The sequence below is a fragment of the Sphingomonas sp. 1185 genome (assembly GCF_040544655.1).
Classification (GTDB): domain Bacteria; phylum Pseudomonadota; class Alphaproteobacteria; order Sphingomonadales; family Sphingomonadaceae; genus Sphingomonas.
Map to the genome: position 1 here is coordinate 1 of NZ_JBEPKL010000026.1, position 56385 is coordinate 56385.

Consider the following 56385-nt stretch of genomic DNA (forward strand, 5'->3'; position numbering starts at 1 on the left):
CGAGCCTTTGGGCTCGCTCAACCCCTCACCCAAGCTGCGCTAGCCAGCAGGCTGGCAAGCTTCGCTAACCCTCTCCCCTGTCCAGGGGAGAGGGGCAGAAGAAGCAATGCTGAATGTCGATCCGCCCTGATTTTTTCGGTTGAGGGGGCAGCGCGGATCGGTCCGCTCGCCATCCATGGCATTCCCCCCTACATCCCCTCCATGCACCGCGTCGCCCCCGCCATCATCCTGTCGGTCCGGCCGCATGGCGAGCATGGGGCGATCGTGCGGGCCCTGACCCGCGAGGACGGGGTGCAGCCGGGTTATGTCCGGGGCGGGCGGTCGCGGGCGCTCAGGCCGGTGCTGCAACCGGGTAACGGCATTATCGGCGAATGGCGGGCGCGGACGGTCGAGCAACTCGCCGCGCTGACCATCGAGCCGGGGCATAGCCGCGCGGGGCTCCACGGCGAGCCGCTGGCTGCCGCCGGGATCGAGTGGCTGTGCGCGCTGACCGCTGCCGCGCTGCCCGAGGAGCAGCCTTTTCCCATACTGTACGACGCGCTCGACGCGGTGTTGACCGCGATCGAGTCGGCCCCCTCGGCGCGGGGCTGGGCGGGAGCGCTGGTGCGCTATGAGTTGCTGCTGCTGGGGCAGTTGGGGTTCGGGCTCGATCTGGAGCGGTGCACCGTCACCGGCGGGACGACCGATCTCGCCTATGTCAGCCCCAAGAGCGGCGCGGCGGTGTCGGCGGGGGTAGCGTTCGGTTACGAGGCGCGGCTGTTTCCCCTGCCGCCCTTTCTGCGCGAGGGCGGGGCGGGGGACTGGCCCGATATCTTCGCCGCCGGGCGGATCACCGCGCATTTCCTGGCGCGCGATATCCTGGCCGGTCTGCGCCATGATCCGATGCCGGCCCGCGCCCGGCTGTTCGATCGTTTCAAAAGGGCGGTTGCGTGATGCCCGCCCGCTAAGGCAAAGGGCGCTCCGAACGGAAATGAGAAGGGGCCAGCCATGGCATTGATCGCGATCCTCGCCGGTGACGGCATCGGCCCGGAAGTGACCGCCGAAGCGCGGCGCGTGCTGGAGGCGCTGGACCTCGGCCTGACCTTCGAGGAGGCCAAGGTCGGTGGCGCGGCGTATGAAGCGGCGGGCCATCCGCTGCCGCCCGAGACGCTGGAGGTGGCGGAGCGCGCCGATGCGCTGCTGTTCGGGGCGGTCGGCGATCCGCGCTTCGACACGCTGGAGCGCGCGCATCGGCCCGAACAGGCGATCCTGGGGCTGCGCAAGGCGTTCGGCCTGTTCGCCAATCTGCGCCCCGCCCGGCTGTTCGAGGGGCTGGAGGATGCCAGCTCGCTGCGCCCCGACATCGCGCGGCGCATCGACATGGTGATCGTGCGCGAACTGACCGGCGACGTCTATTTCGGCGCCAAGGGTCGCGGCACCACCGAGGCGGGGTTGCGCGAGGGTCATGACCTGATGCGCTATGACGAGGAAGAGGTCGCCCGGATCGCCCGTGTCGGCTTCGAAACGGCGATGCGCCGTCGCCGCCGCCTGCTGTCGGTGGACAAGGCCAATGTGCTGGAAACCTCGCAGCTGTGGCGCGACGTGGTGGTCGAGGTGGCGAAGGATTACCCCGAGGTCGCGCTCGAGCATATGTATGTCGACAATTGCGCGATGCAGCTGGTGCGCGATCCGGGCCAGTTCGACGTGATTCTGACCGGCAATCTATTCGGCGACATATTGTCGGATCAGGCGTCGATGTGTGCGGGCTCGATCGGGATGCTGCCCTCCGCCGCGCTCGGCGCGACGGGCAAGGGGCTGTATGAGCCGATCCATGGCTCGGCCCCCGACATTGCCGGGCAGGGCAAGGCCAATCCGTGCGCGGCGATCCTGTCCTCGGCGATGATGCTGCGCCACTCGCTGGGGCTGGGCGAGGCCGCCGACCGGATCGATGCGGCAGTGGCCAGCGCGATCCGCGACGGTGCGCGGACCGGCGATCTGGGGGGCAGCCTGTCGACCCGCGCCATGGCCGACGCGATCCTCGATCGCCTCTGATACCGGTGAGCGCGCTCCTCGAACTCGCGGTCGTCATCCCGACCTTCAACGAGCGCGCCAATGTGCCCGTGCTCATCGCCAAGCTCGACCAGGCGCTGGCCGGGCGGCGGTGGGAGGCGATCTTCGTCGACGACAACAGCCCCGACGGCACGGCGGATGCCGCGCGCGAGCTGGCGCGGGTCGATCCCCGCGTCCGGGTGATCCAGCGGATCGGACGGCGCGGGCTGTCCTCGGCCTGTATCGAGGGGATGTGCGCCACCGCCGCGCCGATGGTGGCGGTGATCGATGGCGATCTGCAGCATGACGAGACGCTGCTGCCCAAGATGCTCGACCGGTTGCAGGCGGAGGACGATCTCGACATCGTCGTCGGCTCGCGCTTCGTGGATGGCGGCGGCACGGGCGACTGGGACCGCGACCGGGTGGCCAAGTCGGCCTTTGCGACCCGGCTGTCGCAGCGGGTGCTGAACGTGAACCTGTCCGACCCGATGAGCGGCTTCTTCATGGTCCGCACGGCCGTGGCGCGTGAGACGGTGCCGCATCTGTCGGGAATCGGCTTCAAGATCCTGCTCGACATCATGAGCGCCTCGCCGCGCCCCTTGCGCGCCGCCGAGATGCCCTATGTCTTCCGCGTGCGGACCGAGGGCGAGTCGAAGCTCGATCACGTCGTCGCGATGGAATATCTGATCGCGCTCTACGACCGGCGGTTCGGGAAGGTGGTGCCGGTGCGCTTCGCCATGTTCTCGGCGATCGGGGTGCTGGGGGTCGGCATCCATATGGCGGTGCTGAGCCTGTTCTTCGTCTTGCTGGGCGCGACCTTCCTGGCCAGCCAGATCGTCGCGGTGGCGGCGGCGATGACGTTCAACTTCTTCCTGAACAACGCGCTGACCTATCGCGATCGGCGCCTGCGCGGGTTCCGGCCGCTGCTCGACGGCTGGGTGTCCTTCTGCCTGGTCTGCGCGGTCGGGGCGATCGCCAATGTCGGCGTCGCGGCCTTTCTGCACGATGCGCGGGCCAATGAATGGGCGGTGTCGGCGCTGATCGGGGTGCTGGTCGGCGCGGTGTGGAATTATGCGCTGTCGTCGCGGTTCGTCTGGGGGCGGTATTGAGCCGGCGGTGAGGCTGGGGCGTGGGCTTCGACTTCGCTCAGCCTGAACGGATTCTGGTACCAAACGCCGTTCAGCCTGAGCGAAGTCGAAGGCCAAGCGACAAGCTCACCGCCAATCGACAAACCACGTCCACCGCACGAAGGACTTCGGCCCCGCCAGCGCCCCTGCCGTCAGGATCGGATAGAAATAGACGAACAGACAGGCGGTCGCGACCAGATAGGCCTCGTCCCAGTCGCGCAGCGCCGCCCGCCACCGATCGATCGCCACCGCCAGCGCGACCGACAGCCAGATGGCGGGCAGGAAGTAATAATAGTAGAAGCCCAGCGACTTTGGGATGATCGCCCAGACCGCGAAGCCGCCGATCCACAGCGCCGCCGCGAACCCCGGCCGCACCTCGCGCGTCCGGACCCAGCCCAGCGCGCAGGCCGCCACCGCGACCAGCCCGCCCCACATCACCGCCGGATTGCCGAGCAGGAAGATGCCCCGCTGCGCCCCGTCGGCGACCTCGTAGAAATACCAGATGGGCCGCCCGATCACCGGCCAGCTCCACCAGGCCGACTGATAGGTGTGCGCCGCCAGCACCTGGGTCTGGCGCGCATACATGTCGAGCTGAAAGGGTACGAACCCCGCCACGGTCAGCGGATCGCGCGCATAGAAAAAGGCCGGTGTGAAGGTCGCGGCATAGGCCAGCCCCGCCCCAATGCCCAGCAGCCCCCAGGCCGACCACCAGCGCAGCCCCGGCCAGCGGCTGGGATCGCCGCGCTTCATCACGACGAGACCGATCGCGGCATAGCCCAGATAGGGGACCGCCGCCCATTTGGTCCCGACCGCCAGCCCCAGCAGCACCGCGCCCAGGCCCCAGCGCCACCGGCTTTGCGCGGGCGTGCCGCGCATCGCCCATCCCATGGCGGCGACCGCGAGCACGGTGAACGCCGCCATGAAGCCGTCCAGCATCGCGATCCGCGCCTGCACCAGCACCATGAAGTTGGCGAGCGTCAGCCCCGCCCCGATCGCGGCGGCGCGTGTCCGCCGGGTCATCAGCCAGACGATGGCGAACACCCCGCCGACGATCGCGGTGCCCGCCAGCGTCGACATCGCCCGCCAGCCGAGCGGATTGTCGCCAAAGGCCATCATGCCCAGCCCGATCAGCGCCTTGCCGAGCAGCGGATGCTCGATGTTCACCGGCCCCTCCAGCGCCAGCAGCGCACGGGCGGCGGGGACGTAATGAACCTCGTCGAAGACCAGCTTGTGCGGCGTGGTCAGCCGCCAGCAGAACAGTGTCTGCGCGGCGACCAGAAGGGCGAGGAGCGCCGGGACCGGGCGGCTGAAGGGGGCGAGCAGGCGGCGCATGGCCCCAGGTCATGACGCCGCCGGTGAAGCGGGGCAATGGGGTTGGTGGCGCCCGACGCGAAAGGGGCGCCGGTTCTCTTTTCAATGGTCAGACAATTTGACGAAAGGCTTTGCGCATGGCACCCATGGCGAAGGGGCAGGGGTGGGGCGCAATCGTCCGACACATCCCGTCCGGTCCAGATTGCGGGAGAGTGACGTGACGCGAGCGGTTCGATCGATCTTGTGCGGGATTCTGGCGGCTACCGCCCTGTCGCCGCTTCAGGCGCAAGGCCCCACCGCCAATGACGGCCCGCCCCGGACCTTCGCGGTGCAGGGCAAGGGTTTTCTGCGCAACGGCCAGCCGCATCAGGTGATTTCGGGCGAGATGCACTATGTCCGCATCCCGCGCGCCTATTGGCGCGACCGGCTGCGCAAGGCCAAGGCGATGGGGCTGAACACCATCACCACCTATGCCTTCTGGAACGCGCACGAGCCGCGCCCCGGCACCTATGACTTCAGCGGCCAGAACGACATCGTCGCCTTCATCCGCGACGCGCAGGCCGAGGGGCTGGACGTCATCCTGCGCCCCGGTCCCTATGTCTGCGCCGAATGGGAACTGGGCGGCTATCCGTCCTGGCTGCTCAAGGACCGCAGCCTCGTGCTACGCTCGACCGATCCCAAATATACCGCCGCGGTCGATCGCTGGCTGATGCGGCTGGGGCAGGAGGTCAAGCCGCTGCTGCTGAAGAATGGCGGGCCGATCGTCGCGGTCCAGCTCGAGAATGAATATGGCGCCTTTGGCAGCGACCAGGATTATCTGCGCGGGCTGGAGGCCAGCTACAAGCGCGCCGGGCTGGCGGACGGGGTGCTGTTCACCAGCAACCAGGGCGGCGACCTGGCCAAGGGGTCGCTGCCCAACCTGCCCTCGGTCGTCAATTTCGGGTCGGGTGGTGCGCAGAACGCCATCGCCAAGCTGGAGGCCTATCGTCCCGACGGCCTGCGCATGGTCGGCGAATATTGGGCGGGCTGGTTCGACAAATGGGGCGAGGACCATCACGAGACCGACGGCCGGAAAGAGGCCGAGGAAATGGCCTATATGCTCAAGCGCGGCTATTCGATCTCGCTCTACATGGTCCATGGCGGCACCACCTTCGGCTGGATGAACGGGGCGGATTCGCACACCGGCAAGGACTATCACCCCGACACGACCAGCTATGACTATGACGCGCCGATCGATGAGGCGGGCAATCCGCGCTACAAATACGGGCTGATCGCCGCTGCCATCGCCGAGGTGACCGGCAAGCCCGCCGTCCCCACCCCCGCGCCCACCGTCGCGCAGCGTTTCCCCGTCTCGCCGGTCCGGCGCAGCGCCTCGCTCTGGGACAATTTGCCGCAGCCGATCCGCGCGGCGCAGCCCAAGACGTTCGAGGAACTCGACCAGAATTACGGTTACGTCCTCTACCGCGTCACCGTGCCAAAGGGCCCGGCGGGGACGCTGATGCTCAAGGGCATGCACAGCTATGCGCAGGTCTATCTGGGCCGCAAGCGGGTCGGCACGCTCGACCGGCGGCTGGATCAGGAAACGGTGGAGCTGCCCGCGCGGACCGCGCCCGCGACGCTGGACATATTGGTCGAGAATACCGGCCGTGTGAACTACAGCCACGCCATCCGGACCGAGCAGGCCGGCCTCACCGGCGCGGTGACGCTGGCGGGGCAGCCGCTGACCGACTGGCAGATGTTCCGCCTGCCGATGGACGACCTGTCGGCGCTGAAACTATCGGCCAGGCCCTGCACCGGGCCCTGTTTCTACGAAGCGGAGATGACGGTGGCGCAGCCCGCCGACACCTATCTCGACATGCGCGGTGCGCATAAGGGGCAGTTGTGGTTCAACGGCCATAATCTGGGCCGCTATTGGGGGATCGGCCCCGTCCACACGCTGTTCACGCCCGCGCCGTGGATGAAGCAGGGGGCGAACCGCGTCCTGTTCTTCGACCTGACTGGGGATGCCAGTGACCGGCTGACCAGCGTGACCAAGCCGATCTACGGCAAGATCACCAACCATCGCGAGGCGCAGTGATCCCATTCCTCCCCTGCAAGGGGAGGGGGACCATGCGCAGCATGGTGGAGGGGTGTCACCGCTGGCCGGGACACCCCTCCGTCAGTCCTACGGACTGCCACCTCCCCTTGCAGGGGAGGAATTTGGTGTTTTTAGCGCACCGCCGCGGCCTGGTTGGCGACGATCGCGTCGCGCTGTTCCTGGCTCATGGCACTGGCATTGACGTCGGCGGCCTTGATCGCGTCGGCGCGGTCCTCGGCATAGTCGCGGGTCTTCTCGGCCTGCTTGTCGAGCGCCTTGGCCTCGTTGCGCAGCATGTCCGCCTGGCTTTCCATATTGTCGGCGCGGTTGTCGGCGGCGTCCTCGACGCGGCCTGCCAGCTTGTCGGTGCCCTTGTTGTTGCAGGCCGACAGCGAGACCAGGCTGGCCGCCAGCAAAAGACCGATACGCATCTTCATCGTCATTTCCCCTGTTCATTTCGGCCGCAACAACCGGATCATCGCAATTCCGTTCCGCTTCGGTAACGGCTACACTTGGCCGCGCGTGTCCGAATATCCTTGAACCCCGCCCCCCGGACCGGCAAATGGGCTGGCATGAAGCGCAAGACTGGCCAGGACCGTTCGATCACCACCCAATGGCGCCCCGCCACGCAGGCCGTTCGCGGCGGCACCGCGCGGTCGGAATATGGCGAAACCTCCGAGGCGCTCTTCCTGACCTCGGGCTATTGCTATGACCGGGCGGGCGATGCGGCGGCGCGGTTCGCGGGCGAGCAGGAGGGGATGACCTATTCCCGCCTCCAGAACCCGACCGTCGAGATGCTCGAACAGCGTATCGCGCTGCTGGAGGGCGCCGAGGCGTGCCGGACCATGGCGTCCGGCATGGCGGCGATGACGGCGGTGCTGCTCTGCCAGTTGCAGGCGGGCGACCATCTGGTCGGCGGCCGCGCGGCGTTCGGTTCGTGCCGCTGGCTGACCGACACGCTGCTGCCCAAGTTCGGCATCGCCACCACCGTCGTCGACGCCCGCGACCCGCAGGCGTTCCTGGATGCGGTGCGGCCCGAGACCAAGGTCTTTTTCTTCGAGACGCCCGCCAATCCGACCATGGACGTGGCCGACCTGGAGGCGATCTGCGCCATCGCGCGCGAGCGTGGGATCACCACGGTCGTCGACAATGCCTTCGCCACCCCGGCGCTCCAGCGGCCGATGGATTTCGGCGCGGACGTGACCGCCTATTCGGCGACCAAGATGATGGACGGGCAGGGGCGCGTGCTGGCGGGCGCGGTGTGCGGTTCGGAAGATTTCATCACCAACACGCTGCTGCCCTTCACCCGCAACACCGGCCCGACCCTGTCAGCGTTCAACGCCTGGGTGGTGCTCAAGGGGCTGGAGACGCTCGACCTGCGTATCCATCGCCAGTCGGAATCGGCGTTGAAGGTCGCTTCCTTCCTGGAGGGCCGCGTGCCGCGCGTCCTGTGCCCGGCGCTGCCCAGCCATCCGCAGCATGAACTCGCCATGCGCCAGATGAAGGCGGGCGGCAGCATCTTCGCGATCGAACTCGATGGCGGGCGGACCCAGGCGCACGGGCTGCTCGATGCGCTGGAGCTGATCGACATCTCCAACAATATCGGCGACTCGCGCTCGCTGATGACGCATCCCGCCTCGACCACCCATGCGGGCGTCGCCGAGGACAAGCGGGTCGAGATGGGGATTGGCGAGGGGATGCTGCGCCTGAATGTCGGGCTGGAGGATGCGGACGACCTGATCGACGATCTCGATCAGGCGCTGCGTGCCGTGGGTCTGTGAAGGCGCTCTTTTCCCATGCGCTGACCACCGGGCCGGTGACGGTCCGGGTGTCGGTCAGCTATCTGCCCGAACAGTCGGAGCCCGAGCGCGGGCGCTGGTTCTGGGCCTATCATGTCCGCATCGAGAATGAGGGAGATCAGCCGGTACAGCTGCTCACCCGCCGCTGGATCATCACCGACGGGCGCGGCGCACGCCATTCGGTCGAGGGTGAGGGCGTGGTCGGCGAACAGCCGGTGATCCAGCCGGGTGCGGCCTATGACTATGTCTCGGGCTGTCCGCTTGCGACGACCAGCGGGGCGATGCAGGGCAGCTATCGCATGGTCGGCGCGGACGGCGCGACCTTCGATGCGGCCATCCCCCATTTCGCGCTGATTGCGCCGGCGGTGGAATCGTGAAGCGGACGCATCTGCCGCTGAACGGCTTGCGCGTGCTGGACGCGGCGGCCCGGCATCTGAGCTTCACCCGCGCCGCCGACGAACTGGCCGTCACCCCGGCGGCGGTCGGGCAGCAGATCCGCGCGCTGGAGGATACACTGGGCGTCGTCCTGTTCCGCCGCACCACGCGCGGTCTGGAACTGACCCCGGAGGCCGAGGCGGGGCTGGCCCCGTTGCGCGCCGGTTTCCTGCAATTCGAGGATGCGGTGCGCGCGATGCAGGCGGGCCAGTCGTCCAAGTCGCTGACCATCGCCGCGCCGCGCGACGTGACCGAGAAGTGGCTGATGCCGCGCCTGGCCGCGATCGCCGCCAGCGACCCCGACCTGCGCTTCTCGCTGATCGCATCGGACGAGGGGCTGGACTTCACCGAGGCGAATCTCGACCTCGCCATCCGCTGGGGCGACGGGCCCGGCGGGCTGGAGGGCGAGGCGATCGAGTCGGACGGGATGATCGCGATCGGTGCTCCTGGCGGTCCCGAAGACGCACCGCTGATCGCCTGGCCCGGCGCGCCCGAAGAAGGAACGCCGCTGGTCCGCGTGACCGATGCGGGGCTGGCGATCGACGCGGTGGCGGCGGGGCTGGGTAGGGCGGTGGTGCCGCAGCTTCTCGCCGAGCGCGATCTGGCCGAGGGGCGCGTGGTCGCGACCGGCGAGGCGGTGCCCTCGCGCATGGGATACTGGCTGGTCGCCCCGCTGCCGCAATGGCGCCAGCAGAAGGTCAAGGCGCTGGTCGAGGCGCTGGGGGGCTAAACTCCAATATACCTCCGCACCCCGGCGAAGGCCGGGGCCCAGTTGCGATGCGGCTGGGGGAGTGGGTTTGTGGCGCGTGGGAGGCAAAAGCGAGCGGGTGGCGATGCCTCCCCCGCAGCGTATCGCGCCATCTCACCGACATCGAAGCTGGGCCCCGGCCTTCGCCGGGGAACGAAGAGTTTTTCCCTTCCTCCCCTGTAAGGGAACCGTCCGAAACATGGTGGAGGGGTGTCGCCCCTCTCGATAGCGGGACACCCCTCCGTCAGGGCTTCGCCCTGCCACCCCCCTTACAGGGGAGGAAAAGACGGTCAGGCCGCCGCTTCCGCGTCGAAGGGCACCGGGAATTTCTTCGCGCAGAACGCGCAGTCGACCTGGATCAGTCCCTCGGCATCCGCCATCTCGCGCCGTTCCTCGACCGAGAATTTGGTGATGACGCTGGCGATATACTCCGCCGAGCAGCGGCAACCACGCACGATGGCCGGGCTTTCCGACACGCGGACATTCTGTTCCTCGTTGAACAGCCGCCACACGAGCGTCTCCAGCGGCAGCGCGGCGTCGGCCAGTTCCTCGGCCTGCATGGTCTGGCCGAGCGCCTGGACATGCTCCCATTCGGGGTGGTCGAGCTTGACGTGCAGCCGCTCGCGGCCTTCCTCGCCCTCGGGCAGATGCTGCAGGAACAGGCCGCCCGCGACGGTGCGGCCGTCCGGTCCCTTGGCGATCCCGACGCGCAACAGGCTGGGAATCTGCTCGGACTGGATGAAATAGCTTTCCGCCGCCGCCGACAGCGTCTCGCCGTCGATCGGCACGATACCCTGATAGCGTTCGCCCGTCACCGCCAGGTCGAAGGTGATCGCCAGATAGCCCTGGCCGAACAGCGCGAACAGCGTCGGGTCGGCGGGCAGTTCGGCCAGCCGGTCCTCGTCATACTGGATATAGCCACGCAGCTCGCCGCCGCGATAATCGCAAACCAGCAGCCGGATCACGCCGCTGTCGCTGCGCGTCTGGATGGTCAGCTGCCCGCCCGTGTCCTTCAGCGTCGCGCCCATCAGCGCGGTCAGCGTCAGCGCCTCGGCCAGCAGCCGCTCGATCACCGGGGGATAGGCATGCGCCGCCAGTATCTCGTCCAGCACGGGGCCCAGCCGCACCAGCCGGCCACGCGCATGCTGCTCGGGGATGGTGAACGCGATCGCGCGGTCGAGGTCGGGCAGGGTGAGGTCGGTCATGGTCGTGCCTTTACGCGCCGGGAAACGTCCGGGCGATATGGTGCCGGTGCGGCGGGGGAAAGAGAAAAGGCCGACGAACCCGCCGGCCTTTCCATAGATAGGATCGGTTCGCTGCCGATCAACCGATCTGGCCGAAGCACCAGCGCAGCACCGATTTCTGCGCGTGAAGGCGGTTCTCCGCTTCCGGCCAGATCAGCGATTGCGGCCCGTCGATGACGTCCGACGTGACTTCCTCGTCGCGGTGCGCGGGCAGGCAGTGGAGGAACCTGGCATCCGGCTTGGCCAGCGCCATCAGCTCGGCATTGACCTGGAACGGCATCATCGCGGCCAGCTTTTCCTCGGCATGGGCCTGGCCCATCGAGATCCAGGTGTCGGTGACGACGATGTCCGCTCCCTCGACCGCCGCACGCGGATCGGTCGTGCAGATCGCGCGACCCTTGCCTAGTTCGAGCGTGCCCGGCTCCGGGTGATAACCGTTGGGGCAGGCGGCGACCACGTCGAAGCCGAGCAGTCCGCCCGCCTCGACGATCGAGTGCAGCACGTTGTTGCCGTCACCCAGCCAGGCGACCTTCATGCCGGGCAGCGTCTTGCCCGCCTCGATCACGGTCAGCAGGTCGGCCATGATCTGGCAGGGGTGCGACAGGTCGGTCAGCCCGTTGATGACCGGCACGCTGGCATAATGCGCCATCTCCTCGACCTTGGCATGATCGTCGGTGCGGATCATGATCGCGTCGGTATAGCCCGACAGGATGCGCGCGGTGTCGGCGATCGTCTCGCCGCGACCCAGCTGCATGGTCCCGGCATCGAGCACGATCGAGGTGCCGCCCAGCTGGCGGATCGCCATGTCGAAGCTGACGCGGGTGCGGGTCGAGTTCTTCTCGAACACCATGGCGAGCGTGTGCCCGGCCAGCGGGGCGTCGGCATCGACGCGGCCCTTGGTGAAACCGGCGCGCGCGGCCTTGCGGGCCTGGGCATCGGTCAGAATGGCGGTCACACCCTCGGGACCGGCGTCGGCGAGGTTCAGGAAGTGGCGGATCGTCATGGGTCGGTACTCCGTCCCCCGGTGGTTTCGTGCCGCCGGGGTGGCAGGGATTAATCGTCGGCGGCGGGGACGTAGACGCGCGCGGCGTCGGACAGTTTCGTCGCGAACTCGGTGATATGGCTCTCGTCGATGGTCAGCGGCGGCAGGATGCGGACGACGTTCTCGCCCGCCGCGACCAGCAGCAGACCGTGATGGTCGCGGCAATGCGCGACGAAGCGACGGCTGTCGCTCTTCATCTTCAGCCCCTGCATCAGCCCGTGGCCGCGCACTTCCTCGAACAGATGATCGAAGTTCGGAATCATCTGCTCCAGCGTGGAGCGCAGCCGCTGGCCCATCGCCTCGACATGTTCGAGGAAGCCCGGCTCCTGGATCACGTCCAGCACCGCCTCGCCCGCCGCCATGGACAGCGGGTTGCCGCCATAGGTCGAGCCGTGGGTGCCGATGACCATGCCCTTGGCCGCTTCCTCGGTCGCCAGGCACGCGCCCAGCGGGAAGCCGCCGCCAATGCCCTTGGCGACCGCCATGATGTCCGGCGTCACGCCGTACAGCTCATGCGCGAAGAACTTGCCGGTGCGACCGTAACCGCACTGCACCTCGTCCAGCACCAGCAGCAGGCCATGCTCGTCGCACGCCTTGCGCAGGCCCTGGAGGAATTCCATGCTGGCGGGGCGGAGGCCGCCTTCGCCCTGGATCGGTTCGACCAGGAAACCGGCGGTGTTCTCGTCGATCAGCGCCAGCGCCGCCTCCAGATCGTCGAACGGCGCATAGGCGAAGCCGGGCAGCAGCGGCTCGAACCCGTCGCGCATCTTGGGCTGGTTGGTCGCCGAGATCGCGCCCAGCGTCCGACCATGGAACGCGTTGTTGAACGTGATGAGCGTATGACGCTGCGGATTGCCATTGGCGAAGTGATAGCGGCGCGCGGTCTTGATCGCGCACTCGACCGCTTCCGCGCCCGAATTGGTGAAGAACACCGTGTCGGCAAAGGTCGAATCGACCAGCCGCTGCGCGAAATGCTCACCCTGCGGGCTGCCGTACAGGTTGGACACGTGCATCAGCGTCGCGGCCTGTTTGGCGATCACCTCGACCAGTTTCGGATGGCCATGGCCCAGCGCGTTCACCGCGATCCCGGCGGCAAAGTCCAGATACTGCTCGCCATTCTCGCCATACAGATAGACGCCCTCGCCTCGGACCGGACGCACCCCGCACCGTGGGTAAACGGGCATCAGGGCGGTGATGGTCACGGGACGTCTCCTTCAAACAGCAAAGGGCGGCTCAATGGGCCGCCCTTCGTCACGATAGCCGATCACCAAAAGCGAGACAACACCGCTCCCGTCATCGCGTCAGGCGTCGATCACCTCTTCGTCCAGCCGTGCCGCATTCTCCTGGATGAAGGCGAAGCGGTGCGCCGGGTTGTTGCCCATCAGCCGGTCGACCAGATCCTTCACGCCCGCTCGTTCCTCATATTCCTGGGGCAGGGTGATGCGGATCAGGCTGCGGGTCGCCGGGTCCATCGTGGTTTCGCGCAGCTGGCCGGGGTTCATCTCGCCCAGGCCCTTGAAGCGGGCGACCTCCACCTTTTTGCCCCGAAAGGCGGTGCGTTCCAGCTCGGCACGGTGGGCGTCGTCGCGCGCATAGAGCGACTTGGCGCCGACCGTCAGGCGATAGAGCGGCGGCTGGGCGAGATAGAGATGCCCGCGACGGACCAGGTCGGGCATTTCCTGGAAGAAGAAGGTCATCAGCAGCGTCGCGATATGCGCGCCGTCCACGTCGGCGTCGGTCATGATGACGATCTTTTCGTAGCGCAGCTGGGTCGGGTCGCAATCCTTGCGCGTGCCGCAGCCCATGGCCAGCGTCAGGTCGGCGATTTCCTGATTCTGCAGGATCTTGGTCGAGGTGGCGCTGGCGACGTTCAGGATCTTGCCGCGGATCGGCAGGATCGCCTGGGTCTTGCGGTCGCGCGCCTGTTTCGCCGAGCCGCCGGCCGAGTCGCCCTCGACGATGAACAGTTCGGTTCCCTCGGGGCTGTCCGCCGAACAGTCGGTCAGCTTGCCGGGCAGGCGCAGCTTGCGCGCCGAAGTGGCGGTCTTGCGTTTGACCTCGCGCTCTGCCTTGCGGCGCAGGCGCTCGTCCATCCGGTCGAGGACATAGCCGAGCAGCGCCTTGCCGCGCTCCATATTGGCGGAGAGATAATGGTCGAAATGGTCGCGCACCGCCTTTTCGACCAGGCTGGCGGCCTCCGGGCTGGTCAGCCGGTCCTTGGTCTGGCTCTGGAATTGCGGTTCGCGGATGAAGACCGACAGCATCAGCTCGGAGCCGACCATGACGTCGTCGGCGGTGATGTCCTTGGCCTTTTTCTGGTTCACCAGCTCGCCGAACGCGCGCAGGCCCCGGACCAGCGCCTGGCGCAGCCCCTGTTCATGGGTGCCGCCATCGGGGGTCGGGATGGTGTTGCAATACCAGCTATAGCTGCCGTCGCTCCACAGCGGCCAGGCGACCGCCCATTCGACGCGGCCCTGTTCGCCCGGAAACTCCTGGTTCCCGGAGAAGAAATCGGCGGTGGCGCATTCGCGGCCGCCCAGCTGTTCCTTCAGGTGATCGGCCAGGCCGCCGGGGAACTGGAACACCGCCTCGGCGGGCGTGTCGTCGGTGATCAGCGCGGGCGAACAGTGCCAGCGTATCTCGACGCCCGCGAACAGATAGGCCTTGGAGCGGACCAGCTTGTGCAGCCGGGCTGGCTTGAAGGCGAGTTCGGGGCCGAAAATCTCGGTATCGGGGGTAAAGGCGACGCTGGTCCCGCGCCGGTTGGGGGCGGCCCCCACCGTCTCCAGCGGCCCCAGCGTCGCGCCGCGCGCGAAACGCTGGCGATAGAGGATCCGCTCGCGCGCGACCTCGACCACCGTGTCCGAGGACAGCGCGTTGACCACCGACACGCCGACGCCGTGCAGGCCGCCCGAGGTCGCATAGGCCTTGCCGGTGAACTTGCCGCCCGAATGCAGCGTCGACAGGATCACCTCCAGCGCCGACTTGTCGGGGAATTTGGGGTGCGGGTCGACCGGGATGCCGCGACCATTGTCGACGATGGTCAGGCGGTTGCCCGGCTCCAGCTTGACCTCGATCCGGGTGGCATGGCCCGCCACCGCCTCGTCCATCGCATTGTCGAGGACCTCGGCGGCCAGGTGGTGCAGCGCGCGTTCGTCGGTGCCGCCGATATACATGCCGGGGCGGCGGCGCACCGGCTCCAGCCCTTCCAGCACCTCGATCGAGGAGGCGTCATAGGCGGGCTGGGTGCGGGGCGTGCCCGCGAACAGGTCATTGGACATAACGGGAACTATAGGGGCTGTAAGGCCGGTGCGCCAGCGCCGCCTGCACCTCGCAAATGCGACAAAACTTTGCTTACGTTAAGTCGCGGGATATTTCGGTCGCATCCGTCCGTTCCCCCGGAACCTTAGCCAAGGGACACGGGAGAATTTATGGTGAAGTTTTGGATGGCGGGCGCTGCGGCCTCGGCCTTGTTCGCCGCGCCGGCGATGGCGCAGGACAGCTATGCGACGGGGGACGATGCGGCTCCGTTTTCGGGCGTCTATGTCGGCGGCAGCTTCGGTTACGATGTGCAGCCCAATGATGTCGGCTCGCGCTTGCTGTTCGATCGCAACGGCGACGGCCGGTTCGGCGATGTCGTGACGACCTCGACCGGCGCCAACGCCTTCTCGCCGGGCTTCTGCAACGGCGCGGCACGCAGCAACCTGTCGCCCCAGAATGCGGCGACCGGATGCAATAACGACAAGGACGGCATCGCCTATTATGGCCGGGTCGGCATCGACCATCAGGTCGGCAACATCGTCTATGGCGCGGTCGGCGAGTTCGGCAAGTCGGAGATCACCGACAGCGTCTCGGGCTTCTCCACCACGCCCGCCTGGTACACCTTCACCCGCAGCATCGACTGGGAAGCCTCGGTTCGCGGACGCGCGGGCTATGCGGCGAACAACACGCTGTTCTACGGCACCTTCGGCGGCGGCTATGCGCGGATCAACCGGACCTTCACCACGTCCAACACCGCCAATGCCTTTGCGATCAGCGGCGATCGCAACCGGTTCGGCTTTCTCGGGGGTGGCGGCATCGAGCAGAAGATCGGCCGCAACTTCTCGATCGGCATGGAATATATGTACCACCAGTATAACGACGACGAGACCCGCGTCCGCGTGACCCAGGGGTCCGCGCCCGCGACCAATCCGTTCGTGCTGGCGCCCAATACGGCGGGCACCGACATTCGCCGGTCGGACGACAAGTTCCGCTGGCACAGCCTGCGGGCGACGGCGGCGTTCCGCTTCTGATGATGGGGGCGCCCTGCCGCTCGAGGAAGCGGCGGGGCGTTCCCTTCGACTTCGCTCGGCGTGGGCGGAGGGGCTGGCTTGATCCGGACCTCCGTTCACCCTGAGCGAACCCCAAACAAGAAAAAGCCCGCCGGTCATTCCGAGCGGCGGGCTTTTCTCATCGATCCCGGATCAGCGGACGCGCGGGCCGCCAAAGGGCAGCGGCGGCGGCGGGCGACGGTCGCGGCGGGGCAGCTGCGCCTGATAGGCGTGGCCGCAATGCTCGACGCAATAGGGGAAGCCCGGATTCACCTTTTCGCCGCAGAAGTGGAAGTCCGGCTCGCCCGGATGGCCGATCGGCCATTTGCAGATGCGGTCGTTCAGGTCGAGCAGCGAGGTCTTGCCCGCAATCTCGGCGCTGGGCTTGGCGGGGACCAGGCGACGCGGCGGGGCGGGCGAGGGCGGGGGCTGCTGCTCGCCGGGCGACTGGCGGACGAAGCCGCCCGGGCCGACCGAGCGCAGGATCGGCTGCGGTTCACGCGCCGGTTCGGCGGCGGGTTCGGGCGCGGCGGAGGCGGCCGGTTCGGCGCGCACGGGTTCGGGCTCGGGCTCCGGGGCGGGCGGCGGAGCGGCAGGAACCGGCTCGGGCGCCTCGGCCACCGGGGCGGCGGCGGGCTCGTTGGCCTTTACCGGCGACGGACGCGCCTGAAGGCCCAGGCGATGCGCCTTGCCGATCACCGCGTTGCGGCTGACCCCGCCCAATGCTTCGGCGATCTGGCTGGCGGTCTGTCCCGCCTCCCACATCGTCCTGAGCGTATCGATCCGCTCATCGGTCCACGACATTCGAAACCTTTCCTCACTTCATCATCGCACCGGCCAGTCATTGTACCGGGTTGCGGGCGGCCACGGCAACGGTTACGCGCTATGGCGATGAGCAGCCAGCCCCCAATCGGCGAAATCCACTCGGCGGTGCGCGCCGCCCCTGGTGAGCCCGTGATCCGGAACATCAACTGGGGAGGCCTGCGAACCCTCTATATCAAGGAGGTGCGCCGGTTCTTCAAGGTGCAGCTCCAGACGATCTGGGCGCCGTCGGTCACGACCCTGCTTTACCTCATCATTTTCACCACCGCGCTGGGCGGGCGTCATGCCGTGCCGGTGGCGGGGATGCAGGTGCCGTTCGCCGATTTCATCGCGCCGGGCCTGATCGTCATGGGGATGATGAACAACGCCTTCGCCAATGCCAGCTTCTCGCTGCTGGTCGGCAAGATCCAGGGCACGATCGTCGACTATCTGATGCCGCCGCTGTCCACCGCCGAGCTGCTGGCCGCGCTGGTTGGCGGTGCGGTGACGCGCGCGGTGCTGGTCGGGGTGACCGTCTGGGCGGCGATGGCGATCTGGCCGGGCGTCCATGTGACGCCGCACGCCTTTTTCGCGGTGCTGTGGTTCGGCCTGCTGGGCTCGGTGTTCCTGGCGCTGCTGGGCGTGCTGACCTCGATCTGGGCGGAGAAGTTCGACCATGCCGCCGCCGTCACCAATTTCGTGGTCGTGCCGCTGTCGTTGCTGTCGGGCACCTTCTATTCGGTCGATGGCCTCGCCCCGACGTTCCGCGCGATCAGCCATGCCAACCCGTTCTTCTATGTGATCTCGGGCTTCCGCTACGGCTTTCTGGGGCTGGCCGATTCGCCGGTGACGCTGGGCGGCGCGATCGTGCTGGGCATCGACGTCGCGATGGCGGTGCTATGCTATGCGCTGTTGCGCAAAGGCTGGAAACTTAAAAATTAAGTCCATGCGGCTTAACCGCTTTTTCACCATAGAGCGGCTATTCCTGACTCTCTGCTCCAGCAGCGGAACCTCCTCTTGGCCGGGTTGTCAGCATGCCCGGTTCAGGTCCTTAGCGGGACCGCCTGCGTCGTCGATGCCCCTCGGGGAATCGGGCCAGGCGGTCCCGGCCTTTCGCGCCCGGTGATTCAAGCGGCATTGCAAGCGCGCGCCAATGGGCGTAGCGGAGGACCCCATCATGACATCTTCTGCTCCCATGGCGGTCGTGCTCGTTTCGGGCGGGCTGGACTCGATGATTTCCGCCGCCTCGGCCAAGGCCGCAGGCTATCGCATCCTCGCATTGTCGGTGGATTACAACCAGCGGCACAAGGTCGAACTGGCCGCCGCCGCGCGCGTCGCCGAGGCGCTGGGGGCCGAGCGGCATATCGTCCTGCCGCTCGACCTGTCGGCGTTCGGCGGGTCGGCGCTGACCGCCGATATCGACGTGCCCAAGGACGGGGTGCAGCCGGGCATTCCCATCACCTATGTCCCGGCGCGCAACACCATCTTCCTCAGCCTGGCTTTGGGCTGGGCCGAGGCGGCGGGCGCGCGCGACCTGTTCATCGGGGTCAATGCGCTCGACTATTCGGGCTATCCCGATTGCCGCCCCGAATTCATCGCCGCCTTTGAGGGGCTGGCCGAGATCGCCACCAAGGCGGGCGTCGAGGGCCAGCCGTTCAAGATCCACGCGCCGCTCCAGCACATGACCAAGGCGGACATCGTGCGCGAAGGTACGCGGCTGGGCGTCGACATGGGGATCAGCTGGTCCTGCTACGACCCGACGCCCGAGGGGCTGCATTGCGGCGAGTGCGACAGCTGCCGCCTGCGTTCGCGCGGCTTCGAGGAAGCGGGCATTCCCGATCCCACCGCCTATGCGGTCAAGCCGCAGGGCTGAGGCCATGAGCTATGCCGTCAAGGAGATGTTCCTGACGCTCCAGGGCGAGGGGGTGCAGGCGGGGCGGCGCGCGGTGTTCGTGCGCTTTGCCGGGTGCAACCTGTGGTCGGGGCGCGAGCAGGACCGGGCGAACGCGATCTGCCGATTCTGCGACACCGATTTCGTCGGGGTCGACGGCCTGGGCGGCGGGCGCTTCGCCGATGCGGCGGCGCTGGTCGCGGCGGTCGAGGGTTTCTGGGGCGCGACGCGCGACCAGCGCTTCGTCGTGCTGACCGGGGGCGAGCCGATGCTTCAGGTCGACGACGCGCTGGTCGAGGCGCTGCATGCGGCGGGGTTCTTCATCGCGATCGAGAGCAATGGGACGATCTCAGCGCATCCGGGCATCGACTGGGTGTGCATCAGCCCCAAGGCGGGGTCGCAGGTCGTCCAGCGCTCCGGGCAGGAATTGAAGCTGGTCTGGCCCCAGGCGGGGATCGACCCGGCGGAGGTCGAAGGCTGGGACTTTGCCAACCATCTGCTCCAGCCGCTCGACGATCCGCGTGCGGAGGCGAATCGCGAGGCGTGTATCGCCATGGTCATGGAGCGGCCGCGCTGGCGGTTGACGCTCCAGACGCACAAGATGCTGGGGTTGCGGTAGGGGCTGTTTGGCTGGCGTTGAAGCGTGCGCTTCGACTTCGCTCAGCGTGAACGGCTATAGGTATCAACCCGTCCCGCGTTTGTTTTTGCAGCGTAATCCCATCCTCCGTTCAGCCTGAGCGAAGTCGAAGGCCACGCCCGACGCTAACCCAACGTGGAACGTGCACTTCGACTTCGCTCAGTGCGAACGGAGGTAGGGGGTTACGATCAGTGAACGAACCGCGCCACCACGTCGCGGTAGCTGCGCGAGACCTTCACCTGCGCACCCGACTCGAGCAGCAGGAAGCATTCGCCATTGGTGTGCGGCTTGACCTGCTTGACCAGGTCCAGGTTGACGATGGTCGAACGGTGCACCCGCTGGAACCGCCGGGGGTCGAGTCGCTTCTCCAGGTCCTTCATCGTCTCGCGCAGGACCAGCGAATTGTCGCCGGTGTTGATCACCATATAATCGCCCGCCGCCTCGATCATCTCGATCGTGTCGACATCGACGCGGAAGATCTGGCCGCGATCCTTGATGTTGATGAGCTTCTCGAAGCGGCTGGCGGCGACCTCGCCGCCTTCGTTCAGGTCGGCGACCGCTTCGGGGGCGTGCTCGGCGAGCACTTCCTTCAGCTTCTCGACCTCGCCCGCGCCGCGCTTCTCGTTCAGCCGCTGGCGCACGCGGTCGAGCGTGTCGGCGAGTCGCGCCTCCTCGACCGGCTTCATCAGATAATCGACCGCCTGCGCCTCGAAGGCGCGCAGGGCATGGTCGGAATAGGCGGTGACGAAGACGAACAAGGGCGGTTCGACCTCCATCAGCCCCTGGATGACCGAGAAACCGTCGAAACCGGGCATCTGGATGTCGAGGAAGACGAGGTCGGGCTTGTGCGTCTTGATCGCGCGGATCGCTTCGCGCCCGTTCGAGCAGCGCTCGATGATCTCGACGTCTTCGTGCGCCTGGAGACGGATCTCCAGTCCCTGGATCGCCAGGGGCTCGTCGTCGACGAGGATGGTACGGATGGTCATGCGGCCTCTCTGTTCACATTCTCAAGCTGGAAGGGGATCTCGATCTCGACCGAGAATCCGCCAGCCGGCGCGGAGCGGGATTCGAAGCGGTGATCCGGGCCATAAGCCTGGGCCAGCCGTTCGCGGATATTGGACAGCCCAACGCCGGTCGAAACGCTTGAGGAATGACGCACCTCGTGCAAGCCGGGACCGGTATCGGATACGGCGATCCGCACCCGTTGCCCGACCAATCGCACATCGACGCGGATATCGGCGCCTTCTTCCTGCGGGGTGACGGCATATTTGATAGCGTTCTCGACCAGCGGCTGGAGCAGCAGCGAGGGCAGCCGGGCGCGTTCGGCCCGCGGGTCGATCTCGAAACTCGGGCGCAGGCGATCCTCGAAGCGCATCTTCTCGATTTCCAGATAGAGTTTCAGCGTTTCAACCTCTTGCGCCACGGTCACATGCGCCGTGGGCTCATTGGCCAGCGTGTAGCGGAGGAAGGCTGACAGCCGGCTTAACATCGCATTGGCCCGTTCGGTCTGCTTCAGCAGCACCAGCGTCGAGATGGAATTGAGCGTGTTGAACAGGAAGTGCGGGTTCAACTGGTAGCGCAGCATCGCCAGCTGCGCCGACGACGCCTGATGCTCCAGCGCGCGCATCTCGTCGATCTGGTGCTCGACGATCAGATAATAGTTGATCGCGAAATAGAGCGCCGACCAGCCCGCCAGCACCTCGAAGGTGATGAACAGATTGCCGATCAGCAGCGAGACGGTGACCCCCGGCTGGGTCGTGGTGATGAACGAGAAGGAAAAGGCGTTGAGCGCGGCATAAAGGAAGGTCGCGGCCGCCAGCGTCGCCAGCGTCAGGAACACCCCCGCGATACGCGGCAGCCGCCGGTAATAGCCATAGAGGGTCGAGAGCAGCAGCGTGATGCAATAGCCCAGGATCGCCTCGATGATCACCGGGATGATCTTCTCCAGCGAAAAGCCGTTGGAGACGCCGACCACCGAACGCTGGACTAGATAGCCGGACCAGCCGACCGCCTGGAGTATCCAGAAGGCGCGAGCCTTGTTCTCGAAAAACGGCCGCACCGACAGCTGGTCGGCGGCGGCGGGCGAAGCGGTGCTGGTCGCGACGGGCAAATGGGTGGCCATGGCCGGGCGACATCTACACGGACCACAGGCGAAGGGCAAAGATTGGGGCACGGGCAAAAGAAAGGGCCGCCCTTCCCGGAGGAGGGGCGGCCCGAAAGGGTCCGTCGCCGGACGCGTCAGCTTAGAAGCTGAAACGCGCGCCGATGCGGATCTGGTAGAGGGACTCCTGCGACGAGATCGTGTCCGTCGGCGTCGAGTTGGGCGCGAGGTAACGATACTGGGCGCAAGCCTGGCTCGAGGTGGTGGCGACCGCCGATCCCCCGGCCGTGCCGGTCGCGACCGGCGTGGTCAGGCACTGCACCCGCACCGCCGCCTGCGTGTAGGGGAAGCTGTACTGACGCAGCTGACCCCAGTTCTTATTGAGCAGGTTCGCGAAGTTCTCGATGTCCATGAAGACCTGGATGCGCGACGCACCCAGACCGGTCGGAACTTCCTGCGCCAGATGCAGGTCGATCTTGGTGAACCACTTGGAGTTGAACGCGTTGCGTGGTGCGATCTGGCCGCGATACTTCGACAGGCCGGTGGAGTTGATCAGCGCGTTCAGGGTGTCGCGGGTCGCAGTGCTGTCATAGGACACGCGCGCATCGTCGATGCCGGTCGGCACGTACAGCAGATAGCGGCTGGACGAACCGATCGTTCCAAAGACCGGGCTGCGCTGGTTCGAGGCGTCCTGCATGGTCCAGCTATACGGACGGCCGATGCGGGTTTCGCCGAACAGCGCGAAGGTGGTCTTGTAGTCACCGAAGAAGGCGCGCTCGAAGGTCAGGTTGTACTTGATGTTGTACTTCACCTGTTCGTTCGAGATGCCATAGGCCGCGCCGTTGGGATCGAGGAACGCGCCGTTGCCATAGTTGGAGCTGGCGGTCGACGAGGTGGCCGGAGCCTGATCCTTGATGTCCTGATAGGTGAAGCTGGCGCCCAGGTTCAGGCCCAGATCGAACGTCTTGTCGACCCGCGCGACCGCGATATAGCTGCGGCCACGGGTCGTGTTGGTCAGGATCAGGTCCGAATTGGTGTCGGTGAACGAGGTCAGCGACGCGTAGCGAACACGGCCATCGGGCGTGCGCAGGGCGGTCGGCACGACGCGCGCATCGGTGAAGAACACCTGGTTGCGCACCTTCGAGTAGAAGAAGTCGGCACCGAAGTTGAAGCCCGGCAGCGCGTCGGGCGCATAGTCGAACGACAGGGTCGAACGCCACTGCGACGGCAGCTTGAAGTTGGGGCTGAGCGCGTTGGTCGGCGAGGTCGCCGAGATCGTGCCCGCGTTCAGATAGTTGTTCACGGCACCCGGAATCTGCGTTCCGTTGACGTTGGTCAGCGCGGCGGCACCGACGCCCGCCGGCAGGCCGGTACCCGAATAGGAACCGTCATTGTTCTGGCGAATGTCGATCGCGTTCGACAGGAAGCCGGTGTTCGAGAAGCTGTTCGAGACATAGACGTCCGGCGAACCGCCCGAAAAGATGCCGACGCCGCCCCGGATCGACAGGTCCTTGGTCGGACGCAGGTCGAAACCGATACGCGGCTGGGCGATGCCCCGACCGCTGATATAGGCGGTGTTGGCATAGCCGAGGCGGTTGAAGAACGCCTGGTTGAACGCCGGACGGCTATGACCGCCATACATGTCGTAACGGATGCCATAATCGAGGCTGAACCAGTCGGTGATCCGCCAATTGTCCTGAATGCCGAACGCATAGGACTGGTAGCGGAAGCGTGCCGCCGCATCGACGGGGTTCAGGCTCGGCACCGCGTTGCCGTAGCGCAGGCGCTGGGCATTGCCCGCCTGGAAGTCGGCGATCGAGTCGAAATAATAATCGCCCGCCGTGCGCTGAAGGAAGACGTTCTCGATCTTCGTGTCCTGGAAATCGACGAAGATGCGCAGGTCATGATTGTCGCGGTTCAGGCGTCCCTGGAGCAAGCCGCCATAGGTGCGGCTGGTCAGCGAGTTGGACTGACGCGAAACGTCCGGGCCGAGATAGACCGAGGCATAGCCGGGCGCGCAGGTCGTCGAGGCGTTGGCGCCCGCCGAGCCGGGGTTGGAACGGTCCGAGGTCGGTGCCGCGCAAACCTGGAACTGGGCGAAGCCGCGACCCAGAACCGGGTCCTGACCACGCTTGTAATCCTTGTAGAAAGCGCGGAATTCGGTCGAGAATTCGTCCGACCAGTCGCTGTTCAGCTGGAACACGCCGGTGTGGAGGCGGTTGCTGCCGATATAACCGTTCGATTCCAGGCCCAGGCTCGGCGCGGTGACCGAGGCGTTCTGGTTATAGCGGATCGAATCCTTGGTATAGAGATAGGTCAGCGACGCGCGCTGCGTATCGGACAGGTTGGCGTCCAGGCGGGCGGTCAGGCGGTCGTCGCTGTCCTGCGAGTTGTTCAGGACGCCGCCCGCATTGTAGTTGTACCTGGACTGCGCGATCGAGGTGATCTGGTTGACCGTCGCGTTGGTCAGCAGGCCACCGGTGTCGCCAGCGTTCGGGATGACCGTACCGGCGTTGTTCTCGACGGTGCCTTCGACGATCGGGGTGCCCGCACGAATACGTTCGCCGGCGACCATGAAGAACAGCTTGTCCTTGATGATCGGACCCGACAGCTCGGCGCCGAAATTCTCGATCTTGAACTTGGGCAGGTTGACGCGGCCGGTGGGGACCCCCGGTCCCGCCTTGGTCTCGTTGCCGGTCAGCTTGTTCGACGAATAGGAATAGAAGCCGGTGCCGTGGAATTCGTTGGTGCCCGACTTCAGGATGGCGTTGATCGCGCCGCCCTGGAAATTGCCTTCGCGCACGTCATAGGGCGCGACCTTGGTCTGGAACTGGCCGATGGCGTCGAGCGGTACGGGGCTGCGGCGCGTCGGCAGGCCGTCGGGGTTCAGGCCGAAATTGTCGGTGATCGGCACGCCGTCGACCGAGAAGCGGTTGAAACGCGCATTCTGACCGGCGAAGGACACGGCGCGGCCCGAGCCCGAGGCATAGTCGAGACGGGCGAAGGGATCGCGACGCATCAGGTCGCGGATGTCGCGATTGACGCTGGCGACCTTGGCGATGTCGGCGGCGGTCAGGACGGTGACCGGACCCAGGCTCTTGGTGCCCGCACCCGCGATCGACGATGCGGTCACGACGATCTCACCGCCGCCCTGACCATCGGCGGCCAGTTCGACCGGCAGCTCATAGGGCAGGCTGGTCACGGTGAAGATGTCGGTAACGCGCGTTTCCTGATAGCCGGGCGCGGTCACCGTGACGGTGAACGGACCACCCACGCGCAGGCCGGTCGACGAGAACGAACCGTCCGCGCCGGACACCGTCGATGTGGTCGTACCCGAAGGGACGTTCACGATCGTGACGGTCGCACCGGCCACGGGCGCGCCGTTCGCGGTGATGTTGCCGCGGATAGAGGAGGTCGTTTCCTGCGCGGCGGCTGCCGCAGGAATGGCGAGCGCGACGATGGCCGCGCCCAGGAAAAGCGAATTACGCATAGATAAAAGGTCCCCTTTTCGCGCGAAGCGGCGCGGTCCGGCCGTGTTTTCCGGCTCGGTTGAGCGTGCCCCTGACTGACGAACATTGCCGTTATGTGACAAAGTTCACGCTTACGACAGGGGGGTGATCACTCAATTGGCGGGCGTTGCAGTTTGGCAACGGTAATGGGAGCGATCACAGCGCCATCGCATTCGGATCGCGGCAATTTTCCGGTTCGCAAGGCCCGAGCGGCGCGCTCGGTGGCGACACGCAAGGGCCGATAAGCGCGCTCGACCGTCGTTGCGAAGGTGACGCCGCCGTCATGATTCGGCGGCGGCGTCGCGCAGGGTCAGCTGGATGCGACCAGGTCGTTCCAGGCGGCTTCGTCGATCACCCGGATGCCCAGGTCCTGCGCCTTTTTCAGCTTCGATCCGGCGCCCGGCCCGGCGATGACCAGGTCGGTCTTGGCCGAGACCGATCCCGAGACGCGCGCGCCCAGCGCCTCCGCCTGGGCCTTGGCCTCGTCGCGCGACAGGGTTTCGAGCGTGCCGGTGAAGACCAGCGTCTTGCCGGTGACCTCCGACTCGCGGGTCTGGTGAACGGTGTCGGCGGGCGTCACCTCGCCCAGCAGGTCGTCGACGACCGCGCGGTTATGCTCCTCGGCAAAGAAGTCGAGCAGCGCATCGGCGACTTCGGGGCCGATCTGGGGGGTGTCGATCGCGGCGACGATGGCGCGCTGGCGGCGCAGCTCGAACTTGCGCTCGGGCTCGCCCAGCGCGGGCACCGTGTCGGCCCGGACCTGAAGCGCGGCATCGATCATCGCGCGGAAGCCCGCCATCGATACGAAGCGCCGTGCCAGATCGCGTGCGGTGATCTCGCCGACATGGCGGATGCCCAGCGCGAACAGGAAACGGTCGAGCGATATGTCACGCCGCGCGTCGATCGCCGCCAGCAGCTTGTCGACCACCAGTTCGGACATGCGCTCGCGCGCGATCAGCGCCTCGCGGTGCCGGTGCAGCCGGAAGATGTCGGCGGGCGAGGCGATCAGGCCGTCGCGGAAGAAATCCTCGATCCGCACCAGGCCGAGCCCGGTGATGTCGAAAGCATGGCGCGACACGAAATGGATCAGGCGTTCGACGCGCTGCGCCGGGCAGATCAGCCCGCCGGTGCAGCGGATGACGACCTCGCCCTCCTCGCGAGTCGCCAGGCTGCCGCATTCGGGGCAGTGGTCGGGGAAGACGAAGGGCTCGCGGGCCACGTCGCGGGTCAGGTTCTCGACGATCTGCGGGATGACGTCGCCCGCGCGTTGCAGGACGACTCGGTCGCCGGGGCGCACCCCCAGCCGCTCGATCTCGTCGGCATTGTGCAGCGTCGCATTGGTCACGACCACGCCGCCGACCGTCACCGGCTCCAGCCGCGCGACCGGGGTCAGCGCGCCGGTGCGGCCGACCTGGATGTCGATCCGCTCCAGCGTGGTCTGCGCGCGCTCGGCGGGGAATTTGTGCGCGATCGCCCAGCGGGGGGTGCGCCCGACGATGCCGAGCCGCGCCTGCCAGTCGAGCCGGTCGACCTTGTAGACCACGCCGTCGATGTCGAAGGGCAGGTCGGCGCGCTGCGCCTCGATCGTGCGATAGATGGCCAGCGCGGCGGCGGCATCGGGCACGCGGGCAAAGGCGTCGGCGATGGGAAAGCCCCAGCGGCGCCAGGTCTCGACCATGTCGAACTGGCTGTCGACCGCGACCTCGCTCGCCTCGCCCCAGCCATGCGCCAGGAAGCGCAAGGGGCGGCCCGCCGTGATCGCGGGGTTCTTCTGGCGCAGCGAACCGGCGGCGGCGTTGCGCGGATTGGCGAACTGGCGCGCCTCCTTGCCCGTCTCGGCCGCCTCCTGCGCCAGCTTCGCATTGAGCGCGGCAAAATCGGCCTTGCTCATATAGACCTCGCCGCGCACCTCGAACACGCCCGGCGCGGGAATGGTCTGGGGTATGTCGGCGATGGTGCGGACATTCTCGGTCACGTCCTCGCCGATCGCGCCGTCGCCGCGGGTCAGCGCCTGGACCAGCCGTCCGTCGACATAGCGCAGCGAGCAGGACAGGCCGTCGATCTTGGGCTCGGCGGTCAGCGTGACGGGCGCGTCGTCGGGCAGCTTCAGATAGCGGCGGACGCGGCCGACAAATTCCTCGACCTCCTCGTCGGTGAAGGCATTGTCGAGGCTGGTCATCGGCCGGGCATGCGCGACCTTGGCCAGATGCGCGGCGGGGGCGGCGCCGACCTGGACGCTGGGCGAGTCGCTGCGGACGAGATGGGGGAAGGCCGCCTCGATCGCGGCGTTGCGGCGGACCAGCGCGTCATAGTCGGCGTCCGAAATCTCGGGCGCGTCCTCGGTGTGATAGAGGCGGTTATGATGCGCGATTTCGCGGGCGAGCGCCTCCAGATCGGCGGCGGCTTCGAGATCGGTTTGCGGCAGGGCGGGGAGGGCAGTCACGCCGCCGTGCTAGTCCACCCCCCGCCGGGGGATCAAGACCGCGATGACGTCAGTCCGGCGTCGCGAGGAACGGGCGTATCTTGGGGATGGCGCTATGCCTCGTCATAGCCATGGGCGATCAGCCATGACCGGGCCTGTTCCAGATGGATGCCGACCATCGGCAGGTCGAGTCGATCCGCCAGCGCCAGGCAGGAACGCATTCCCGCCACCAATGCCGTCATATCGTTTGCACTGGGCGGAGCGGGCGTCAAAGGCAGGGGGACAGACATGCGATGAATCCGTTCAAGGCGTGCGCAAGGATCGAACGCATCGCCTCCATACCGGATCGGTATCAAATATAAAATCGAATTGGCGTCGCCCTACAGCGTTTCGAGCAGTCGGTCGGCCTGGGCGCGGGCTTCGTCGGTGATCGTCGCGCCCGACAGCATCCGGGCAATCTCCTCGCGCCGTTCCGCTTCGCTCAAGGCGCGGACCCCGGTGCGGGTGACGGTGCCGTCATGGCTCTTGGCGATCAGCAGATGCGCCGCGCCGCGCGCCGCCACCTGCGGGCTGTGGGTCACGACCAGCAACTGGGTCCGCCGCGCCAGCCGGTGCAGCCGGTCGCCGATCGCGGAGGCGACCGCGCCGCCGACGCCGCGATCAATCTCGTCGAAGATCATCGTCGTCGCGCCGCCTTCCTCGGCCAGCGCGACCTTCAGCGCCAGGATGAAGCGCGACAATTCGCCGCCGCTGGCGATCTTCATCAGCGGGGCGAAGGGCGCGCCGGGGTTGGTCGAGATCTCGAACTCGACCCGGTCCTTGCCCGCCGCCGACCAGCCGGACGGCTCGACGGTGGCGACCACGGTGCGGAACCGCGCGGCGTCCAGTTTGAGCGGGGCGAGTTCGCTCTTCACCGCCTGATCCAGCCGTTCGGCGGCGGCGGTGCGCGCCTTGGAAATCTGGGCCGCGGCCTTGTCATAGGACGCGCGCGCGGTTGCGACGGCGGCCTCCAGCCGACCGATCCCCTCTTCGCCCGCATCCAGCCGCTCCAGCCGCCCGCGCAGCTGTTCGGTCAGTTCGGCCAGGTCGTCGGGCTGAACCCGGTGCTTGCGCGCCATGCCGCGCAGTTCGAACAGCCGGGCCTCGTCCTCCTCCAGCGCGCGGGGATCATAGGCGAGTTCGCGATGCGCATCGGCCAGCCGCTCCTCGGCCAGCGACGCCTCGATCACCGCGCGGTCGATGGCCGCCAGCGCCTCGGCCAGTGCGGGGTGATCCTCGCCGATCCGTTCCAGCACGCGGGCCGCCTGGCGAAGTCCCGCCAGCGCGCCGTCGGAGCCCTGCAAATGGTCCTCGATCGCGGACAGTTCGCCCGCGATCTTTTCCGAACGCTGCATGGTGCGCCGCCGGTCGGCCAGCGATTCCTCCTCGCCCGGTTCGGGGGCGAGCTTGGTGAGTTCGGCGACCGCATGTTCCAGCCATTCGCGGTCGCGCGCCGCCGTCTCGATCTCCTCGCGCGCGGTGGCCAGTGCCGTCTCCGCCTCGCGCAGCTTCGTCCAGGCGGCGGCGACCGCGCCGGTGTCGATCCGCCCGAAACTGTCGAGCATCATCCGGTGGCCGCGCGGGTTCAGCAGCCCGCGATCGTCATGCTGGCCGTGGATCTCGACCAGGAAGGGCGCGATCTCGCGCAGCAGCGCGGCGGAGGCGGGCTGGCTGTTGACGAAGCCCCGGCTGCCGCCATCGGCCTTGACCTGGCGGCGGACGATCAGCGGTTCGCCCGGCTCGACCGCGATGCCCGCATCGTCGAGGATCGTGGCGAGGCGGCTGTCGGGGGCGGGGGGCTCGAAGCTGGCGGTGACGATCGCCTGGCCCGCGCCATGGCGGACAAGGCCGCTGTCGCCGCGCCCGCCAAGGGCCAGGCCCAGCGCGTCGAGCAGGATGGATTTGCCGGCGCCCGTCTCGCCCGTCAGGACGCCCAGGCCTTGGCCGAAATCGAGGTCGAGCGCCTCGATCAGCACGACATCACGGATGGACAGCGCGGTCAGCATGGGGCGCGATATAAAGCCAAATGCCGCGCGATGTTATCCCCCCTGCGCGAAAATGATCCCGATTTGTTCGGGTGGGGCGCGATACATGGCCTTCCTCCCCTGCGGGAGGAGGGGGGCAGCGAAGCTGACGGAGGGGGGCGCCCTGTCGAGCGCGCCACACCCCTCCCGTCAGGCCAGCGGCCTGCCATCTCCCCTTGCAGGGGAGGAAAAAGGCTTAGCCGGTCGGCGAGCTGTTGTTGCCCGTCGGGGTCGGGCGGCCCGGTGCAGCGGCGCTGGGGGTGGCGTTGCCCGTGCTGCCCGGCAGGGTGACATTGACCGAACCCGGCGTGCCCTGCGGCACCACGGGCTGGCCCGGCTGGATCGGCGGGATCGTCTCGACCGGATATTCGCGCATCAGCTTGTACGCGCGGTTATACCAGTCGCTACCCGGATAATTGGCGCCCAGCACGGCGGCGGCCCGCTCCGCCTCGGGACGCACGCCCAGCGCCAGATAGGTCTCGGTCAGCCGCAGCAGCGCCTCGGGCGTGTGGCTGGTCGTCTGGTATTTGTCGACCACGGTGCGGAAGCGCATCGACGCGGCCAGCCACTGGTGGCGGTCCTCGTAGAAGCGGCCGATCTCCATTTCCTTGCCCGCCAGGTGATCGTTGACCAGATCGACCTTCAGCCGCGCATCGGCCGCGTAGCGCGAATTGGGATAGCGGCGCATCAGCTCGCCCAGCGCGTCGAGCGCCTGGCGGGTGATCTTCTGGTCGCGGGTGACGTCCTGGATCTGCTCATAATAGCCGAGCGCGATCAGATAATAGGCATAGGGCGCGTCGCGATTGCCGGGATGGACCGAGATGAAACGCTGCGCCGACTGGATCGACTGGGTATAGTCGCGGCCCAGATAATAGCTGAACGCGCTCATCAGCTGCGCGCGGCGGGCCCAGATCGAATAGGGGTGCTGACGCTCCACCTCGTCGAACAGCAGCGCGGCCTCCTTGTAGCGGCCCTGATCCAGCCGGTTCTTGGCGGCGGTATAGAGCGTGCCGACGTCGCGCGCGACATAAGGCAGGTCGGTGCGGGTACGGTTGCGGGCGCAACCCGCGATCGGAAGGGCGAGAGCGGCGATGAGCGCCAGCGACAGCGCACGGGAACGGGGGTTACGCATCGCGCATGTCCTTAGCGCAGCCGGACGGCGGGGAACAGTCCTTCCGCACATGCGTCTGCGACGGATGCGAAACGACGCGGCTTGCCATTGACATATGGGTCGCGGCATGGGCGGGGCAGGGCGGAACGGCCCATGGCGCCGACGGTTTTCCCGTCGCCCGATCGGAAGGAAGATAGACCCATGCCCGCCACGCTGCTCCATACCCACCGCGTCGAAAAGCCCTGGGGCCGCCATACCCTGTATCCCGGCTTCGAGGATGCGCCCGCCGACGGCGCGCCGATCGGCGAGGTCTGGTTCCAGGCGCCGGGCGACACCTCGCCCGACCTGCTCATCAAATATCTGTTCACCAGCGAGAAGCTGTCGGTCCAGGTCCATCCCGACGACGAACAGGCTCATGCCCGTGGCCTGCCGCGCGGCAAGGACGAATGCTGGACTATCCTGACCGCCGAACCCGATTCGACCATCGCGCTGGGCCCCAAGGCGCCGATGACCAAGGAACAGCTGCGCGCGGACGCCCGCGACGGCTCGGTCGAGGCCGATCTCGACTGGGTGCCGGTCAAGGAGGGCGATTTCTATTACGCGCCGTCGGGCACCATCCATGCGATCGGCGCCGGGCTGACCGTGATCGAGGTGCAGCAGAACAGCGAGACCACCTACCGCCTCTACGACTATGGCAGCGACCGCGAGCTGCATCTGGAGGACGGGGTCGATGTCGCGCATCTGACCCCCTATCAGCCGATCGTCTCGCCGGGGCCGGCGGGCGAGGGGCGTGATATCCTGGTCGAGGGGCCGAAATTCGTGCTGGAACGCTGGGCGGCGGGCGAGCATGCCGTGGCGCTGCCCGAGGGGCGGACGGCCTGGCTGATCCCGATCACCGGATCGGGCGAGGTCGCGGGCGTCGCGTTCCAGGCGGGCCAGTGCCTGACCGTCACCGGCGCCGAGACGGTGACGCTGTCGGGCGACGGCGATGCGCTGTTCGCCTATGCGGGGACGCAGCGGCTGTAAGCCGGAGGTCCCGGACGGAAAAGCGCCCCTCCCGCCGCCTGGCCGGAGGGGCGTTTTCGTATCAGAACAGGCCCGGCACGTCGCGCTGCGCGACCGAGGGGCGTTCGGGCTGGAGCAGCTTGCGCGCGCCGCCCGACAGCGATTGCGCCGTCGCGGTCGAGGCGCTGATCGGAGTGCAGGTCTTGCCCTGGAGGAAGTCCAGCGCGGCGCGGGTCGAGGCCTCCTGCGGGTCGCCCATCTTGCGGGTCAGGTCGTCGCCCGCCTTGCAACTGGCAGGCACGACGCTGGCCAGGCCGTTATAATAGCCGCCCTGCTGATTGGCGTTCTGGACCGAGATGGCGATGACGCGCAGCCGGTCGTCGCACTCGCTCTTGTCGAGCGCGATCTGGCCCACCGGCTTGCCATAGGTGTTGGCGCCGATCAGCCCGGTGTTCGACCCCATATAGGGCAGCGTCCGGTTCACCACCAATTCGCTGGCCGAGGCGGTGCCGCCCGTGCCGATGAAGGCGAGCCGGGTCGGCACGATCGATTCGGCCTGGGGGGCGAAATAGGTGGTGGTGTTGTTCGACGCCTTGCTGGCGCGGAAGGCGGTATAGCCCATCACGTCCGACGTCTGGCGATTGCCGCCCAGCAGGTTGTTGAACAGGTCGGCGATGGTGATCGCACCGCCGCCATTATAGCGCAGGTCGACGACGACCTGGGTGATGCCCTGCTGCTTGAAGGTGGCGAAGGCGGCGCGCAGCTGCGGATCGGCGGTGCTGATGAAGGTGCGCAGATTGATATAGCCGTAACGCTGGCCGTTCTCGACGATGACCTGGGTGCCGTAATTGGGCGACACCGGCTGGAGGGTGAAGGCCGACTTGGTCAGCGTGACGGTGCGGACATTGCCCGAGCTGTCGGCGACCTGGAGCACGCGGCTGGTGCCCGCCGTATCGGGACCAAGCGCGTTGGACAGGCCGTTGTTCGGATCGGCGCGAACGATGTCGGCGATCGACTGGATATTGGCGGTCGTGGTGCCGATGCCGCGAATCTCGGTCCCGCGATCGATTCCGGCGGCCAGCGCGGCGCCGCTTTCGAACGATTCGGCGACCATCAGCCTGGTCTGCGAGGCGTCGGCGGTCAGGCGGAAGCCGAAGCCCGCATCCGCACCCGAATTATAATAGGCATCCTCCTCCTTGATGGAGGTGATGTAGGTGAAATAGCGATCCTTGCGCTGCGCCCGTGCGGTCGCGGTCAGCGCGTCGATATAGTCGCTGACGGTGGAATAGGGGGTCGGGTCGAGGCTGGCGGGCAGCGTCTCGGGGAAGAGATACCATTCGTTCATCTGCGCCGCGACCCAGTTCTGTCGGTTGCGCAGCGAGCAGCCGTTCGTCGCGGTGCCGCTCGAGCCGCTTCCCGAGCCGCCCCCGCCCGAAGGGGTGATCGTGTTCGACCCGCCATCGCCGCCACAGCCCGCCAGCGTCGCGGCCAGGGCCAGCATCGTGCCCAAACGTCCGAATCGCGTCATGAAATGTCCCACCCTGTTGGTCTGGACTGGATAGCCCATGGCCGTAACTGTGTCAGGGACGATCTGTCGCGTTGATGAACAATTCTTAACTGTGGCGAGTCAGGATGGGTATTTGATCGCGCAAGATGATCGCATGTCCATCATCTTTCGCGGTCATGGTTTTTGCCACCACCCGTTTCCGGGCTAGGATGAGCGTCGCGCATCGTGGGCGCGCCGACCGGAGTTGAAGGATTGATGCTGAACGTCCTGACCCTGTCGAGCCTGTTTCCCGATGCCACCCGCCCCAATTTCGGCATTTTCGTCGAGCGGCAGACGGCGGCGCTGGCGCAGCGGCCCGGTGTTTCGGTGCGCGTGGTCGCGCCGATCGGCTTGCCGGTCTGGCCGCTGGCGCGCGCCGCCCGGTTCCGGGCGCAGGCCGGGCTGCCGGTGGCGGAGACATGGCATGGGCTGTCGGTCGCCCGGCCGCGCTTCGTGACGCTGCCGGGGACGGGCGGGCGGTTCCATGTCGCCGCGCTGGTCCGGGCGCTGTGCCCGCTGCTCGACCGGCTGTGGGAGGAGCAGCGTTTCGACGTGATCGATGCCTCCTTCTTCTTTCCCGATGGCCCGGCGGCGGTGGCGCTGGGGCGGCGCTATGGCGTGCCGGTCTCGATCAAGGCGCGCGGCGCGGACATCCATCATTGGGGGCGGGCCCCGGCCACCCGCCATCAGGTCGCCAGGGCGGCGGCGCGGGCGGACGGGCTGTTGGCGGTCAGCGATGCGATGGCCGACGACGTCGCCGCACTCGGCGTGGCGCGACAACGGATACGGGTCCATCATACCGGCGTCGACCAGGCGATCTTCCAGCCGATCGACCGGCCCGCCGCGAAACAGGCGCTGGGAATCCGGGGGCCGCTGGTCGTCTCGCTGGGCGCGCTGATCCCCCGCAAGGGGCATCATGTGGTGATCGATGCGGTCGCCCGGCTGCCCGGCGTCGAGCTGTTGATCGTGGGGGAGGGGCCGGAGCGTGACGCGCTCGCCGCACAGGTCGCCCGGCTGGGCATGGGCGAGCGGGTGCAGCTGGTCGGCGGCATCCCGCACCAGGCGTTGCCGCCGCTGCTGGGGGCGGCCAATGTGATGGCGCTGGCCTCGGCATCCGAGGGGCTTGCCAATGCCTGGGTCGAATCGCTCGCCTGCGGGACGCCCATCGTCATCACGCCGGCGGGCGGGGCGGGCGATGTGGTGACCAGCCGCACGGCGGGGCGAATCATCGCGCCCGAGGCCGAAGCCTTTGCGGATGCGATCCGCGATGTGCTGGAGCAGGCGCCCGACCCCTGGACGGTGCGCGCGGCGGTGCGCGACTTTACCTGGGCCGCCAATGCCGCGGCGCTTCACTCGCATCTGGCGGGGCTGGTCGCGCGCCGCCAGGCGGCCGGTCAGGCGTCGAGCGGGTAGAGCGCGGCGACGATCTTGCGCCCCTCGGAGCGCAGCACGCCCCAGGCGCGCGCGGCGGCACGGCTGTCCATCGCCTCGACGCCCAGTCCGCGCGCCTCCAGCGCCTCGATCAGCGCACGCGGCGCGCGGCGCAGCGTCGCGCCGGTGCCAAGCAACAGGAATTCCGGCGCTTCGTCGATCAGCGACGCCACCGCCTGGGCATCCAGCGCCTCGAAGGGCGGCGGGCTCCACGGCTCATGCCAGTCGGGCGAGAGCAGCAGCGAAGGGTAGGCGATCTCCCCGACCCGGAAGCCCGTGGCGGCAAAGCCACGGACGATCGGGCCGGGGGCGGTCGGATCGCGGGTGATTCGGATCGAGTCGCTCATGCGCCCGGCTCACCCCTCTCGCGGGGTGATGCGCTCGGCGTCGGCGATGCTGCGCTTGTCGGTCGTGCCCGGCTTTTCGCGGTTCGGCTCGGCGCGCAGGCCCAGCGTGATGAGCAGCGAGGACGAGACGTAGATCGACGAATAGGTGCCGACCACGATGCCCAGGATCATCGCCGCAGTGAAGCCGCGCAGCACATGGCCGCCCAGCAGCAGCAGCGCGATCAGCGCCAGCAGGATCGTGACCGAGGTCATCACCGTGCGCGGCAGCGTCTCGTTCACCGACAGGTTGATGATCTCGCGCATGTCCATCTTGCGATAGCGGCGCATATTCTCGCGGATACGGTCGTCGATCACGATCTTGTCGTTGATCGAATAGCCGATGATGGTCAGGAACGCCGCGATGATCGTCAGGTCCAGCTCGAACCGGGTGATCGCGAAGAAGCCCAGCGTGACGAGAAGGTCGTGGACGATGGCGACGATGGTCGACACGCCGAACTGCCATTCGAAGCGGAAGATGGCGAACAGGCCGATGCCCAGGATCGCCAGGACGACGGCCAGCACGCCGTGCTTGATCAGCTCGCCCGACACCTTGCCCGACACCGTGTCGTAACGGCTGAAGGTCGCACCGGGGAATTGCTGGCCCAGCGCGGTCTCGACCTTGTGGACGACGGCGTTGGTCGCGCCTTCGTCGTTGGAGGCCGGGGCGGGCAGGCGGATGCTGATGGTCCGGCCGTCGCCGACCGTCTGGATATTGGCTTCGCCGACGCCCAGCCCGTCGATGACCGAACGCACGCGGTCGGCCGAGGGCGGGGTGGGGAATTTCTCCTCGATCATCAGGCCGCCGACAAAGTCGACGCCCAGATTGAGACCCCTGGCGAACGTCACGCCGACCGCCAGCAGGGTGAGCGCGAGCGTCAGCCCGAACGCCCAGCCGCGCAGGCGGACGAAGTCGATGTTCGTGTTGTCGGGGACGAGTTTCAGGAGGCGCATGATCTGTTCTCCTGCCTCAAATATTGATGGTCTTGGGCTTTTCGCGGCGCAACCACAGCGCCACGAGCATCCGCGTGAAGGTAACGGCCGTGAACACGCTGGTCACGATGCCGATCAGCAGCACGACCGCGAAGCCCTTGACCGGGCCCGAGCCCAGCACGAGCATGATGACGCCCGAAATGGCGTGGGTCACGTTCGCCTCGAAGATGGTGCGGCTGGCTTCCTTATAGCCCAGCTCGACCGACTGGATGACGCTTCGCCCGCGCCTGCGTTCCTCGCGGATACGCTCGTTGATCAGCACGTTGGCGTCGACCGCGGTGCCGATGGTCAGGATGAAGCCCGCGATACCCGGCAGGGTCAGCGTCGCGTTCAGCATCGCCATGACCGCCAGGATGACCAGCACGTTGATGACGACCGCGATGTTCGCATAGATGCCGAACCGGCCATAGGTGACGGTCATGAAGACGATGACGGCGACCGCCGCGATCGCCGAGGCCAGGATACCGGCGCGGATCGAATCGGCGCCCAGATCGGGGCCGACGGTGCGTTCCTCGACGACCTTCAGATCGATCGGCAGCTTGCCCGAACGCAGCGAGATCGCCAGCTGGTTGGCGGTGTCGACGGTGAAGTTGCCCATGATCTGGGCGCGACCGCCCAGGATCGGTTCGTTGATATTGGGCGCCGACAGCACCTGGCCATCGAGGATGATAGCGAACGGCTTGCCGGTATTTTCCTGCGTGATCCGCGCGAACTTGCGACCGCCCTGCGCGTCGAAGGTGATCGCCACCTGCGGCGCGTTGGTCTGCTGGTCGAAGGTCTGCTGCGCGTCGATCAGCTGGTCGCCCGAGATGATGACCGGCCGCTTTACCGCGATCACCGGCGCGCCCAGCGGATTACCCGGATAGGGCAGGACCTGGCTGCCGGCGGGGGCGTTGCCCTTGACCACCTCGGCCGGGTTGGCGGTCGTGTCGACCAGCTTGAACTCCAGCTTGGCGGTCTTGCCGATCAGGTCCTTGAGTTGCTGCGGATCCTGAAGCCCCGGCACCTGCACCACGATGCGGTTCGAGCCCTGCTGAAGGATGGTGGGCTCCTTGGTGCCCAGCGCGTCGATGCGGCGACGCACGACCTCGGTCGCGGTCTTCATCGCGGTGTCGACCGCCTGGGTCAGGCCCGCCTGGGTCGGCTTCAGCACGAAGCGCGAGGTGTCGACGACCTGGATGTCCCATTCGCGCTGGCCGGTCATGCCCGCCCCGCCGCCGGTGATCGACAGCAGCCGCTCACGCGCCGCATCGACCTGAGTCGGATCGCGCAGCATGAAGCTGAGCTGTCCGCCGCGGACCGAGATGTCGCCGATCTCGATGCGCGGATTGCCGCGCCGCATCTCCGCCGCCACCTGGTCGCGCATCGTCTCCAGCCGCGAATTGGCCAGGTCGGCGGTGTCCGCCTCCAGCAGCAGATAGCTGCCGCCCGCCAGATCGAGGCCCTTGTTCACGCGCGGGTGCGGAATCGAACCCCAGGTGTTGGTGACGCTCTCGGGCAGAAAGCTCGGGATCGCCAGCAGGCACAGGGCCGCCAGCAGCGCGACGATGGAAGCGACCTTCCAGCGGGGGAAATCCAGCATCGGGTCAGTCGTTCGCGGGCTTGGCGTTCGGATTGACCACGTCGGTCAACGTCGCCTTGACCACCCGGACGCGGACGTTCGGGGCGATCTCGACCTCGACCAGCTGGTCCTCGACGCGGGTCACCTTGCCGACGATGCCGCCCGCCGTGGTGACCTGATCGCCCTTCTTGACCCCCTCGATCGAGGCTTGCAGCGTCTTCATGCGGCGCTGTTGCGGGCGGATCATCAGGAAATAGAAGACCACGAAGACGAGGAGCAGCGGCGCCAGGCTGAGGAACGAGGCGGCGCCGCTCGATGCGGTGGCCCCGGTGGCGGCAGCCATCGCGGCGACTGGGGCGGTGAAGGGAATGAACATTCGGACCCGTCTATGCTGAATGGGCACGGGTACCCGCCGACCGCGAACGATCGACCAGCCCCCATGTCGGATAGCCTGCCCGCTACCATCGCAGGCGAACAGGCGCAATGGAGCGCCGGATGTGGGGTGCGCACTATCTTCACATCAAGGCTTGCATCCTTCGGAAAACCCGCCTAGAGGCCGCCGCTCGGTCGGGGCGTAGCGCAGCCTGGTAGCGCATCACACTGGGGGTGTGGGGGTCGCAGGTTCGAATCCTGTCGCCCCGACCAATCTTCTTCCAACATTGGCGGATGACGGCGGAGCGGGCGAAAGCCCGCTCTTTCGTTATGGGCGATATGCCGATCCTCGCCCCGGCGGAGGCGAGGGCCCTTGGCGGCCCTCATCGCCGGGATGACGACATTTACCGCACCGTCATGCCCGCCGCCGCGATCTGCGACAGCAGATTCGCCCGCACAGCATCCGATACCGGCGGCAATGGCCGCGCCGCCTTGCCGTGGCGCAGGCGTTCGCGGTCCTTCTCGTCCGGCTCCACCCGCCGCACCCGTACTGCCGCCTTGCCGACCGCGCGCAGGCCGAGCTGTTCGGCGGCACCGCGCGACAGGTCGATGATCCGCGACGATCCCGCGAACGGCCCGCGATCATTGACCCGCACGATGATCCGCCGCCCCGTGTCCAGCGCCGTCACCTCGACATAGCTGGGCAGCGGCAGGGTGGTGTGCGCCGCCGTCGCCCAGCCGGGGCGGAAACGCTCGCCATTCGCGGTGCGCTTGCCCGATTCGTTGCCATACCAGCTCGCATAGCCCAGCATGTCATAGGTCGCGTCCTCGGCGGGCACATAGGTGACGCCGCGCACCGTATAGGGCTTGCCGATCCGCACCGGATAATCGCTGACCGGCCGGTAATTCCCGCCCGAACACGCCGCGACCAGGCACGCCGCCGCCGGCGCCCAGCGGCGCCATCTTCTCACATCCACCATGTGATCCGGATTAAGCCGCGCGTCCGGCCCGATAAAGCGGTTTGCGCCTCCACCCGCCGCAGACTATCCCCGTGCCGACCGGCAACGGCTTTCAGCCCGACCGCCGGTCAATCGCGCCGGTGCCCCTCGGGGCTTGAAACGGGAATGGGGTGAAGATCCCCAGCTGTCCCTGCAACTGTAAGCGGTGAGCGAGCGACGCCGGTCCCTGCGACAGGGGACAGCCACTGGAGCCATCCGGGAAGGCCGTGTCGCGTGCGCTTCGACCCGCAAGCCAGGAGACCTGCCAGTGCGAGTCGCTCTTGCCGCGATCCAGGGGATGGTCACCGGCTGGATATATTGTATCATGCGAGCGACGCCCATCGGCCGAGACGAATCGGCCATCCCGCCCGGCGTGCGTCCGTGGGGTGGGGTGGTGACCGCGACAGCGGAGTTCGGCCCTTGTCGCAATGACGCCGGGGGTATCACCCATGTCCTACCATCATGCCGGAGCGCCGCGCGCCCGGTTGCCGCTGAAGAAGCGGGTCGCGCTGCTGATGGGCGCGCTGGTCTTCGTCAATATCGCCGTCTGGGGCTGGGCGCTGAGCGTCTTCGCGGGCAACAGCCTGATGCTCGGCACCGCTTTGCTCGCCTATAGCCTGGGGCTGCGCCATGCGGTCGATGCCGACCACATCGCCGCCATCGACAATGTCACCCGCAAGCTGATGCAGGACGGGCAGCGACCCATCGCGGTCGGGCTGTGGTTCGCGATCGGCCATTCCGCCATCGTCCTGATCGCGGCGACCACGGTCGCGCTCGCCGCCAGCACCCTGTCCGACTTCGAGGCGTTCGGGCAGAGCGGCGGGACCATCGCCACCATCGTCTCGGCGAGTTTCCTGTTCGCCATCGCGATCATGAACCTCATCATCCTGCGCGATGTCTGGACCCGGTTCCGCCGGGTCGCGCGCGGTGAGCCGATGGCGGAGGCGGATGCTGCGATGATGTTTTCGGGGCAGGGGCCGTTGTCGCGCCTCTTCCGTCCGCTGTTCCGGTTGATCCGCCGCAGCTGGCACATGGCGCCGCTCGGCTTCCTGTTCGGGCTGGGTTTCGACACCGCGACCGAGGTCGCGATTTTGGGCCTTTCGGGCGCACACGCCGCCGACGGCATATCGCTCGGTACGATCCTGGTCTTCCCCATATTATTCGCGGTGGGCATGGCGCTGATCGACACCGCCGATGGGCTGGTGATGCTGGGCGCGTACGAATGGGCGTTCGTCCATCCGCTTCGCAAGCTCTACTATAATATGACGATCACCCTGGTCTCGGCGCTGGTCGCGCTGGTGATCGGCGGCATCCAGGCGACCGCGTTGCTCGCCGAGCGGTTCGGCTGGACGGCGGGGCCGTTCCGCTATGCGGGGGCGCTGTCAGAGCATTTCAACGTGCTGGGCTTCGCCATCGTCGGGCTGTTCGTGATCTGCTGGGGGGCGAGTTTCCTCCTCTATCGCTGGCGCGGGTTCGCCGCGATGGAGGCGCGAATTGCCAAGCCCGGCGCGGCGGGATAAATGCCGCACATCGGGGCCGAAACGCTCCGAAGATCGCGCCGGTGCCCCTTGGGGCTTTGAAACGGGAATGGGGTGCAAATCCCCGGCTGTCCCTGCAACTGTAAGCGGCGAGCGAGCGATGCTGGTGCCCCATCGGAGGCACGGCCACTGGAGCGATCCGGGAAGGCGCATCCGCTCGCTTTGACCCGCGAGCCAGGAGACCTGCCGGCGTCATGGTCGCTCTTGCCTGGACCCAGGGGGTGGTCGGGGCACGGTTCTCCGTCGGGGAGCGACGAAGCCATGCGGCCGGGGCCGCATCGGTCGCCGACACGCGGGGCGGACGCATTCGACAGCGCCCGTCCGTCACCGCTCCGGCGATCGGTCCCGTGTCCGCGCTCGCTCGTCCGGCGCGTCGGAGAAATAGCATGCGTGACCTCAGCAAGGTCCCCGTCACCATCGTCACCGGCTTTCTGGGCGCCGGCAAGACCACGCTCATCAGCCACCTGATCCGCCATGCGGGCGGTCGTCGTCTGGCGGTCGTCGTCAACGAATTCGGCACTTTGGGCGTCGATGGCGACATCCTGCAAAGCTGTGCCATCCCCGACTGCCCGGCGGAGAATATCGTCGAGCTGGCCAATGGCTGCATCTGCTGCACCGTCGCCGACGACTTCATCCCGACGGTCGAAAAGCTGCTGGCGATGGAGCCGCGTCCCGATCACATCCTGATCGAGACCTCGGGGCTCGCGCTGCCCAAGCCGCTGCTCAAGGCGTTCGACTGGCCCGCCATCCGCTCGCGCATCACCGTCGACGGCGTGGTGGCGCTGGCCGATGCCGAGGCCGTCGCGGCGGGCCGCTTCGCCCCCGATCTCGATGCGGTCGAGGCGCAGCGCGCCGCCGACCCCAGCCTGGACCATGAAACCCCGTTGTCCGAGGTGTTCGAGGATCAACTGGCGTGCGCCGACCTTGTCCTGCTGACCAAGGCCGATCTGGCCGGGGTGGAGGGCGTCGCCAAGGCGCGCGCGATCATCGCCGCCGAGGCCCCGCGCCCGCTGCCCATGGTCGAGGCGGTCGACGGCATCGTCTCGGCCGAGATCGTGCTGGGCCTGGAGGCCGCCGCCGAGGACGACATCGCCGCGCGCCCCTCGCACCATGACGGCGCGGACGATCACGAGCATGACGATTTCGACAGCCTCTCGGTGATGCTGGGCGAGGTGGAGAGCCCCGAGGCGATCGCCGCGCGCATCGTCACGCTCGCCGAGCAGCAGGATATCCTGCGCGTAAAGGGTTATGCGGCGGTCGCGGGCAAGCCGATGCGGCTGCTGGTCCAGGCGGTCGGCCGCCGGGTGCGCACCAGCTACGACCGTCCCTGGGGCGCGGGCGAGCCGCGCGGCACCCGGCTGGTCGTCATCGCCGAGCATGACCGGATCGACCGTGCCGCGATCGAGGGCGTGCTGAAGGGCTAGGCGCGTGCATCTCGTCTTTCGCGAGAGCCATGGGCTGGAGGAACAGGCGGTTCCGCAGGATCTGGGGCAACGCCCCGGTGACGTGGTGGTGCTGTCCTTTTCCGACAGCGACCTGAGCGCCTTTGCGGCGGGCTGGCGGGCAGGGGGATTTCCCTGGTCGCTGCGGCTCGCCAATCTGGCGGCGCTGGTCCATCCCCTGTCGGTCGACACCTATGTCGAACAGACGCTGGCGCATGCGAAGGCGATCCTGATCCGGCTGATTGGCGGGGCGGCGTACTGGGAATATGGCCTGCGCGAAGTCGAGCGGCTGGCGCGCGAGCGCGGCATCGCGCTGGCGGTGCTGGCGGCGGATGGGCGGGAGGACCGGCGGTTGATGGCGGCGTCCACCGTGGGTGAGGCGGTGGCGCGGCGGCTGACGGCGCTGTGCGATGCCGGAGGGGCGGAGGCGGCGGCGATGGTTTTGGGCGCTTTGTCGGCGGTGGCGTCGCCTGTGGCCCTTGCCCCTCCCCAACCCCTCCCCCTGCCGGGAGAGTGGCTTTCGCTCGACACGACTGCCCCGGGCACGCCCCTCCCGCAGGCGGGAGGGGATGGGGGAGGGCCCTATCCACAAACGACGTCGCTTGCGGCATTGCCCCTCCCCAACCCCTCCCCCTGCCGGGAGAGGGGCTTTAAGATGCCAAGCGTTGGAGGCTGGTCGCCGGAAGGTCTGAGTTGCCCTGCAACCGCACTGACCAACGTCACCCGCCCCCGCGTCCTCATCACCTTCTACCGCGCCTATCTCGCCTCCGCCGATCTGGAACCCATCGCCGCCCTCCACGCCGCCCTGACCGAACGCGGCTTCGACCCTGTGGCGCTGTTCGTCCCCTCGCTGAAAGCCGAAGGCGCAGGCCCGTGGATCGCGCGCTGGGTGAAGGCGCTCACCCCCGCCGCGATCGTCAATGCCACCGCCTTCTCCGCACGCGGCGAGGACGACACCACGCCGCTCGACGGGGCGGGCGTGCCGGTGTTCCAGATCGCGCTCGCGACCAGCGACCGCGAGGGTTGGGCGGGTTCGGCGCGGGGCCTGTCGCCCGCCGACCTCGCCATGCACGTCGTCCTGCCCGAGATCGACGGACGGCTGTTCGCAGGGGTCATCAGCTTCAAGCAACCCGGCGAGCGCGACCCCGATTTCGACATCGCGCTGCGTCTCCACCGCGCCGAGCCCGCGCGGATCGCCGCCGTGGCGGACAAGGTTGCGGGCTGGGCGAGGCTGGCCACGACCCCGGCGGCGGAGCGTCGGCTGGCGATCCTGCTGTCCACCTATCCGGGCAAGGACTGGCAGGCGGCGCATGCGGTCGGGCTGGACGGTTTCGCCTCGACCGAGGCCATCCTCGGCGATCTGCGCGAGGCCGGTTATGATGTGGAAGCCCCGTCGGATTTGCCCGCCGCGTTGCTCGCCAACCGAATCGCATGGCCGGTGGCGGCGTATCACGACGCACTTTCCACATTACCCGAAGCGTTGCGCGCCGATCTGTTCGAAAGCTGGGGCGCGGTCGAGCAGGATCCGCTGGTCGAGGGCGACGCCTTCCACTTCCCCGCGCTGGCGCTGGGCAAGGCGATCGTCGCGCTCCAGCCCGAACGCGGCCGACCGAGCGCACGGGGCGAGGATTATCACGACCTGTCGCGCTGTCCCCGCCACGCCTATGTCGCCTTCTATCTCTGGCTCCGCGCGCAAGCGATCGACGCGCTGGTCCATGTCGGCGCGCATGGCACGTTGGAGTGGCTGCCCGGCAAGGCGGTCGCGCTGTCAGACGCCTGCTGGCCCGAGGCGCTGGCCCGTGACTGGCCGGTCCTCTATCCCTTCATCGTCAACGATCCGGGCGAGGCGGCGCAGGCCAAGCGGCGGCTGGGCGCGGTCACCCTCGGCCATGTCCCCCCGGCGCTGGTCCAGGCGGAGACGGGCGCGGGGCTGGGGCGGCTGGAAGCGTTGCTCGACGAATATGCCAATGCCGATGGCCTCGACCCCGCGCGCCGCGACCGGCTGCGCGGGTTGATCGCGGAGGAGGCGGACAGCGTCGGGCTGGGCGAGACGCTGGGGCTGGCGGGGGCGGAGGATCCGCTCGCCCGGATCGACGCCTTTGTCTGCGATGTGAAGGACAGCCAGTTCGGCGAGGGGCTCCATGTCTTCGGGCGCGGCGAACAGGGCGCGGCCGAGCGGGCCGGGCTGCTGGCGGGGCTGGACGGACGACGGGTGGCGGCGGGGCCATCGGGTTCGCCCTACCGGGGCCGCGCCGATGTGTTGCCGACGGGCCGCAACCTCTATGCCATCGATCCGCGCGCGGTGCCGAGCCGCGCCGCGCAGGCGCAAGGGGTCAAGCTCGCCGAGGAACTGGTCCGGCGGCATATGCAGGAGGAGGGCGATCACCTGCGCACCCTGATCGTCGATCTCTGGGGATCGGCGACGATGCGTACCGCGGGCGAGGAATTCGCCATGGCGCTCCATCTGATCGGGGTCGAGCCGCTATGGGACCATCGCTCGGAACGGGTGACGGGGTTCGAGGTGATGCCGCTGATGCGCTTCGACCGGCCGCGCGTCGATGTGACGTTGCGCGTGTCGGGGCTGTTCCGCGATGCCTTTCCGCATCTGGTCGCATTGTTCGGGCAGGCGGTGCGGGCTCTCGGCCAGCGTGACGAAGAGCCCGAATGGAACCCCTATGTCGGGCAGGCGACACCGCGCGTCTATGGCCCCGCGCCGGGCCGTTATGGCATCGGGCTGGACCCGGAGGCGGGCTATGACGAGGCCGCGCGGATCGCGGTGGGGCAAAGCTGGCTCGCCGCCTCCACCACCGCGCTCGACGATGGCGACCGGCGCGACGCGGCCGGGATCGCCGCGCGGGTGGCGGGGGCACAGGCCTTTGTCCATGTCCATGACCTCCCCGAAAGCGACCTGCTGCTGGCGGCGGACTATGCCGCGCATCAGGCGGGCTTCGCGGCGGCGCGGGCGGCGCTGGGTGAGGGGGCGGCGTCGCTCTATCATCTCGACACGCGCGATCCGGCCAGCCCCAGGGCGCGGACGCTGGCCGAGGAGATCGCCCGCACCGTCCATGCCCGCGCCGCCCATCCGCGCTGGGTGGCGGGAATGATGGCGCATGGCTTTCGCGGCGCGGCGGAGATCGCGGCGACGCTCGACCATCTGGGCAGCTTCGCGCATCTGGCGGACGTGGTGCCTGCGTCGCTGATCGACTTGTATTGGGACGCGACGCTGGCCCGTGACGAGGTGCGCGACTTCATGGCGCAGGCGAACCCGCAGGCGCTGGCGGCGATGGAGGCGCGGTTTGCGGCGCTTCATGCGGCGGGGCTGTGGCGGACGCGGCGCAACTCGGTGCTGGCGATGCTGGACGGCGCGGCATGAGCGGGTTCGTGGTCAAGGGCTGGTGCCCCGATGCGTGGCGGCCGATGATGGCGGGCGACGGCCTGTTGGTCCGGGTCCGCCCGCCGCTCGCCCGGCTGGAGGCGCATCAGGTCGAGGGGCTGTGCGAGGCCGCGAACGCCCATGGCAATGGCCAGATCGACCTGACCGCCCGCGCGAACCTGCAACTGCGCGGCGCGACCGAGCGGAGCTGGCCCCCGATGGTCGAGGCGCTCCGCGCGCTGGGGCTGGTCGATCCCGATCCGGTGCGCGAGGCGCGGGGCGCGATCCTGATCAATCCCGACTGGCGCGAGGGCGACGATTCGCACGGCATCGCGACCGAGTTGCGCGCGCGGCTGCCCGACTTGCCCGATCTGCCGAGCAAGATCGGCTTTGCGATCGATGCGGGGCCGACCCCGATGCTGATGGAAGCGCCCGCCGATTTCCGGATCGAGCGGGGGGCGGATGGGGACTTGCTGCTGCGCGCCGATGGCCGGGCGGCGGGCATGCGCGTTACGCGCCGGACCGCCGCCGATTCGCTGATCCGGCTGGCGCACTGGTTCGTCGAGAGCGAGGGCGCCGCCGCCGGACGGATGGCGCGCCACGTGGCCGATCTGCCCGACTGGGCGAGCGGCGATGCGGTGCCGGGTACGGGCGGCCCGCCGATGCGGCCGGGCGGCCATCCGGTCGGTGCGGTTTATGGATTGCCGTTTGGCCGGATCGGGGCATCGGCGCTGGCCGCCTTTGTCCGCAGTCATGGCTGTGCCGTTCGGCTGACCCCGTGGCGGCTGCTGATCGCGGAGGGCCTCGCTCCCCGACCGGCCACCGGCATGGTGCTGGACGATGCGCCGATCCTGCATGTCGACGCCTGTGTCGGCGCGCCAGCCTGTCCGCAGGCGAGCGTCGAGACCCGCGATCTGGCCGCCCGCCTCGCGCCGCTGATCGAGGGGCGTCTGCACGTCTCGGGTTGCGCGAAGGGCTGCGCGCGGGCACGGGCGGCGGACTGGGTGCTGACCGGGCGCGAGGGGGCTTTCGATCTGGCCCGCCACGCCCGCGCCGGGGCGGCACCGCTTCACACCGGATTGTCGCCCGAGCGGGCGGTCGCGCTTCTCGGAGCCTGTTGATGCCCTATAGTTACGAAACCGATGGCGCGGCGATCTATCGCCAGTCCTTCGCCATCATCCGCGCCGAGGCGGAGCTCGCCCGCTTCGATGCGGAGGAGGAGCCGGTCGCGGTCCGCATGATCCATGCCGCCGGGCTGGTCGAACTGGCGCCGTCGATCCACTTCTCGCGCGGCTTCGCGACGGCGGGGCGGCAGGCGCTGGCGGCGGGCGCGGCGATCCTGTGCGACGCGCATATGGTCAGCGAAGGCGTCACGCGCGCGCGGCTGCCCGCCGACAATCCGGTGATATGCACCTTGCGCGATCCGTCGGTGCCCGCACTGGCCAAGGAGATGGGCACGACCCGCTCCGCCGCCGCGCTGGAGCTGTGGCGACCGCATCTGGCGGGGGCGCTGGTGGCGATCGGCAATGCGCCGACCGCGCTCTTCCACCTGCTGACCATGCTGGAAGACCCGGACTGTCCGCGCCCGGCGGCGATCATCGGCTGTCCGGTCGGCTTTGTCGGCGCGATGGAGTCGAAGGACGCGCTGTGGGAGGCGCTGCCCGTTCCTTGCGCCATCGTGAAGGGCCGCCCGGGGGGCAGCGCGATCACCGTCGCGGCGATCAACGCGCTGGCGAGCCGCGCCGAATGACGACGGGCACGATCCACGGCGTCGGCCTCGGCCCCGGCGCGGCGGACCTGATGAGCGTCCGCGCCGACCGGCTGGTGCGCGGGGCCCGGCACGTCGCCTATTTCCGCAAGGCCGGGCGGCGCGGCCATGCGCGCACCATCGTCGAGGGCATGTTGCGGGACGATGTGGTCGAATATCCGATGGACTATCCGGTCACGACCGAGATCGTCTTCACCGATCCGCGCTACAATGAATGCCTGTCGGCCTTCTACGCGACCTGCACCGCGCATATCCTGTCGCTGGTGCAGCGCGGTGAGGATGTGGTGGTGCTGTGCGAGGGCGATCCCTTCTTCTACGGCTCGTTCATGCACCTGCACAGCCGGCTGCGGCCCCATGCCCCCGTCGCGGTGGTGCCGGGCATCACCGGCATGTCGGGCGCCTGGACCGCCAGCGGCGCGCCGATCACCTGGGGCGACGATGTGCTGACCGTCGCGATGGCGACCCTGCCCGAGCCGGAACTGACCCGCCGCATCGCCGAGACCGATGCGCTGGTCGTGATGAAGATCGGCCGCCATCTGCCCAAGCTGCGCCGCGCCATCGCGGCGGCGGGGCGGTCGGACCAGGCGTGGCTGATCGAACATGCCGCCCAGTCGGGCGAGCGCGTGCGGCGGCTGGCGGAGGTGGAGGACGCGCCCGCCCCCTATTTCTCGATCGCGCTGATCCATGGGCAGGGGCGGCGGCCATGAGCGGCTGGCTGATCGTTGCGGGGCTGGGGCCGGGGGCGGACGCGATGGTCACGCCCGAGGTGTCGGCGGCGCTGGCGGAGGCGACCGATGTGGTCGGCTATATCCCCTATGTCGCGCGCGTGCCCGAGCGCCCCGGCCTGACCCGCCATGCCAGCGACAATCGGGTCGAGCGTGACCGCGCGCTCCATGCGCTGGAAATGGCCGAGGCGGGCGCGCGGGTCGTCGTGGTGTCTTCGGGCGATCCGGGCGTCTTCGCCATGGCGGCTGCGATCTTCGAGCGGGTGGAGGAAGACCCGGCCCGCTGGCACGACCTGGACATCCGCGTCCTGCCCGGCATCACCGCGATGCTGGCGGCGAGCGCGCGCGCAGGCGCGCCGCTGGGCCATGATTTCTGCGCGATCAACCTGTCCGACAACCTCAAGCCGCAGGCGCTGATCGAGCGGCGGCTGCGGCTGGCGGCGGAGGCGGATTTCGCCATCGCGCTCTACAATCCCCGGTCCAAGGCGCGGCCCGATGCGCTGGACGCGGCCTTTGCGCTGCTGTGCGATGCGTGCGGCGACGACCGCCCGGTCCTGTTCGCGCGCGCCGTCTCGACTCCGGAGGAGCATCTGCGCATCGTGCCCTTGCCCCAGGCGCGGGGCGAGATGGCGGACATGCGCACCGTCGTCATCATCGGGTCCAGCCGCACGCGGATGATCCCGCACTCGGGCCGCCCGATCCTCTACACCCCCCGGACGACGCCGTGATCGAGCCAGTCGAGCACCGCCGCGACGCTCTCCACCTGAGGCCGGTCGGGGATGAAGGGACGGTCGATCATCACGACCGGCAGCCCGAGTTCGCGCGCCGCCTCCAGCTTGGCCCGCGCACCCGCGCCGCCCGCATTCTTGGCGACGATGACCTCGATTCCATGTTCGCGCAGCAGGGCCCGTTCGCCCGCCAGCGTGAAGGGGCCGCGATCCACGACCAGATGATGGCGCGGCAGGGCGGGGACCTCGGCGGCATCGACGAAGCGCAGCAGATAGAAATGCTGCGCAGCATCGGCGAAGTCCCCGATGGTCTGGCGACCGAGCGCGAGGAAGATTCGTGCCGCCTGGCTGCCCAGCGCAGCCACGGCCTCCGCCGTATCGGCGACGCGAATCCAGCGGTCGCCAGGGCCGGCTTCCCAGGCGGGTCGGGTCAATGCGAGCAGCTTCACGCCCGCCAACTCGGCCGCCGCGATCGCATTGGCGCTGATGCGCGCCGCGAAGGGGTGGGTGGCATCGACCAGATGCGTCACGCCCTCGCAGGTCATATGATCGGCCAGCCCCTCGACGCCGCCAAAGCCGCCGACCCGCGTCGGGATCGCCTGCGCGCGCGGCGTTTCGGTGCGGCCCGCATAGCTCAGCACCGCCCGCTCGCCACGCTGCGCCAGCGCGGTGGCCAGCGCGCTCGCCTCGGTCGTGCCGCCGAGCAGAAGGATATGGCGCATGGCTGACTCCGGACCCTGGCTGACGATCGTCGGGATCAGCGAGGATGGCTGGGACGGCCTGACCGCCCCCGCACGCGCCGCGATCGAGGCCGCCGATAGCGTGATGGGCGCGCCGCGTCACCTGTCGCTGCTGCCCGAGCGCGGCGCGGCGCGGCGCATCGTGTGGCCGGTGCCGTTCGCGGACGGGGTGCCGATGCTCCTCGACCGGCGGGGGGAACGGGTGGTGATGCTCGCCTCGGGCGATCCCTTCTGGTTCGGCGCGGGGTCGGTCGTGACTCGCCATTTGGAGCCGGGCGAGTGGATCGCCCATCCCGCCCCCTCGACCCTGTCGCTGGCGGCCGCGCGGCTGGGCTGGTCGGTCGAGACGATCCGGAGCGTCGGGCTGCACGCCCGGCCCATCGAGACGCTGCGCCCGCATCTGGCACCAGGGCGGCGGGTGCTGGCGCTGATGCGCGATGGGGCGGCGGTGCCGGGGCTCGCCGCCTGGCTGGTCGATCAGGGTTTCGGCGACAGCGTGTTGACCGTGCTGGAGGCGCTGGGCGGGCCGCGCGAGCGGGTGCGGCGGACGACGGCGGCGACGCTCGACTGGGCCGACATCGCGCACCCGGTCGCGGTGGCGATCGAGCCTGCGGGAGATGGCCGCGCGCTGCCTTGCGCGAGCGGGCTGGACGATGACTGGTTCGCGCATGACGGACAGATCACCAAGCGCCCCGTCCGCGCGCTTGCACTGTCGGCGCTGGCTCCGCGTGCCGGTGAGCTATTGTGGGATATCGGCGCCGGTTCGGGGTCGGTCGCGATCGAATGGCTGCTGAGCGACCCGACGACCCGCGCCATCGGTTTCGAGCGCGATCCCGACCGGCTGGCCCGCGCCCGCGACAATGCCCTGCGGCTGGGCGTCGAGCGGCTCGAACTGGTCGAGGGGGATGCGCTCGACCGGCTCGCCGACCGGCCGCATCCCGATGCGGTGTTCGTCGGCGGCGGCCTGTCGCGGCCGCTGGTCGAGGCCTTGCGCGGCCTGCCCCGGTGCCGCCTGGTCGCGCATGCGGTGACGCTGGAGACGGAGGCTTTGCTGGCCGAGTGTCATGCCCGTTTCGGGGGCGAGCTGTTGCGGATCGAACTGGCCCAGGCGCGGCCGCTGGGGACGAAGCGCGGCTGGAAGGCCAGCTATCCCATCGTCCAGTGGCGGGTCGCATGGTGATCGCCGGGTTCGGATGCCGGGCGGGGGCGACCCCCGATTCCTTCCGCAGCGCGCTGGCGGCGGCGGGGATTCGCCCCGATGCGCTGGCCGTGCCCGCCGACCGCGCGGCCGTCATCGCCGAATTTGCCGAAGGGCAGGGCCTGTCCGTCCATCCGATCGACGCGGCCCTGCTGGACGGCCTGGATACGCCGACCCGCTCGACCGTCAGCCTCGCCCGTCGCGGCGTCGGCAGCGTGGCCGAGGCGGTCGCGCTCGCCGCCGCCGGGCCGGGCGCGCGGATCGTCGTGCCCCGCCTGATTTCCTCCGACCGCATGGCGACCTGCGCCATCGCCCAAGGACCCGACCAATGACCGTTCACTTCATCGGCGCCGGACCCGGCGCCCCCGATCTGCTGACCCTGCGGGGGCGCGACCTGATCGCGGCCTGCCCGGTATGCCTCTATGCCGGATCGCTGGTGCCCGAGGCGGTGCTGGCGCATTGCCCGCCGGGCGCGAAAATCGTGAACACCGCGCCGATGACGCTCGACGAGATCATGGCCGAGATTTCCGACGCGCATCGCAAAGGCCAGGATGTCGCCCGGCTGCATTCGGGCGACCTGTCGGTCTGGTCGGCGATGGGCGAGCAGGTGCGGCGGTTGCGCGAACTGGGCATCCCGGTGTCGGTCACGCCCGGCGTGCCGTCCTTCGCGGCGGCGGCGGCGGCGCTGGAGAGCGAGCTGACCCTGCCCGGCATCGCCCAGTCGGTGATCCTGACCCGCACCCCCGGTCGCGCCAGCGCCATGCCCGAGGGGGAGACGCTGACCGCCTTCGCCGCAACCGGCGCGACGCTGGCCATCCATCTGTCGATCCACAATCTGGCGCGGGTCGTCGCCGACCTGACCCCGCATTACGGCGCGGACTGCCCCGTCGCGATCGTCTGGCGCGCCAGCTGGCCCGAGCAGCGAATCGTCCGCGCGACTCTGTCCACCATCGAGGCGGCGGCTGCCGACGGCCCCGAGCGGACCGCGCTGATCCTGGTCGGGCGTGTCCTGGACCAGAGCGATTTCGCCGAGAGCCGGTTATACGCCGAGGGCTATGACCGTCGCTATCGTCCTGGGAACACGATCGAATGACGCCAGGATTGATGATAGCCGCGCCCGCCTCGGGCACCGGCAAGACGACGGTGATGCTGGGCCTGCTTCGCGCATTTCGCGATGCGGGGGTGGCGGTGCAGCCGTTCAAGAGCGGCCCCGACTATATCGACCCCGCCTTTCACCGCGCGGCGTGCGGGCGGGCGTCGTTCAACCTCGACGGCTGGGCGATGCCTGCGCCATTGCTCGATACGCTGGGGCAGCGGGGGGCGGATGCCGAGCTGGTGCTGGCGGAGGGCTCGATGGGGCTGTTCGACGGTGTCGCCAGACCCGGCGCGACCGGCATGGGCAGCAGCGCGGAGACGGCGCGGCGGATGGGCTGGCCGGTGGTGCTGGTCATCGACGTGTCGGGACAGGCCCAGTCGGCGGCGGCGACCGCGCTCGGCTTTGCGCGCTATGACCCCGACCTGCGGGTGGCCGGCGTGATCCTGAACCGCGTGGCGAGCCCGCGTCACGAGCGGCTGGCCAAGCTGGGGTTCGAGGAGATCGGCCTGCCGGTCTTCGGCGCGCTTCCCCGGCGCGGCGATCTGGTGCTGCCCGAGCGGCATCTGGGGCTAGTCCAGGCGGTGGAGCATCCCGAACTCGACCGGCTGATCGGAGACTATGCGGCGTTCCTGGCGGCGCATGTCGACTTGGAAGCGATCCGCGCGGCGGCCTATGCCAAGACCGCCCCCGCTACCGACGTGATCCTGCCGCCACCACCGGCCCAGCGGATCGCATTGGCGCAGGATGCGGCCTTCTCCTTCGTCTATCCGCATATGCTGGCGGGCTGGCGCGCGGGCGGGGCGGAGATATTGCCCTTCTCGCCGCTCGCCGATGAGGCGCCGGATGCGTCGGCCGATCTGGTCTGGCTGCCCGGCGGTTACCCTGAGCTTCACGCCGGGCGGCTGGCGGCGGCGGAGCGGTTCCGCGCCGGACTGGCCGACCATGCCCGGACCAGGCCGGTCCATGGCGAGTGCGGTGGCTATATGGCGCTGGGCGAGGCGCTGATCGATGCCGAGGGCGTCAGCCACCGGATGGCGGGGCTGCTTGGCCTCGTGACCAGCTATGCCAAGCGCAAGATGCATCTGGGTTATCGCCGTGCGACGCTCCTCGGCGAGGTGGCGGGGATGCCCGAGGGCGCGGTATTGGGCGGGCATGAATTCCATTATTCGACCGTCCTCGAACAGCCTGACGCGCCGCTTGCGCATGTCGTCGATGCGCAGGGCGAGGCGGTGCCCGAAACCGGATCGCGGCGGGGCGCGGTGACCGGCACCTTCTTCCATCTGGTGGCGCGTTGGTGGTGAGGGGCTTCGTCCATCTGGTCGGCGCGGGGCCGGGCGATCCCGAATTGCTGACGCTCAAGGCGGTGCGCTGCCTGGGGCAGGCCGATGTCGTGCTGTTCGACGATCTGGCCGCCGGACCGATGCTGACCCATGCGCGCGCCGATGCGGAATTGATCGCAGTGGGCAAGCGGGCGGGCCGCGCCTCGCCCAAACAGGCGGAGATCGACCGGCTGTTGGTCGATCACGCCCTGGCGGGCAAGCGGGTGGTGCGGCTGAAATCGGGCGATCCCGGCATTTTCGGGCGGCTGGAGGAAGAGATGGTCGCGCTGAAGGCGGCCGGTATCGGCTTCGAGATCGTCCCCGGCGTCAGCGCGGCGAGCGCGGCGGCGGCCGCTGCCGCCATTCCGCTGACCCGGCGGGCCGAGGCGCGGCGGGTGCAGTTCGTGACCGGCCATGACGTGACCGGCGCGCTGCCCGCCGACCGCAACATGGCGGCGCTGGCCGATGCGAGCGCGACGACGGTGGTGTTCATGCCCAAGCGGACCTTCCCCGCGCTGGCCGAGGCGCTGATCGCGCATGGCCTGCCGCCCGAAACGCCCGCGCTGATGGCCGAGCATGTCGGCTGTCCCGACCAGCGGCTGACCCGCTCGACCGTGGCCGGACTGGCCGCGCGGCTGGCGGAGGGCGTGTCGGACAAGGCGGCGCTGATCCTCTATGGCCCGTTGATGGAGGATCTGTGATCCATCTCGACCTGATCGGCATCGGCACGGGCAATCCCGAGCACCTGACCCGCGCCGCGGAGGCCGCGATGCGCGCCGCCAACCTGATCCTGCTGCCGCGTAAAGGCGACAAGGTCGAGCTGATCGACCTGCGCCGCGACATTTGCGCGCAGGTGCTGGCGGGAGCGGAGGTGCGGGTGGTCGAGTTCGACCTGCCGGTGCGCGCCACGGAGGGCGCCTATCTCGATACGGTCGAGCATTGGCATGACGCGATCGCCGAATGCTGGGCGGCGGAGATTTCCGCGCATCTGCCGGATGGCGGGCGGGTGGCGTTGCTCGTCTGGGGCGACCCCTCGCTCTATGACAGCACGATCCGCATCGCCCGGCGGCTGGCGGCGGTGGAGCGGGTGACGGTGGTGCCGGGAATCACCTGCATCCAGGCGCTGTGCGCGGCGCATGCCATCCCGCTCAACGCGGTCGGCGCGCCGGTGATGGTGACGACCGGGCGGCGCTTGCGCGAAACTGGCTGGCCGCAAGGGGCGGACAGCGTCGCGGTGATGCTGGACGGCGGATGCGCCTTCACCGCGCTGGATCAGCCGGATGCGGCGATCTGGTGGGGGGCGTACCTGGGCATGGCGCAGCAAGCGATCGAGTCCGGGCGGCTGGCGGACGTCGCCGAGCGGATCGTGGCGCGCCGCGCGGAGCTGCGGCGGGCGCATGGGTGGATCATGGATGTGTACCTGCTGCGGCGGGGCGGGGATCTGGTGGGGGAGGGGTTGTGATGGCGCGCCCCATGACTTTCCTCCCCTTGCAGGGGAGGTGGCAGGCCGCAGGCCTGACGGAGGGGTGTCCCCCTCTCGATAGGGCAACACCCCTCCGACGCGCTACGCGCGCCACCTCCCCTTGCAGGGGAGGAATACGTCTAGAACTCGATCCCCTTCTGCGCCTTCACGCCTTGTTCGCGGAAGGGATGCTTCACCTGCGTCATGTCGGTCACCAGATCGGCCGCCGCGATCAGCGCGTCGGGGGCGTTGCGGCCCGTGATGACGACATGGGTCATCGCGCCCTTTGTCGCCAGCACCTCCAGCACCTCGTCGACCGGCAGATAGTCATAGCGCAACACGATGTTCAGCTCGTCCGCGACGATCAGGTCATAGGCCGGGGCGGCGATCATCCGCTTCACCTCGTTCCAGGCGGTGCGCGCGGTGGCGATGTCGCGGGTGCGGTCCTGGGTGTTCCAGGTGAAGCCCTCGCCCATCGCGTGGAAGTCCACCTCGGGAAAGCGCGCCAGCACCGCCGCCTCGCCGGTGGTCATCGCGCCCTTGACGAACTGGACCATGCCGACGCGCATCCCGTGGCCGACCGCGCGGATCACCATGCCCAGCGCGGCGGTCGTCTTGCCCTTGCCCTTGCCGGTATGGACGATGACCAGCCCCTTTTCGGCGTCGCGCGCGGCGACCATCCTGTCCTGCGCGACCTTCTTCTTGGCCATGCGCTCGGCATGTTCGGCGTCGGTTCGCATCATTTCTCTCCTGAAAGACGAAGGGGCAGCCCGGCGACCACCAGATCGGTCGCATCGCAGACCCGCGCCAGCCGCTGGTTCAGCGACCCTTGCGCATCGCGGAAGCGGCGCGCCAGCGCATTGTCGGGGACGATGCCGAAGCCGACCTCGTTGCTGACCAGCACGACGGGGCCGGGCGCGTCCGCGATGGCGGCGACCAGCGCATCCCCCGCCGCCGTCAGATCGGCCTCACCCAGCAGCAGGTTGGTCAGCCACAAGGTCAGGCAGTCGACCAGCAGCACCCGGTCGGCGCGGCCATGCGCGGTCATGGCCTCGGGGAGTGTGAGCGGCGCCTCCACGGTCGTCCAGCGCGCGTCGCGGTCGGCCTGGTGCCGCGCGATCCGGTCGCGCATCTCCGCGTCCCAGGCCTGCGCCGTCGCGATGAAGCAGCCGGTCGGCGTCATCGCCTCGGCCAGCGACTGGGCATGGCGGCTCTTGCCCGACCGGGCACCGCCGAGGACGAGGATGGTGCGGGGCGTGTGCATGCCCGTCCGCATCGCGGGAGCCGGGCTGTGACGCAAGCGGAAATGGCCGCGCTGACCTATCATGGCGGCCGGATCGATGCGGCCAGGGCGCTGTTCCCGACCGCGCCCGCACCGTGGCTGGACCTGTCGACCGGCATCAATCCGGTTCCCTGGACGCCGCCAGAGGGGCTGGACGTCGATGCGGGGCCTTTGCCCGATCGCGGCGCGCTCGCACGGCTGGAGGCGCTGGCGGCGGCGCATTTCGGGGTCGCGGCCGAGCGCGTGGCGGCGGTGCCGGGCAGCGAGATGGCGTTGCGGCTGCTGCCGCTGCTCGGGGTGGCCCAGCCGATCGTGGCCCTTCGCCCCAGCTATGGCACGCACGGCGCGGTCGCCACGACGCGGATCGATCACGGCGCGCTGGAGAACTGGGCGGGGCAGGCGGGCAGCCTGTTGCTCGCCAATCCCAACAACCCCGATGGCGTGGTCCATACCGGCGGGACGCTGGCCCGACTGGCCGAGGTGCAGGCGCACGCGGGCGGCTGGCTGATCCTGGACGAAGCCTTTGCCGATGCGATGCCGGATCCCGGTTTCACCGGCGGCGAGCGGGTGGTGCTGCTGCGCTCGTTCGGCAAGTTCTTCGGGCTGGCGGGCGTGCGCCTTGGCTTCGTGATCGCCGCGCCCGCGCTGCTGTCACGGCTTCGCGGCCTGCTGGGCGACTGGCCGGTGTCGAGCCATGCGATGGTCTGGGGCGGCGCGGCCTATGCCGATCGCGCGTGGATCGCTGCGACCCGCCTCGCGCTGGTCGAGC

General features: G+C 68.5%; 50 protein-coding genes, 1 tRNA gene and 2 riboswitches (1 of these 53 only partly in view). Of the genes, 28 read left to right on the forward strand and 23 right to left on the reverse strand.

Annotation, left to right across the window (positions count from 1 at the left end; genetic code table 11):
- Positions 1–201: 201 nt before the first annotated feature.
- From recO to ABIC44_RS15195, 3 genes are read left to right on the forward strand one after another with little or no spacing between them, the layout of a single operon-like run.
- Positions 202–933, forward strand: a complete 732-nt coding sequence (gene recO / locus ABIC44_RS15185; protein WP_354296399.1) for a DNA repair protein RecO — start codon at positions 202–204, stop codon at positions 931–933.
- A 54-nt stretch (positions 934–987) separates the two neighbouring features.
- Positions 988–2031, forward strand: coding sequence for a 3-isopropylmalate dehydrogenase (leuB, locus tag ABIC44_RS15190; RefSeq protein WP_354296401.1), 1044 nt, complete (start codon positions 988–990; stop codon positions 2029–2031).
- 5 nt (positions 2032–2036) lie between these two features.
- Positions 2037–3137 carry a glycosyltransferase family 2 protein gene (locus tag ABIC44_RS15195; RefSeq protein WP_309697087.1) on the forward strand — a complete coding sequence of 367 codons (1101 nt, stop codon included), beginning with the start codon at positions 2037–2039 and terminating at the stop codon, positions 3135–3137.
- Between the two features lie 105 nt (positions 3138–3242).
- Here ABIC44_RS15195 and ABIC44_RS15200 read toward each other — a convergent pair whose 3' ends face one another.
- Entirely contained in the window at positions 3243–4487 is a 1245-nt protein-coding gene (locus ABIC44_RS15200) for a phospholipid carrier-dependent glycosyltransferase (RefSeq protein WP_354296403.1), read from the reverse strand.
- A gap of 196 nt (positions 4488–4683) precedes the next feature.
- Between ABIC44_RS15200 and ABIC44_RS15205 the strand changes: the two genes are divergently transcribed.
- Positions 4684–6543 carry a glycoside hydrolase family 35 protein gene (locus ABIC44_RS15205; protein ID WP_354296404.1) on the forward strand — a complete coding sequence of 620 codons (1860 nt, stop codon included), beginning with the start codon at positions 4684–4686 and terminating at the stop codon, positions 6541–6543.
- Positions 6544–6674: 131 nt separating this feature from the next.
- On the opposite strand, the gene ABIC44_RS15210 is transcribed toward ABIC44_RS15205, so the two are convergent.
- Positions 6675–6980 (reverse strand): hypothetical protein, encoded by a 306-nt coding sequence (locus tag ABIC44_RS15210; protein WP_309697081.1) that lies wholly within the window; start codon positions 6978–6980, stop codon positions 6675–6677.
- Between the two features lie 135 nt (positions 6981–7115).
- Between ABIC44_RS15210 and ABIC44_RS15215 the strand changes: the two genes are divergently transcribed.
- The 3 genes from ABIC44_RS15215 to ABIC44_RS15225 are packed head-to-tail and all read left to right on the forward strand — an operon-like array spanning position 7116 to position 9507.
- Positions 7116–8324 (forward strand): trans-sulfuration enzyme family protein, encoded by a 1209-nt coding sequence (locus ABIC44_RS15215; RefSeq protein ID WP_309701139.1) that lies wholly within the window; start codon positions 7116–7118, stop codon positions 8322–8324.
- Positions 8321–8719, forward strand: coding sequence for a Co2+/Mg2+ efflux facilitator ApaG/CorD (gene apaG / locus ABIC44_RS15220; protein ID WP_309697077.1), 399 nt, complete (start codon positions 8321–8323; stop codon positions 8717–8719). Before ABIC44_RS15215 ends, apaG begins: the two co-directional genes overlap by 4 nt.
- Positions 8716–9507: a LysR family transcriptional regulator gene (locus tag ABIC44_RS15225; RefSeq protein WP_309697075.1), complete on the forward strand. Its 792-nt coding sequence runs from the start codon at positions 8716–8718 to the stop codon at positions 9505–9507. Before apaG ends, ABIC44_RS15225 begins: the two co-directional genes overlap by 4 nt.
- Before the next feature lie 308 nt (positions 9508–9815).
- On the opposite strand, the gene hslO is transcribed toward ABIC44_RS15225, so the two are convergent.
- From hslO to parE, 4 genes are all read right to left on the reverse strand, one after another.
- Positions 9816–10730 carry an Hsp33 family molecular chaperone HslO gene (hslO, locus tag ABIC44_RS15230; RefSeq protein ID WP_307100506.1) on the reverse strand — a complete coding sequence of 305 codons (915 nt, stop codon included), beginning with the start codon at positions 10728–10730 and terminating at the stop codon, positions 9816–9818.
- Between the two features lie 118 nt (positions 10731–10848).
- Positions 10849–11772 carry an ornithine carbamoyltransferase gene (argF, locus tag ABIC44_RS15235; protein WP_354296406.1) on the reverse strand — a complete coding sequence of 308 codons (924 nt, stop codon included), beginning with the start codon at positions 11770–11772 and terminating at the stop codon, positions 10849–10851.
- Between the two features lie 50 nt (positions 11773–11822).
- On the reverse strand, positions 11823–13013 hold the full coding sequence (locus ABIC44_RS15240; RefSeq protein ID WP_354296408.1) for an aspartate aminotransferase family protein: 1191 nt from the start codon (positions 13011–13013) through the stop codon (positions 11823–11825).
- 99 nt (positions 13014–13112) lie between these two features.
- Complete coding sequence (gene parE / locus ABIC44_RS15245; RefSeq protein ID WP_354296409.1) at positions 13113–15092, reverse strand: DNA topoisomerase IV subunit B; 1980 nt, start codon at positions 15090–15092, stop codon at positions 13113–13115.
- A 150-nt stretch (positions 15093–15242) separates the two neighbouring features.
- Between parE and ABIC44_RS15250 the strand changes: the two genes are divergently transcribed.
- Entirely contained in the window at positions 15243–16103 is an 861-nt protein-coding gene (locus tag ABIC44_RS15250; RefSeq protein WP_309697063.1) for an outer membrane protein, read from the forward strand.
- Positions 16104–16274: 171 nt separating this feature from the next.
- Here the strand turns inward: ABIC44_RS15250 and ABIC44_RS15255 are convergent, their stop codons facing one another.
- Complete coding sequence (locus tag ABIC44_RS15255) at positions 16275–16925, reverse strand: GcrA family cell cycle regulator (protein WP_354296411.1); 651 nt, start codon at positions 16923–16925, stop codon at positions 16275–16277.
- A gap of 87 nt (positions 16926–17012) precedes the next feature.
- Here ABIC44_RS15255 and ABIC44_RS15260 point away from each other — a divergent pair, with 87 nt between their 5' ends.
- From ABIC44_RS15260 to queE, 3 genes are all read left to right on the forward strand, one after another.
- Positions 17013–17864 (forward strand): ABC transporter permease, encoded by an 852-nt coding sequence (locus ABIC44_RS15260; protein ID WP_354296412.1) that lies wholly within the window; start codon positions 17013–17015, stop codon positions 17862–17864.
- 235 nt (positions 17865–18099) lie between these two features.
- Positions 18100–18795 carry a 7-cyano-7-deazaguanine synthase QueC gene (queC, locus tag ABIC44_RS15265; protein ID WP_309701154.1) on the forward strand — a complete coding sequence of 232 codons (696 nt, stop codon included), beginning with the start codon at positions 18100–18102 and terminating at the stop codon, positions 18793–18795.
- A gap of 4 nt (positions 18796–18799) precedes the next feature.
- Entirely contained in the window at positions 18800–19432 is a 633-nt protein-coding gene (gene queE, locus ABIC44_RS15270; protein WP_354296413.1) for a 7-carboxy-7-deazaguanine synthase, read from the forward strand.
- A gap of 206 nt (positions 19433–19638) precedes the next feature.
- Here queE and ABIC44_RS15275 read toward each other — a convergent pair whose 3' ends face one another.
- From ABIC44_RS15275 to ABIC44_RS15305, 7 genes are all read right to left on the reverse strand, one after another.
- Positions 19639–20436: a LytR/AlgR family response regulator transcription factor gene (locus ABIC44_RS15275; RefSeq protein ID WP_307100485.1), complete on the reverse strand. Its 798-nt coding sequence runs from the start codon at positions 20434–20436 to the stop codon at positions 19639–19641.
- Positions 20433–21572, reverse strand: a complete 1140-nt coding sequence (locus ABIC44_RS15280) for a sensor histidine kinase (protein ID WP_354296414.1) — start codon at positions 21570–21572, stop codon at positions 20433–20435. Before ABIC44_RS15280 ends, ABIC44_RS15275 begins: the two co-directional genes overlap by 4 nt.
- A 121-nt stretch (positions 21573–21693) precedes the next feature.
- A complete protein-coding gene (locus tag ABIC44_RS15285) occupies positions 21694–25041 on the reverse strand; it encodes a TonB-dependent receptor (protein WP_354296416.1) in 3348 nt (1115 codons plus the stop codon).
- A 329-nt stretch (positions 25042–25370) separates the two neighbouring features.
- Positions 25371–27503 (reverse strand): NAD-dependent DNA ligase LigA, encoded by a 2133-nt coding sequence (ligA, locus tag ABIC44_RS15290; protein ID WP_354296418.1) that lies wholly within the window; start codon positions 27501–27503, stop codon positions 25371–25373.
- Between the two features lie 92 nt (positions 27504–27595).
- A complete protein-coding gene (locus ABIC44_RS15295) occupies positions 27596–27724 on the reverse strand; it encodes a hypothetical protein (RefSeq protein ID WP_354296420.1) in 129 nt (42 codons plus the stop codon).
- 138 nt (positions 27725–27862) lie between these two features.
- Positions 27863–29527: a DNA repair protein RecN gene (gene recN / locus ABIC44_RS15300; RefSeq protein WP_309701167.1), complete on the reverse strand. Its 1665-nt coding sequence runs from the start codon at positions 29525–29527 to the stop codon at positions 27863–27865.
- Positions 29528–29741: 214 nt separating this feature from the next.
- Entirely contained in the window at positions 29742–30677 is a 936-nt protein-coding gene (locus ABIC44_RS15305; RefSeq protein ID WP_354296421.1) for an outer membrane protein assembly factor BamD, read from the reverse strand.
- Positions 30678–30857: 180 nt separating this feature from the next.
- On the opposite strand from ABIC44_RS15305, the gene ABIC44_RS15310 reads away from it, so the two are divergent.
- Entirely contained in the window at positions 30858–31682 is an 825-nt protein-coding gene (locus tag ABIC44_RS15310) for a pirin family protein (protein WP_309697043.1), read from the forward strand.
- A gap of 61 nt (positions 31683–31743) precedes the next feature.
- On the opposite strand, the gene ABIC44_RS15315 is transcribed toward ABIC44_RS15310, so the two are convergent.
- Positions 31744–33189, reverse strand: coding sequence for a S41 family peptidase (locus ABIC44_RS15315; RefSeq protein WP_354296422.1), 1446 nt, complete (start codon positions 33187–33189; stop codon positions 31744–31746).
- A 234-nt stretch (positions 33190–33423) separates the two neighbouring features.
- Here ABIC44_RS15315 and ABIC44_RS15320 point away from each other — a divergent pair, with 234 nt between their 5' ends.
- The gene (locus ABIC44_RS15320; RefSeq protein WP_354296423.1) at positions 33424–34620 is read left to right on the forward strand and encodes a glycosyltransferase; all 1197 of its coding nucleotides are present in this window, start codon (positions 33424–33426) and stop codon (positions 34618–34620) included.
- On the opposite strand, the gene ABIC44_RS15325 is transcribed toward ABIC44_RS15320, so the two are convergent.
- Genes ABIC44_RS15325 through yajC form a run of 4 tightly spaced genes read right to left on the reverse strand, consistent with a single transcriptional unit; the run spans position 34602 to position 37951 of the window.
- Complete coding sequence (locus ABIC44_RS15325; RefSeq protein WP_354296424.1) at positions 34602–34985, reverse strand: Mth938-like domain-containing protein; 384 nt, start codon at positions 34983–34985, stop codon at positions 34602–34604. The two genes, ABIC44_RS15320 and ABIC44_RS15325, sit on opposite strands and share 19 nt — an antisense overlap.
- Positions 34986–34994: 9 nt before the next feature.
- Entirely contained in the window at positions 34995–35975 is a 981-nt protein-coding gene (secF, locus tag ABIC44_RS15330; RefSeq protein ID WP_354296425.1) for a protein translocase subunit SecF, read from the reverse strand.
- A gap of 16 nt (positions 35976–35991) precedes the next feature.
- Entirely contained in the window at positions 35992–37596 is a 1605-nt protein-coding gene (gene secD / locus ABIC44_RS15335; RefSeq protein ID WP_307100462.1) for a protein translocase subunit SecD, read from the reverse strand.
- A 4-nt stretch (positions 37597–37600) separates the two neighbouring features.
- The gene (gene yajC, locus ABIC44_RS15340) at positions 37601–37951 is read right to left on the reverse strand and encodes a preprotein translocase subunit YajC (RefSeq protein ID WP_307100460.1); all 351 of its coding nucleotides are present in this window, start codon (positions 37949–37951) and stop codon (positions 37601–37603) included.
- A gap of 192 nt (positions 37952–38143) precedes the next feature.
- Between yajC and ABIC44_RS15345 the strand changes: the two genes are divergently transcribed.
- Positions 38144–38220: transfer RNA gene (locus ABIC44_RS15345), tRNA-Pro, on the forward strand.
- Between the two features lie 131 nt (positions 38221–38351).
- Here ABIC44_RS15345 and ABIC44_RS15350 read toward each other — a convergent pair.
- Entirely contained in the window at positions 38352–38918 is a 567-nt protein-coding gene (locus ABIC44_RS15350) for a septal ring lytic transglycosylase RlpA family protein (protein WP_354296426.1), read from the reverse strand.
- A 109-nt stretch (positions 38919–39027) separates the two neighbouring features.
- Positions 39028–39229: riboswitch (cobalamin riboswitch) on the forward strand.
- A gap of 165 nt (positions 39230–39394) precedes the next feature.
- On the opposite strand from ABIC44_RS15350, the gene ABIC44_RS15355 reads away from it, so the two are divergent.
- The 7 genes from ABIC44_RS15355 to cobJ all read left to right on the forward strand — a co-directional run bounded on the left by ABIC44_RS15355 (position 39395) and on the right by cobJ (position 48519).
- Entirely contained in the window at positions 39395–40465 is a 1071-nt protein-coding gene (locus ABIC44_RS15355) for a HoxN/HupN/NixA family nickel/cobalt transporter (protein WP_354296428.1), read from the forward strand.
- A 22-nt stretch (positions 40466–40487) separates the two neighbouring features.
- Positions 40488–40688: riboswitch (cobalamin riboswitch) on the forward strand.
- Between the two features lie 181 nt (positions 40689–40869).
- Entirely contained in the window at positions 40870–41907 is a 1038-nt protein-coding gene (gene cobW / locus ABIC44_RS15360; protein WP_354296429.1) for a cobalamin biosynthesis protein CobW, read from the forward strand.
- Positions 41908–41911: 4 nt separating this feature from the next.
- Positions 41912–45298: a cobaltochelatase subunit CobN gene (gene cobN / locus ABIC44_RS15365; protein ID WP_354296431.1), complete on the forward strand. Its 3387-nt coding sequence runs from the start codon at positions 41912–41914 to the stop codon at positions 45296–45298.
- Positions 45295–46419 carry a ferredoxin-like domain-containing protein gene (locus ABIC44_RS15370; RefSeq protein WP_354296432.1) on the forward strand — a complete coding sequence of 375 codons (1125 nt, stop codon included), beginning with the start codon at positions 45295–45297 and terminating at the stop codon, positions 46417–46419. The genes cobN and ABIC44_RS15370 overlap by 4 nt, the downstream gene beginning before the upstream one ends.
- Positions 46419–47048, forward strand: coding sequence for a precorrin-8X methylmutase (locus ABIC44_RS15375; protein WP_354296434.1), 630 nt, complete (start codon positions 46419–46421; stop codon positions 47046–47048). The genes ABIC44_RS15370 and ABIC44_RS15375 overlap by 1 nt, the downstream gene beginning before the upstream one ends.
- On the forward strand, positions 47045–47773 hold the full coding sequence (gene cobI, locus ABIC44_RS15380; protein WP_354296436.1) for a precorrin-2 C(20)-methyltransferase: 729 nt from the start codon (positions 47045–47047) through the stop codon (positions 47771–47773). Before ABIC44_RS15375 ends, cobI begins: the two co-directional genes overlap by 4 nt.
- Positions 47770–48519: a precorrin-3B C(17)-methyltransferase gene (cobJ, locus tag ABIC44_RS15385; RefSeq protein WP_354296437.1), complete on the forward strand. Its 750-nt coding sequence runs from the start codon at positions 47770–47772 to the stop codon at positions 48517–48519. Before cobI ends, cobJ begins: the two co-directional genes overlap by 4 nt.
- On the opposite strand, the gene ABIC44_RS15390 is transcribed toward cobJ, so the two are convergent.
- A complete protein-coding gene (locus ABIC44_RS15390; RefSeq protein WP_354296439.1) occupies positions 48495–49241 on the reverse strand; it encodes a cobalt-precorrin-6A reductase in 747 nt (248 codons plus the stop codon). The two genes, cobJ and ABIC44_RS15390, sit on opposite strands and share 25 nt — an antisense overlap.
- Here ABIC44_RS15390 and cbiE point away from each other — a divergent pair.
- Genes cbiE through cobF form a run of 6 tightly spaced genes read left to right on the forward strand, consistent with a single transcriptional unit; the run spans position 49240 to position 54334 of the window.
- Complete coding sequence (gene cbiE, locus ABIC44_RS15395) at positions 49240–50439, forward strand: precorrin-6y C5,15-methyltransferase (decarboxylating) subunit CbiE (protein WP_354296441.1); 1200 nt, start codon at positions 49240–49242, stop codon at positions 50437–50439. The genes ABIC44_RS15390 and cbiE overlap by 2 nt on opposite strands.
- Complete coding sequence (locus ABIC44_RS15400; RefSeq protein WP_354296443.1) at positions 50433–50789, forward strand: cobalamin biosynthesis protein; 357 nt, start codon at positions 50433–50435, stop codon at positions 50787–50789. The genes cbiE and ABIC44_RS15400 overlap by 7 nt, the downstream gene beginning before the upstream one ends.
- The gene (cobM, locus tag ABIC44_RS15405) at positions 50786–51550 is read left to right on the forward strand and encodes a precorrin-4 C(11)-methyltransferase (protein WP_354296445.1); all 765 of its coding nucleotides are present in this window, start codon (positions 50786–50788) and stop codon (positions 51548–51550) included. Before ABIC44_RS15400 ends, cobM begins: the two co-directional genes overlap by 4 nt.
- Positions 51547–52854, forward strand: coding sequence for a cobyrinic acid a,c-diamide synthase CobB (locus ABIC44_RS15410; protein ID WP_354296446.1), 1308 nt, complete (start codon positions 51547–51549; stop codon positions 52852–52854). The genes cobM and ABIC44_RS15410 overlap by 4 nt, the downstream gene beginning before the upstream one ends.
- Positions 52851–53573, forward strand: a complete 723-nt coding sequence (gene cobA, locus ABIC44_RS15415; RefSeq protein ID WP_354296447.1) for a uroporphyrinogen-III C-methyltransferase — start codon at positions 52851–52853, stop codon at positions 53571–53573. The genes ABIC44_RS15410 and cobA overlap by 4 nt, the downstream gene beginning before the upstream one ends.
- Positions 53570–54334 (forward strand): precorrin-6A synthase (deacetylating), encoded by a 765-nt coding sequence (gene cobF, locus ABIC44_RS15420; RefSeq protein WP_354296449.1) that lies wholly within the window; start codon positions 53570–53572, stop codon positions 54332–54334. The genes cobA and cobF overlap by 4 nt, the downstream gene beginning before the upstream one ends.
- 140 nt (positions 54335–54474) lie before the next feature.
- On the opposite strand, the gene cobO is transcribed toward cobF, so the two are convergent.
- Positions 54475–55074, reverse strand: coding sequence for a cob(I)yrinic acid a,c-diamide adenosyltransferase (gene cobO / locus ABIC44_RS15425; protein ID WP_502959856.1), 600 nt, complete (start codon positions 55072–55074; stop codon positions 54475–54477).
- Positions 55074–55598: a bifunctional adenosylcobinamide kinase/adenosylcobinamide-phosphate guanylyltransferase gene (cobU, locus tag ABIC44_RS15430; RefSeq protein WP_354296452.1), complete on the reverse strand. Its 525-nt coding sequence runs from the start codon at positions 55596–55598 to the stop codon at positions 55074–55076. Before cobU ends, cobO begins: the two co-directional genes overlap by 1 nt.
- A gap of 27 nt (positions 55599–55625) precedes the next feature.
- Here cobU and ABIC44_RS15435 point away from each other — a divergent pair, with 27 nt between their 5' ends.
- Positions 55626–56385, forward strand: partial view of an aminotransferase class I/II-fold pyridoxal phosphate-dependent enzyme gene (locus tag ABIC44_RS15435; RefSeq protein ID WP_354296454.1) — the 5' portion only. Its footprint extends 230 nt past the window's final position; only the first 760 of its 990 coding nucleotides appear in the window; the start codon lies at positions 55626–55628; the stop codon falls past the right edge of the window.

Coding starts and splice junctions, on each gene's coding strand:
- secD (WP_307100462.1), bottom strand. CDS start 37,596: ATGCTGGATTTCCCCCGCTGGAAGGTCGCTTCCATCGTCGCGCTGCTG.
- ABIC44_RS15215 (WP_309701139.1), top strand. CDS start 7,116: ATGAAGCGCAAGACTGGCCAGGACCGTTCGATCACCACCCAATGGCGC.
- ABIC44_RS15280 (WP_354296414.1), bottom strand. CDS start 21,572: ATGGCCACCCATTTGCCCGTCGCGACCAGCACCGCTTCGCCCGCCGCC.
- parE (WP_354296409.1), bottom strand. CDS start 15,092: ATGTCCAATGACCTGTTCGCGGGCACGCCCCGCACCCAGCCCGCCTAT.
- ABIC44_RS15310 (WP_309697043.1), top strand. CDS start 30,858: ATGCCCGCCACGCTGCTCCATACCCACCGCGTCGAAAAGCCCTGGGGC.
- yajC (WP_307100460.1), bottom strand. CDS start 37,951: ATGTTCATTCCCTTCACCGCCCCAGTCGCCGCGATGGCTGCCGCCACC.
- queE (WP_354296413.1), top strand. CDS start 18,800: ATGAGCTATGCCGTCAAGGAGATGTTCCTGACGCTCCAGGGCGAGGGG.
- secF (WP_354296425.1), bottom strand. CDS start 35,975: ATGCGCCTCCTGAAACTCGTCCCCGACAACACGAACATCGACTTCGTC.
- cobO (WP_502959856.1), bottom strand. CDS start 55,074: ATGCGAACCGACGCCGAACATGCCGAGCGCATGGCCAAGAAGAAGGTC.
- recO (WP_354296399.1), top strand. CDS start 202: ATGCACCGCGTCGCCCCCGCCATCATCCTGTCGGTCCGGCCGCATGGC.
- ABIC44_RS15305 (WP_354296421.1), bottom strand. CDS start 30,677: ATGCGTAACCCCCGTTCCCGTGCGCTGTCGCTGGCGCTCATCGCCGCT.
- recN (WP_309701167.1), bottom strand. CDS start 29,527: ATGCTGACCGCGCTGTCCATCCGTGATGTCGTGCTGATCGAGGCGCTC.
- ABIC44_RS15285 (WP_354296416.1), bottom strand. CDS start 25,041: ATGCGTAATTCGCTTTTCCTGGGCGCGGCCATCGTCGCGCTCGCCATT.
- ABIC44_RS15200 (WP_354296403.1), bottom strand. CDS start 4,487: ATGCGCCGCCTGCTCGCCCCCTTCAGCCGCCCGGTCCCGGCGCTCCTC.
- leuB (WP_354296401.1), top strand. CDS start 988: ATGGCATTGATCGCGATCCTCGCCGGTGACGGCATCGGCCCGGAAGTG.
- ABIC44_RS15295 (WP_354296420.1), bottom strand. CDS start 27,724: ATGACGGCATTGGTGGCGGGAATGCGTTCCTGCCTGGCGCTGGCGGAT.
- ABIC44_RS15275 (WP_307100485.1), bottom strand. CDS start 20,436: ATGACCATCCGTACCATCCTCGTCGACGACGAGCCCCTGGCGATCCAG.
- argF (WP_354296406.1), bottom strand. CDS start 11,772: ATGACGATCCGCCACTTCCTGAACCTCGCCGACGCCGGTCCCGAGGGT.
- ABIC44_RS15325 (WP_354296424.1), bottom strand. CDS start 34,985: ATGAGCGACTCGATCCGAATCACCCGCGATCCGACCGCCCCCGGCCCG.
- cobJ (WP_354296437.1), top strand. CDS start 47,770: ATGAGCGGCTGGCTGATCGTTGCGGGGCTGGGGCCGGGGGCGGACGCG.
- ABIC44_RS15260 (WP_354296412.1), top strand. CDS start 17,013: ATGAGCAGCCAGCCCCCAATCGGCGAAATCCACTCGGCGGTGCGCGCC.
- hslO (WP_307100506.1), bottom strand. CDS start 10,730: ATGACCGACCTCACCCTGCCCGACCTCGACCGCGCGATCGCGTTCACC.
- ABIC44_RS15370 (WP_354296432.1), top strand. CDS start 45,295: ATGAGCGGGTTCGTGGTCAAGGGCTGGTGCCCCGATGCGTGGCGGCCG.
- ABIC44_RS15400 (WP_354296443.1), top strand. CDS start 50,433: ATGGTGATCGCCGGGTTCGGATGCCGGGCGGGGGCGACCCCCGATTCC.
- ABIC44_RS15315 (WP_354296422.1), bottom strand. CDS start 33,189: ATGACGCGATTCGGACGTTTGGGCACGATGCTGGCCCTGGCCGCGACG.
- ABIC44_RS15410 (WP_354296446.1), top strand. CDS start 51,547: ATGACGCCAGGATTGATGATAGCCGCGCCCGCCTCGGGCACCGGCAAG.
- cobW (WP_354296429.1), top strand. CDS start 40,870: ATGCGTGACCTCAGCAAGGTCCCCGTCACCATCGTCACCGGCTTTCTG.
- ABIC44_RS15210 (WP_309697081.1), bottom strand. CDS start 6,980: ATGAAGATGCGTATCGGTCTTTTGCTGGCGGCCAGCCTGGTCTCGCTG.
- cobU (WP_354296452.1), bottom strand. CDS start 55,598: ATGCACACGCCCCGCACCATCCTCGTCCTCGGCGGTGCCCGGTCGGGC.
- ABIC44_RS15390 (WP_354296439.1), bottom strand. CDS start 49,241: ATGCGCCATATCCTTCTGCTCGGCGGCACGACCGAGGCGAGCGCGCTG.
- ABIC44_RS15320 (WP_354296423.1), top strand. CDS start 33,424: ATGCTGAACGTCCTGACCCTGTCGAGCCTGTTTCCCGATGCCACCCGC.
- ABIC44_RS15250 (WP_309697063.1), top strand. CDS start 15,243: ATGGTGAAGTTTTGGATGGCGGGCGCTGCGGCCTCGGCCTTGTTCGCC.
- queC (WP_309701154.1), top strand. CDS start 18,100: ATGACATCTTCTGCTCCCATGGCGGTCGTGCTCGTTTCGGGCGGGCTG.
- cobI (WP_354296436.1), top strand. CDS start 47,045: ATGACGACGGGCACGATCCACGGCGTCGGCCTCGGCCCCGGCGCGGCG.
- cobM (WP_354296445.1), top strand. CDS start 50,786: ATGACCGTTCACTTCATCGGCGCCGGACCCGGCGCCCCCGATCTGCTG.
- ABIC44_RS15375 (WP_354296434.1), top strand. CDS start 46,419: ATGCCCTATAGTTACGAAACCGATGGCGCGGCGATCTATCGCCAGTCC.
- cbiE (WP_354296441.1), top strand. CDS start 49,240: ATGGCTGACTCCGGACCCTGGCTGACGATCGTCGGGATCAGCGAGGAT.
- ABIC44_RS15255 (WP_354296411.1), bottom strand. CDS start 16,925: ATGTCGTGGACCGATGAGCGGATCGATACGCTCAGGACGATGTGGGAG.
- ABIC44_RS15355 (WP_354296428.1), top strand. CDS start 39,395: ATGTCCTACCATCATGCCGGAGCGCCGCGCGCCCGGTTGCCGCTGAAG.